Raw genomic sequence first — 57,671 nt, forward strand, 5'->3', positions numbered from 1 at the left:
TGATGCTGATAATATTTCATTGGTTGATTTTAGATGGAAAGGTGACCGTGTTATTGCTGCAAATGTAATTACCAATACAGGGAAAAAATATGAAGGAGCACAGTATATTTTGTGGGAAGTAAACAACGAAGTTACACTTCAAGATCTTGCTCATGATCCAGAAGGAAAAAAACTCATCCATTGTAAAGATGAAACAACATTATTGTTTTAAAGAACAAAGGAAGCATTATGAAAAAAACTTTTTTTTATTTACGGTTTTTTGCCACTTTAATTCTATCACTGTTTAGCTCAATCAGTGTCTTTGCTGGCTCTTTAGTCATTGAGGTGCCAGACACTCCAGAACCAACAACAGAGACAGTTACCTATAAATGCGAGATGGGAACAAAAAAAGAACACGTTGAAGCAACCTACCACAATGCCGGTGAGATTTCGTTAGTTGATCTTAAATGGAACGGAAAGCGTATTATTGCTTCCAATGTTATTGCCGCTTCTGGAGCAAAATATGCAGGAGCTGAATATATTTGGTGGACGACAAAAAACGAAGCTTCATTTTATAATCTCATTAATGATCCAAAGGAGGAAAATCCCTTCCTTTGTACAAAAGAAGAAGAACAAGATACAAAATAAAAAAAGCTCTTAAAGATAGAAAAAACTACGCTGGCTCTCATTCTTATTTTGTATCTTCTTGTGGAAGCGTTTTTTCTTCCATCTGACGAGATAAAAGAGTCAGCGGTTTTTTTGATTCGTTTTCCGAATAACTTCTATAAGCTGCTGCTTGTGACAGCAGCATAGAAGCAACTGGTATTGTTACAAACAAAAAGATCACCAGCAAAAGTTCATGAAAGACAAAATGATGATCTACAAATATTGAATAAAGAAACGAAGCAATGAGAATACTTCCTGCGCCCCAACTTGTACTCAATGGAGGCATATGCAAACGTTCATAAAACTTGGAAAAACGCACCAATCCTATTGCTCCAATCAGTGTAAGAGTAGATCCCAATATTAAAAAAACTGTTACAATAAGAGCAACCGCAAGTGACACATCTTCTTTCATTCAATAATCTCCCCACGCATGAGAAACTTGGCCAAAGCGATGCTTGATACAGGCGCTAGCAACCCAAGAATAAGAGCTGCAACAAAATAAACAGTTGTTCCCGAACGGATATCGAATGTAAGAAACAAAAGAACAGTATTTATATAAAGAACATCCAAACCAACAATCCGATCTTGCGCCCGAGGGCCACGAATCAACCGAAATAAGGCGGGAATCATCGCCAAACTTAAAAAAAACTGTGAGAGGAAAATCCCCCAATAAAGGATAACCATACTCATGAAAAAATCTCCAAAAGCAATTGTTCATATCGTTGTTTGATCAACTGTTGGTAATCATATCCATTTTTAAAATTCAAAACATGGAGCAACAGTTCATTATTTTTTCTATTATAAGCAATCCAAACGGTTCCTGGAGTTACCGCAAGAATGCAAGCTAAAACAGCTAAAGCAGTATGGCTCTCAAGCAAAAGAGGCACCACAACAAAACCAGATTGCTGTTGTCTAAAGTTTTTTGTTAAAATCAAGAAAACCACCGAGACATTTGAAACGATAGAATCGATAAATACGCGAAAAATCAGACGAAAAACTGCACGCCAACTCTTAATAGTGATTTTTTCTGGTTCAAGAAACCGCATCATCCAACCACTAAACAAAGCGATTACAATCCCCAAAAGCAATTGACCTAAACTAAAACCGTTTAAGATCAACCACATAAACACAATTGCCGCAGTGAAAAAAGGGAAAGGACAAAAAAAATTCACCGATTGATCTCCCTCTTTTCAAGAGAAAAATCATCTAAAACACTGCCAATATAATTTTGAGGATGATATAAAGTTTTAGCTGTTTCAGACATATAATGACCAACAGGTCCAGCAACAATTGTTATAACAAAACACAAAGCAAGGAGAACAGCAATAGGCGCAAACTCAATCACCTGCACACGTGGAATTCTTCCTTCAAGAGAAACCCAAAAAGTCCGAATTCCCGCTCTTGTTAGAGCAATCAGAGCCGCAAAACCAGAAAGGGTAACAAAAATTACAAACAGCCAATCATAATAAACCGGTAAAGAAGCAGACAACCCCTCCTTAGTGTGGTTTAATATGGCCGTGAACATCATAAATTTAGCAACAAAACCTGAAAAAGGTGGTAGGCCAATAATTAAAAGAGCACAAATACCAAAACAAGCACCAAGAATTGCTAAAGTTACCGGCAAATAGGTACCAATCTCATCTTCCTCCTCCTCTTCATCATCTCCATATACTTCCATTGTGACAGTGAGAACATTGGCTGCTACGTCTTGACAACGTTCAACAAGCTCTACGAGAAGAAAAAAAGCACCAAGAGCTAAAGTTGAAGAAACAATATAAAACAATACACCTGCTATTAGTGCGGTATTACCAATTGCGATTGCCATCAATAATGTCCCAGAAGAGACAAGAACACTATAAGCCGCCAAACGCACCAAAACTTGGCTCGCTAATATCCCAATAAAACCAAAAGTCATAGTAGCGAGTCCACCATAAAACAAAATCGCATGACCAAAATTGCTAAAATAGCCACTTTCAGGACCAAACCATAGCAGTGTTAAACGTAAAATAATATAAATACCCACCTTACTCAAAAGTGCGAAAGCAGCCCCAACGGGCGCTGCTGCTGCACTGTAAGTGGGCATCAACCAAAAATTAAGAGGCCACATACCCGCTTTGAGTAAAAAGGCGATTCCCAAAAGTGCTGCGCCTATTTCAAATAAAACAATATTACTAGACGCTATAGATCTCATCTTTACAGCCAAATCGGCCATATTAAGGGTGCCAACAACTCCATAAATGAGTGCCGTACCAAGTAAAAAAAACAGCGAAGCCACAAGGTTAACAACGACATAATGCAACCCCGCACGCACACGTAACTGACCAGAACCGTGCAATGCAAGACCATAAGAAGCTGTTAACATCACTTCAAAAAACACAAATAAATTGAACAAATCACCTGTCAAAAAAGCACCATTTATTCCAACCATGAAAAATTGCATGAGTGAATGAAAATGAGGACCAGCTTTGTACCAATAAGCCTGTGCAAAAACCAATGCGCTAGTCATCAACAAACTAGAAAGTAAAAGCATCATAGCGCTTAAACGATCAAGGACCAAAACAATTCCGAAAGGAGAAGGCCAATTGCCAAGGTGATAAACATCCGAAAGAGGCGCAAATTCAAGAGCGCGCATAACCAATAAAACAGCAACAACAGCCAACAATCCGGCAGAAAAAAGACTTATGAATGCTTTAAGTTTTGCATGGCGTTCATCATAAAAAAGCAGAATTGCGCCGATACTTAACGGTAAAATAATAGGCAAAATCAGAAGATGCTGCACGCAGGATTGCATCACGGTACCTCACGCCCATCAACGTGATCTGAACCTGTTAATCCGCGTGAAACCAGCAGAATAACCAAGAATAAAGCTGTCGTTGCAAAACCAATCACAATTGCTGTCAAAACTAAAGCTTGTGGAAGAGGATCGACATAATTCTCTGGATTAATCACCATGGAAGGATCAACGATAGGTGCAGCATTACTACGCGGTCTACTCATTGAAAACATAAAAAGATTAACACCATAGGAAATCAAAGACAAACCAACAATGACCTGAAAAGTTCGTGGGCGTAAAAGAAGCCAAATACCTGAACCGACAAGAATACCGATGCTCAAAGAAAGAACAATTTCCATTAATTCTCCTTCTCTTTCAAAAGTGGTTTTTTACCGATTCGGTAACTACGAATAGACTGGTGTGCAAGTGCAATTAAAATGAGAACAGTTGCTCCCAACACAACAGAAAACACGCCAAAATCAAACAAAAAAGCAGATGCCAAAGGAATTTTTCCAATCAACGGGAAATACTTATATTGAAAAAAAGAGGTTAAAAAAGGATAGCCAAAGAACCAAGCCCCGACACTCGTTGTAATCGACAATAACAAACCGAACCCCATCCAGCGCAAAGGTAAAACCCTCAAATGGGTTTCCACCCAACGAATATCACGGGCCAGATATTGTAAAATAAAGCCTATCGCTAACGTCACACCACCAACAAATCCACCTCCTGGAAGATCATGCCCTCGCATAAATAAATAAATTGAAAAAGCAATAATAACTGAAAAGAGCCACCCCATAATGACAGCAGGAACCGTTAAATAATTCAAGACAGTATCCCCCACATTTCGATCAGGCTGTTTCATATCAAAAACTTTCTGAATACGTTGTTGAAACGGCGCATCAATGCTTTCAGGAGCAGGACGGAACCGTCGTAAAAGAGCAAAAACAGTAAGTGAAACAACACTCAAAACGACAATTTCTCCCATAGTATCAAAACCACGGAAATCAACCAACAATACATTGACCACATTGCGACCACCAGCACCGCTATACGCATTTTTTAGAAAAAAATCAGAAACTGTGGACCCTTGAGGGCGTGTCATCATTGCAAAAGAAAGCCACGCGACACCAACCCCTCCGACAAGAGCTATAAGAAAATCACGCATACGACGCAAACGCACAAAAAAACGGACAGAGGTTGGAGCAGGATTATACAAACGTTTAGGCAACCACCGCAAACCAAGCAATAATAGAACGGTTGTCACCACTTCAACAACCAATTGTGTTATTGCCAAATCGGGTGCAGAAAGCCACAAAAAGGTTGCGCAAGTCATCAATCCAGCTCCCCCCAACAACATCAGTGAAGCAAGACGATGAAATTTTGCTTGCCAAGCCACCAAAAGCGCACACAATCCACCGACCAGACAAAGAGCAAGAAATGGAATATCAAGGGGAAAAAGTGGTAACGAACCCGCTGAAATTAAACCATCGTACCAAAGGAGCAAACCAACAAATACAAAACACACAGCAAAAATCCAGTGCAACTGTATTTGCAAACGACGTGTTGACAAAACAGCTTCCAGCGTCCGTGCCCATTTCCAAGAAACAATCACAAGAGCACGTTCAAAAATACGTGGTCCATTCAAATGACGAAAAAAAGGAGGTCCATCATCACAGGATAAAAAATAACGGTGCCCAAGAGCATAGAGCAATCCACCCCCGAATAAAGCCACCAAACTCATCATTAATGGAGTATTAACCCCATGCCAAACAGCTAAACTATAAGGAACTGTCATTGGTCCTAAAACAGATATAACAGCGTTATCCAAAATAGGTCCTATTGTTAAATTAGGAAAAATACCAACCGCCAAACAAATAAACACCAAAAGTTCCATTGGCAAACGCATAAAATGCGGTGGTTCATGAGGCGCTTTAGGTAAATTGACAGGCTTTGGTCCTAAAAAGACACCATGAATAAAGCGTATAGAATAAGTGACACTAAACAGACTTGCTAGCGTTGCCACATAAGGTGCAATCCAATCAAGCCATGAATCCATATGCATTTCAACTGCTTCAGCAAAAAACATTTCCTTCGATAAAAAACCATTCAATAAAGGAACTCCAGCCATTGCAGCACTTGCAACTAAAGCAAGAGTTGCTGTAATAGGCATAGAACGATAAAGACCTGTCAGCTTACGCATATCCCGTGTTCCCGTCTCGTGATCAATAATGCCAGCAGCCATAAATAAAGATGCTTTAAAAGTAGCATGATTGGCCATATGAAAAATTGCTGCAACACACGCAAGGGGACTACCAAGACTTAAAAGGGTAGTAATCAATCCAAGATGACTAATGGTTGAATAAGCAAGTAATCCTTTTAGATCTTGCTGAAACATGGAAAAATAGGCACCAAGTAACAATGTCGAGAGACCGGAAAAACCAACCAACCAAAACCAAGATTCTGTCCCAGAAAGCACAGGCCATAAACGAACCAGCAAAAACAATCCTGCTTTCACCATTGTTGCTGAATGGAGATAAGAGGATACGGGTGTGGGAGCGGCCATTGCATTAGGCAACCAAAAATGAAACGGAAACTGTGCACTTTTTGTTAAGCCTCCCAACAAAATACAAATAAGAACAACGTTATAAAGAGGATTTGACCGGATTATATCACCAGACTGTAACACCTTATCCAAATCAAAACTGCCAACGATGTGTCCAATCAATAAAATCCCAATAAAAAGAGCAAAACCACCAAAACCTGTGATTGTTAAAGCCATACGCGCTCCTTCACGCGCACTTGCATTATGGTACCAATAACCGATCAACAAAAAAGAAAAGACACTTGTGAGTTCCCAGAAAACAACCAAAAAAACCAGATTTCCTGACAAGACTATTCCTGTCATTGACCCCATAAACGCTAGAAAAAAAGAAAAAAATCGCGGTACAGAATCCGCTGGATCCATATAATAACGCGCATAGACAACAACAAGCAATCCAATTCCCGTGATGAGCAAGCAAAAAAGCCAAGCCAGACCATCCATACGGAGAATCAAATTAACACCCCATTCTGGAAGCCAAAAAATATCTAAACGTACCACATGGTTTCCACGAACCGTTGGATAAAGCATTACTGTAAAAAGAAGACAGAAAAGCGCAATGGCACCGGCAAACCACGCTTCATTATTTTTTGCTGTTGAACGAAAAAAACCAATAACAGCACTTCCACAAAAAGGAAGCAAAACGAGCAATATCAACATTGCTTCCCGTGCTGTCATTCTTTAAACTCCATTTTTTCTTTAATATTTTGTTATTAACAAAATAAAAGTCACATTGTTACCCCCTCATTTTGCACTTACGATAATAAGATTTAATAAAACTTAAAAGCATTTAAATTTTTTAAAAACAACTGCTACGTGAAAAAAATTCTCTATCATACGAATTTTCTTTTCATTTTAAGGACGGTAACAAACCCGATAGGGTCTGAGAGAGATTTTTACATTTAACAATTTTTACCCTTTAAAAAAACGCGAAAGACACTGCTTACGAGGTCCATAAAAAGGTTGGTAACTGTTATCATTTTTATTATAAGAGCGGTAACGCGCACGACAAGATTCAATATGTTGTTGAGGCAACTTTTTTGTCTCTGATAGAGCTTTTAATAATGGAGGTTTTGTGTTTAGATGTGGTAATGTAACGAAAGCTGCTTCAGGATACCACCAATTGTCTTTATACTTACGATAACCGCGCCGATAATTATGATACCCCTTAAAACCATTAAGTTCTTTACGCCCTGTAAAAATCAAAGGCACATTACTCTCTTGAACAACATCCTGAGGAACAACCACTTTAGCTTCAACATTATTCTTATTTTGCATTAAATTAACAATATTGGTTGTTATAATGAAGAAACCGCCAACCAATATAAGAGCCAAAATATAATATAATTTTTTTTTTCATACACATAATGCAAATCTCAACATTACAAAATCAAAACGCAATGACAGAAAGTTTTTTTACTTCTAGAGAGCAACAAATTCTTTTTTTGAGATATTCTGTTGCTCTTTGTATTAAACGTTAAACTTTGCAATAAGATCCTTCAAAAGAGAATGGATAAACAATGATAAGAACTCCCTATTATCTGATAGATAAATCTAAACTTATAAAAAATATGGAAATTATCGCTCGTTTACGTGAAATGTCTGGAGCAAAAATTCTCCTTGCTTTGAAATGTTTTGCGACATGGAGTGTTTTTGATTTAATGTCTAAGTTCATGGATGGAACCACATCATCATCCCTTTATGAACTGCGTTTGGGAAGAAAAAAATTCGGCAAAGAAACCCATGCATATTCGGTTGCATGGGCAGATCATGAAATTGATGAAGCGTGTGGTTACGCAGACAAAATTATTTTTAATTCCATCCAACAACTTCAACATTTTTCTGATGCAACAAAAACGATTCAACGAGGACTAAGATTAAATCCAGGGATCAGTGCATCCAGTTTTGATCTTGCCAACCCCTCCCGTCCTTTTAGTCGCTTAGGAGAAACGAATAAAAGTGCTATAAAAGAAGTTCTCCCTCTCATTAATGGCTTAATGATCCACAACAATTGCGAAAATGCTGATTTTAATCTTTTTAATCAAATGCTAAATCACATGGAAGAAGAATTTTCAGAACTCTTTGCTGCTGTTAACTGGATAAGTCTTGGTGGTGGAATTCATTTTACAGCTCCAAATTATCCTCTAGAAACTTTTGCAAAACGCTTAAAACATTTTTCAAAAACCTATGGTGTCACTATTTTTCTAGAACCAGGAGAAGCCGCCATAACAAAAAGTACCACACTAGAAGTAAGCGTTCTTGATACATTATATAATGAAAAAAAACTTGCTATCGTTGATAGCTCGATTGAAGCGCACATGCTTGATCTTTTAATTTATCGTGAAAATGCTAAATTAGAACCAAATCAAGGACCGTACGAAATCATGGTCTGCGGGAAATCCTGCCTTGCCGGTGATATTTTTGGAACATTTCATTTCCCTAAACCTCTTAAAATAGGGGACAGATTGTCTTTTCAAGATACAGCAGGCTATACAATGGTCAAGAAAAATTGGTTTAATGGCGTTGCAATGCCTGCCATTGTTATCAAAGAATTAGATGGTACACTAACGCTTCAACGCCAATTTAGCTATAATGACTATCAAGAAAGTCTTTCATAAAGAAAGAACTGTTTAAAAAACAGTGTAGAACAGTATTAAAAAGGAGATAATCCCACAATGAAGAAAAATATTCTCATTATTGGTGCTGGAGGTGTTGCACAAGTCGTTGCGCATAAATGTGCTCAACACAATGATATTCTTGGTGACATTCATATTGCTTCACGAACACTCAAAAAATGTGAAGCTATCATTGCTTCCATTAAAGAAAAAAACACAATGAAAGAACAAGGGGTTCTTCAAGCCCATATGCTCAACGCAATGAATGTAGAAGAAACTGTAAAACTCATCCGAACAACAAAATGCGAAATTGTCATCAATGTTGGATCGGCCTTTCTTAACATGTCTGTTCTTTCAGCTTGTATTGAAACAAAATGCGCTTATATTGATACTGCAATTCACGAAGATCCTTTGAAAATTTGCGAAACTCCTCCTTGGTATGGCAATTATGAATGGCCTCGACGTCAAGAATGTGAAAAAGCTGGTATAACAGCTATTTTAGGCGCAGGTTTTGACCCAGGTGTTGTCAATGCTTATGCAGCATTCGCACGTGAGTGTTATTTTGATAAAATTACTGATATTGATATTATTGATATTAATGCTGGAAACCATGGACATTGGTTTGCCACGAATTTTGACCCTGAAATCAACTTTCGAGAATTTACAGGCCAAGTATGGTCTTGGCAAAATAAAAAATGGGTTTCCAATAAAATGTTTGAAGTGAGCCATGAATGGAATCTTCCCGTTGTTGGAAAACAAAAAGCCTATATGACAGGTCATGATGAAATTCATTCATTATCCAAAAATCTCGATGTTCAAAATGTTCGCTTCTGGATGGGATTTAGTGAACATTATATCAATGTTTTCACTGTTTTGAAAAATCTTGGGCTCTTATCCGAACAACCTATTAAAACAGCAGAAGGACAAGAGGTCGTTCCTTTGAAGGTTGTGAAAGCCGTCTTACCTGACCCTGCTTCATTAGCACCAAACTACACAGGAAAAACGTGTATTGGAGATCTCATTAAAGGTGAAAAAGATGGTAAATCGAGAGAAGTTTTTATCTATAATGTAGCTGATCATAAACAAGCTTTTAATGAAACCGGTGCACAAGGTATTTCTTATACAGCTGGTGTACCAGCAGCCGTTGCATCCCTTCTTATTGCCACTGGTGAATGGGATGTTAAAACCATGGTCAATGTAGAAGAATTACCATCGCGCCCTTTCCTTAAACAACTTGAGCATATGGGGCTTTCAACTTGGATAAGAGAACAACAAGAAGAGATAAAATTACAGTTTTAAGTGTATTTCCCATAACTGTAAAAGCTATAGAAAAACCGCCCCTTTAAAAGGGTGGTTTTTTTAAAGTACCCAAGTCCATTTCACGACGCCGCCCGTGGATGGTATAACGTAAAAGCCATTGAGCACCACCATCTTTACGCTTATAAAGGTGCAAACCGGCACCATCATACTCTTTGCCAGCCCCCAATGTTGCGACAGCCCTTGGTATTGAGACGATTCATTAAAGGCATTTTTGCTCCTTTCTAAACTGTTTTCACCCCACACACAAACCCCGCTTATGATGTGCAAAAATATATTTTCACTTGATTCAACATAAGGGAATTTGAATTGAGAGAATCTTACAATATTCAGGAGTCTCATTTAACATGCAAAAAAAAAGTAAATTATCGTTATAAATCAATACGTTATCTTTATTATACAAGGTAAAACTCTAAAAATAATACCTAAATATTTAAATATGGAGTGGTTTAGCAAATGTTGCTAAAGCAGCTTCTCGCACGGCTTCTGATAGGGTAGGATGCGCATGGCAACAACGTCCCAAATCTTCTGATGAACCACCAAATTCCATTAAAACTGCAATTTCATGGATCATTTCACCAGCACCAAATCCAAGAATATGTCCACCTAAAACCCGATCTGTCTTTTTATCGGCAAGAATTTTAACAAACCCATCACTTTTTTGCATTGCACGTGCACGACCATTGGCCATAAAAGGAAATTTACCCACATGATAATCAATACCGTCCGCTTTAAGCTCTTCTTCAGTCTTTCCCACACTAGCAATTTCTGGTTGTGTATAAACAACACTAGGAATGACATCAAAATTAACGTGCCCCCTTTGACCTGCCAAAATTTCTGCTACAGCAACGCCTTCTTCCTCCGCCTTATGCGCTAGCATGGGCCCCTTAATAACATCACCAATTGCATAAATTCCTGGAATATTGGTCTGCCAATGTGCATCAATATCAATAAAACCACGTTCATCCACTTTTATACCAGCTTCTCCCAAACCAAGACCTTCCGTATATGGAGAACGTCCAGTAGCAATAAGCACAACCTCAGCCTCTAAAGATTCAGCAGCACCACCTTTGACCGCTTCAAAATTCACTTGAGCCATTGAACCAGATTTCGTAATAGTGGTTACCTTTGCGCCCGTTTTATATTCAATTCCCTGTTTTTCCATTATTTTTTGGAACTGTCGTGAAACCTCACCATCCATTGAGCCTAAAACTTTGTTAAGATATTCAATAATGGTTACTTTAGCACCTAAGCGACTCCAAACAGAACCAAGCTCTGAACCAATAACACCAGCACCAACAACAATCATACGCGCTGGTACTTTTTCAAGAGCAAGAGCTCCCGTAGAAGAGACAATAACCTTTTCATCAATTTCAACATTGACACCCGGAATACTGGAACTCTCTGAACCTGTTGCAATAATAATATTTTTTGTTGCAATCGTTTGTTGACGTCCGTCCCTAGCAACCACTTCAACTTGACCTGCGCCTAAAATTTTGGCTGTACCAAAGAAAGTATCAACTTTATTCTTTTTCATCAAAAAAGAGACACCACTGGTATTGGCTGTAACAACCGCCTTTTTATGTGCCATCATTTGATCGAGATTAAGCTTAGATTTTTCAATAGAAATACCAAGTGTTTCAAAGCCATGCTGCGTTTCAGCAAACACTTCTGAAGCATGTAACAATGCTTTAGAAGGAATACAGCCAACGTTAAGACAAGTCCCTCCCAGCGTTGTACGTTTTTCAATAATTGCCGTTTTAAGCCCCAATTGTGCGGACTTTATTGCTGCAACATACCCCCCTGGTCCCGCTCCAATTACAACCACATCATAAGACATCCGTTTTTCCTTTCATCCTGAAAACTGTAATTTTACAAGTCAAGAACAAGGCGTTCCGGATCTTCTAAACTTTCCTTAACACGCACAAGGAAAGTCACAGCTTCTTGTCCATCTACAATACGATGATCGTAAGAAAGTGCTAAATACATCATAGGGCGAATAGCAATCTGCCCCTCAACAACCATTGCCCGCTCTTTAATCGCATGCATTCCTAAAATACCAGATTGTGGGGCATTCAAAATCGGTGTTGACATTAATGATCCATAAACTCCCCCATTGGTAATGGTGAAAGTTCCCCCTTGCATATCAGAAACGGCTAATTTTCCATCACGAGCAAGGCGCCCCAAACGACCAATTTCTTTTTCAATCTCCGCTAACGACATCTGATCTGCATCACGAACCACAGGAACAACAAGCCCTTTATCTGTTCCAACAGCAATTCCAACATTGACATAGTTTTTATAAATAATATCGGTCCCATCAATTTCAGCATTAACAGCAGGAAGTTCTTTCAATGTATGACAAACAGCCTTGGTAAAAAATCCCATAAAACCAAGCTTAACCCCATGTTTCTTTTCAAAAAGATCCTTATAACGCTTACGCAAATCCATCACCGCCGACATATCAACCTCATTAAATGTGGTTAACATCGCTGCTATATTTTGTGCATCTTTAAGACGGCGCGCAATTGTTTGGCGCAATTTAGTCATACGAACCCGTTCCTCACGTCTTTCTTGATCAAAAGCAGCTGAAGAGCTGGATACAGAAGCAGAAGTAGGACTGGACACAGAGGCAGAACTGGATATAGAAACAGCAGGAGCTGGTGCCTTTATCCCTTGTGCCAAAACACCAAGAACATCTTCTTTAAGAATCTGTCCACGTTTTCCAGAACCTGAAACATCGTTTTTTGTAATATTGTTTTCAGCCATTAATTTTGCTGCTGAAGGAGCAGGCGGCATTGCACTGCTCGAAGAAGAAGGTTTATCCAATTCAGATGGCGTTGTTGGCACAGATGTCTCAGAAGACGATGGTGTTTTAGCAACACCAGCTGCTCCAGCTTCAACGGCTCCTAAAAGTGCATTCACCTCAACCGTATCACCTTCCTTTGCAATAATTTCAGATAATTTCCCCGCAACAGGCGAAGGAACCTCAACTGTTACTTTATCGGTTTCTAATTCAACCAAAGGCTCATCCATCGCAACGGACTCACCAAGTTTTTTAAACCATTTTCCAACGGTTGCTTCGGTAACTGATTCGCCCAAGGTAGGAACACGGATTTCAGTAGTCATAATATTTTTCCATACATCAGAGTAGTCATAAATTAAGAATCTAACGCGTCTTCAAGAAACGCAGTCAGTTGTTCAAGATGTTGCGTCATTAACCCAGAGGCTGGTGACGCACTTGCAGGACGCCCTGCATAACGTGCACGTGAATATTGCGCATTAATATGCGTCAAAACCCATTCTAAATAAGGCTCAATAAATGACCAAGCCCCCATATTTTTTGGTTCCTCTTGGCACCAAACAATTTCTGCTTGCAAAAAGCGTGACAAAACATCCACCAAAGCTTTTGCAGGAAAAGGATAAAGTTGTTCAACGCGCAGCAAATAAACATTATCAATGCCTCTTTTTTCACGCTCTTCATAAAGATCATAATAAACCTTACCCGTACAAAGAACGATACGGCGAATTTTACTATCTTTCTGCAATTTAATAACAGCATTTTTGAGCGTTTCTGTATCATCAAGCAACAAACGCTGAAAATTCATTTCTGGTCCCATTTCATTGAGAAAAGAAACGGCCCGCTTATGACGCAAAAGTGACTTTGGTGTCATTAAAATTAAAGGTTTACGAAAATCGCGTTTAATCTGCCGACGCAGAATATGAAAATAATTTGCTGGAGTCGTACAATTAGCAACCTGCATATTATCTTCCGCACACAATTGAAGGAAGCGCTCTAAACGTGCTGAAGAATGCTCTGGTCCTTGCCCCTCAAAACCATGAGGCAACAAACATACAAGACCAGACATACGAAGCCATTTACGTTCAGCAGAGGAGATAAATTGATCAAAAATGACCTGCGCTCCATTAGAAAAGTCACCAAATTGCGCTTCCCAAAGAGTCAATCCTCGTGGTCTCGCAAGAGAATATCCATATTCGAAACCAAGAACAGCCTCTTCAGAGAGCATAGAATTGACAACCTCATAAAGCGCTTGACCCTCTCTCAAATGATTCAAAGGAATGTAGCGCGCTTCATTTTCTTGATCATAAAGAACTGAATGGCGTTGTGAAAAAGTTCCACGCTCAACATCTTCACCGGAAAGGCGCACCGGCGCTCCTTCTAAGCAAAGTGAACCAAAAGCTAAAGCTTCAGCTGTTGCCCAATCAACACCTTCACCAGTTTCAAAAATCTTAGCACGGTTACTTAAAAAGCGCTGTATCGTTTTATGCACATGAAAGTCTGCTGGAATCTCAACAAGTTTCTGACCAATTTCCTTTAAAGTTTCAATCGCAACGCCTGTTTTTCCACAATGTTGCTCTTCAGCACTATTAGAAGCCTTGAGCCCTGTCCAACTCCCATCAAGCCAATCGGCTTTATTAGGTTTATAAGAAGTGCTGGCTTCAAATTCACCTTCCAGCTTATCGCGCCATTGTTTTTTTTGCCGTTCAATATCTTCTGCAGCAATCACTCCTTCTTCTACCAACTGATTACCATAAAGCTGAAGCGTTGTTTTATGATCACGAATTGCTTTATACATAAGCGGTTGTGTAAAGGAAGGTTCATCGCCTTCATTATGTCCATAACGACGATAACAGAACATATCAATCACCACCGGTTTATGGAAAATCTGACGAAATTCTGTTGCCACTTTTACAACAAAGACTACTGCCTCAGGATCATCACCATTGACATGAAAAATTGGTGCATCAATCATTTTCGCCACATCCGATGGATAAGGTGAGGAACGCAAAAAGCGTGGATCTGTTGTAAAACCAATCTGATTATTGATAATGACATGAACAGATCCAGCAACGCTATAACCTCTAAGACCTGAAAGGCCAAAAGTCTCCTGAATAACACCCTGCCCAGCAAAGGCAGCATCACCGTGAATAAGTAACGGCAAAACCTTTGAACGTTCACTCAACGGGAGTGAATCCGTATTTTTAGAATCCACAAGTTGATCTTGTTTAGCCCGTGCTTTACCAATAACAACTGGATCAACAATCTCAAGATGAGAGGGATTCGCTAAAAGCGATAAATGAACTTTTTTACCATCAAACTCAAGATCAGCTGAAGTTCCCAAATGGTATTTAACATCACCCGATCCCTCCACATCATCAGGCTTATAAGATCCCCCCTTAAATTCGTGAAAAATGGCACGATGTGGTTTTGCAAGAACTTGTGAAAGAACATTTAAACGACCACGATGCGCCATCCCTAAAATGATTTCCTGTACCCCCAAAGCACTACTACATCTAATAATCTGTTCAAGAGCAGGAATTAAAGCCTCACCACCATCAAGTCCAAAACGCTTGGTTCCTTTATATTTCGTATCTAAAAACTGCTCGAACCCCTCTGCTTCAATAAGCTTATTAAGGATAGCCTTTTTGCCCTTCTGCGTGAAGGCAACGCGCTTATTTGGTCCTTCAATACGCTCTTGAAGCCACGCTTTTTGAGCTGGATCAGAAATATGCATATACTCAATTCCAATTGTTGAACAATAGGTTCGATTGAGGATATCAAGCATTTGCGGAATAGTTGCGTATTCTAAGCCTAACACATTATCAATAAAAATGGAGCGCTCATAATCAGCAGGAGTAAAACCATAAGTTTCTGGAGAAAGTTCCTTATAGTCTTCAAGTTTTTTTGCCAATTGAAGAGGATCGAGCTTTGCACGAAGGTGCCCACGAGCACGAAAGGCACGAATCATCATGAGAGCATGGACGGAATCACGGGTCGCTCGAATAACATCTTGTTCGCTGGAAGCTTTTCCTTTTTGCGCAGCATTTATTGCTGCTTTTTCTTTTAATTTATCACCAACATATTTTTCAAGGACAGACCAATCACCATCGAGAGCAGAAACCAACTCACCATTTGCCTTTAACGGCCAATAATCACGTTGCCATGTTGCTCCTTCAGCATTTTTTAAAACATCTTCTTTTTTATCATGAAGATTTTCAAAAAAAGTACGCCACTGTGAATCTACGCTAGTAGGATCTTTTTCATATTCGGCATAAAGCTGATCTATATAATCGGCATTTCCACCATACAGAAATGATGTTTGTGCAAAAAGACTATTTATCTCGTCCTGCCTTGCCATATACCTCTCCGGAACATTAATTCCGTCTCCTTACATTTTTTAACCTTTAATGCTCATAAAGCAAACGGGGGTTAAGAATTCTAAAAAGTTTTTCCTTTTTTATCCAATATTTCATCCAAATAAGGATAATTTCTTATTCAGATGAAGTTTTTACCCTTTCAAAACTGATATCAAGGTTTTTCCTATCTGTGATGGTGAAGGAGAAACCCTAATCCCTGCCGATTCCATTGCAGCAATTTTATCTTCTGCGCCACCTTTACCACCGGAGATAACAGCACCAGCATGCCCCATTGTACGCCCTGGAGGAGCTGTACGACCAGCAACAAAACCAACCACTGGTTTTTTACGACCTTTTCTTGCCTCATCTTGAAGGAACTGTGCCGCTTCTTCTTCAGCAGAACCACCAATTTCACCAATCATAACAATAGACTGGGTTTCTTCATCGGCTAAAAACATTTCTAAGACATCAATGAATTCGGTACCTTTAACAGGATCACCACCAATACCAATAGCTGTTGTCTGTCCCAGACCCTCATGACTCGTTTGAAAAACAGCTTCATAAGTCAAAGTTCCTGACCGCGAGACAACCCCAACAGAGCCTTTTCTAAAAATAGAACCAGGCATAATACCAATTTTACATTCATCGGGAGTGAGAACACCAGGACAATTAGGGCCAATAAGACGTGATTTTGATGTCTCCAATCTCGCCTTGACTTTAACCATATCCATAACAGGAATACCTTCGGTAATGCAGATAATCAAACGAATTTCAGCATCAATAGCTTCTATAATAGCTGCAGCAGCCCCTGCAGGTGGAACATAAATAACGGAAGCATCTGCGCCTGTTTTTTCTTTTCCTTCTGCAACACTGGAAAAGATAGGAAGAGTTTCACCTTTTGCACCTTTCCATGTTTCACCACCCTTTTTAGGATTAACACCACCAACCATTTGCGTGCCATGATAAGCAAGCGCTTGCTCTGTATGAAATGTTCCTGTTTTTCCTGTAAGCCCCTGAACCAGAACCTTTGTATTTTTATTCACAAGAATTGACATAGTTTAAGCTCCCTTCACGGCCGCAACGATTTTTTGAGCAGCATCATCTAAATCATCAGCGGGAATAACATTCAAACCACTGTCATTAATAATCGCCTTACCCTGCTCAACATTTGTGCCCTCAAGACGGACAACCAAAGGAACCTTTAAACCAACGTCTCTCACAGCAGCAACCACACCTTCAGCAATAACATCGCAACGCATAATACCACCAAAAATATTAACCAAAATGCCTTTAACATTCGGATCAGCAGTAATAATTTTAAAAGCAGCCGTTACCTTTTCTTTTGAAGCTCCACCACCAACATCAAGGAAATTTGCTGGTTCAGCGCCATAAAGCTTAATGATATCCATTGTCGCCATAGCAAGACCTGCACCATTGACCATGCAACCAATTGTGCCCTCAAGAGCAACATAAGCAAGATCATGCTTTGACGCTTCAATCTCTTTCGGGTCCTCCTCTGAAAGATCGCGCAATTCCAAAATATCAGGATGACGGAACAAAGCATTATTGTCAAAAGAAACTTTTGCATCAAGAACACGCAAACGACCATCTTTCATCACAATAAGCGGATTGATTTCAAGAAGGCTCATATCTTTTTCACAAAACACCTTATAGAGAATTGGAAAAAGCTTTTCCCCATCTTCTCGTGCACTATCGCGCAATTCTAATGCATCACAAAGCCTTGTACAATCAGCAGAGGTAACACCCTGTAGCGCATCAATGGGTAATGTTAATATTTTTTCTGGTGTTTCTTCAGCAACTGTTTCAATATCCATTCCCCCTTCCGTTGAAACAACGAAGGAAACCCGACCAACTGTACGATCAACCAACAATGAAAGATAAAGCTCCCGCTCGATATCGGCACCGTCTTCAATATAAAGGCGATTAACCTGTTTACCCTCTGGACCTGTTTGTTTTGTTACCAAAGTTTTACCAAACATTTCTTGAACATTTGCAACAACTTCTTCAACGGATTTTGCAAGCCGAACACCACCCTTTGCTTCAGGACCGAGTTCTTTAAACTTACCCTTACCACGACCACCAGCGTGTATTTGACTTTTCACAACATAGAGCGGTCCAGGCAATTTCTTTGCCCATTTTTCAGCTTGTTCTACAGAATAAACAGCAACACCGTTTGCAATTGGCGCTCCATATTCATGAAGCAGACGTTTAGCCTGATATTCATGGATATTCATGCATTTGTCCTTTTCTTTTACGGATTATTTTATTAATCCTCAAATTTTAATATTTTAAAGACTCTGTTTTAATGAACAGAATCCTACGCAATTTATTTGAGACTAGGCACAATAGTGATACAAGCCTCACAAAGCTTTTGTACCGCATTGACCGAATGCTCAAAAGCATCTCTTTCTTCTTTATCAAGATCAATTTCTATGACTCGTTCAACACCACCGGCACCAAGCACAACAGGAACACCGACATAGGTATCATTAACTCCGTATTCACCTGAAAGATAGGCCGCAACAGGCACAACACGCTTCGTATCCTTTAAATAGGCTTCAGCCATAGAAACAGCAGAAGCTGCTGGTGCGTAAAAAGCAGATCCTGTTTTTAGCAAACCAACGATTTCTGCACCACCATCACGGGTCCGTTGAATAATTTGATCAATTTTTTCCTGTGTCGTCCACCCCATCTTAACAAGATCAGGCAAAGAAATACCACCAACTGTTGAATAACGCACGAGAGGAACCATTGAATCACCGTGCCCTCCTAAAACAAACGCTGTCACATCTTTAACAGAAACCTTAAATTCCTCAGACAAGAAATGACGAAAACGTGCTGAATCAAGGACACCAGCCATACCAACCACTTTATGTGTAGGAAGACCGGAAAATTTCTGCAATGCCCATACCATGGCATCAAGGGGATTGGTAATACAAATAACAAACGCTGAAGACGCATATTTTTTAATCCCAACGCCAACTTGTTCCATCACCTTTAAATTAATACCTAAAAGATCATCGCGGCTCATACCTGGCTTTCGTGCAACACCTGCCGTTACAATAACAACATCAGCACCTTCAATTGCTTCATAAGCATTAGCACCTTTTAAACTGACATCAAAACTATCAACAGGTGAAGATTCAGCAATATCAAGAGCCTTACCCTGTGGAATACCTTCTGCGATATCAAATAAGACAACATCAGCAAGCTCTTTAAGTCCAATGATATGTGCTAAAGTACCACCGATCATACCTGAACCGATGAGAGCTATTTTTTTTCGTGCCATTTTATTTCTTCCTAACATTAAAAAACTCAGTGCATACTCACCAGCATCAGTACACTGAACATTTCTTTGATCTTAGCTATATTTTCAACAACATCAACAAAAAGAGAAAATATGAAACTTACCAAATTTTTCTTTTCACAAAAGCAATAATTCCCCATAGAAACAACTATTAGAAAATTACCATGAAGTATCGATAAAATGAATTAAAAAAAAATACAACAGAATTATCACAATTCTTTTAAAGGCAAAGAGTTATTGTTCTTATGGTTTACATAAAGATAAAGTTATGTTCAACTTTCCCCCTTTAAAAGAAAATGTTCTGCCCAAAACTTCAAATAATCTTGGCTTTGCATTTCAAAAAGACGTGATTGTGTTCTTTTAAACTCAAATGTTTCTGTCGTCTGAGCACGTCCCTTATATAAATTCTCAAGAACATCCGCCGCTGACATAAATAATCTTATGTAGCGTTCATAAAGAATATCGATGAGTAAAATAAATCGTTTCGTTTCATTACGACAGGTATCATCCATGACAGGGACATTATCGATAAAAATCGTGTGATAACGCCCAGCTAATGCTAAATATTCAGCTGCGGCCAAAGGCTTTGCACATAAATCTTGATAATCAAAGCGCGCGCATCCTCCCCCAGAGCGTGGAATATGAATAAAACGCCTTCTTATAGCAAGTTCATCAGAGGTTTCTTTTTGTCCTTCTAGCACCAATGCCCAAGCTTGATCCATGCGCTCATTTGCTTCCAATCCTAACGGTGTTATATACACATGTTGTAGATTTGATTTTTCAAGACGATAATCTGTCTTAGCATCAAGATTGACAATACGAACATGTACTTTCAAAATTTGAATAAAGGGCAAAAAAAGCTCTCGATTTAAACCATTGTAATAAAGATTATCGGGAGCAACATTTGAAGTCGCAACGAAGAAAACCCCTTTATCAAACAAAGCAGAAATGAGACGCCCCAACACCATGGCATCAGCAATATCTGTCACGCTAAATTCATCAAAACAAAGCACCCGAGCTTCTTGTGCAAGATCTTCAGCAACAACTAAAATAGGATTATCTTTTCCAGCTTTTCCGTTAGCTGATATTTGACGATAAAAATTAATGCGTTCATGCACATCAGCCATAAAATCATTAAAATGCGCACGCTTTTTACGTTCTTGTGGCAAACAAGAAAAAAACAAATCCATAAGCATGGTTTTGCCTCGTCCTACTTCACCATAAATATATAATCCCCGTGAGGAATTATCACTTTGTCTTGAGCAACGAAAAAAATTTTGTTTTTTCTTCTTGAAAAAGTGCCAAAACAGCCAAGGACGCGAAACATTTTGTTCCATAATATTTTGTAATAAATGATCAAAATGCTCTGCTAAAGCCAATTGAGCAGGATCAAAATTGATTTTTCCTTTGTATACCAACTCCTTATAGCGTCCTGACACCAAAACCATCCAAACAACCTTTATAACCCGTTTTCAATGAAAAAGATGCGCTTTCGTCATAAACCAATATCTATATTTAAATTTTTCATAATCAGTCAAAAACAATCTAACGGCTTAAAACAACCGGACGATCATCAATTGTACGTCCCTCAAAACGATCAACATTGTAAGAATAAAGGGCAACAATAACACGTCCTACATTATTATAGAAATATAATCTTTTTCCTTTAACAGCCCAGGAGTTTACTTGAGAAATGATTCCTGGACAATGTAAAGGACCAGCCCGGTATCCTTGGCCAAATTTTGTTTGTGGCGTTGCAATTCGGCAAACTTTACCATCCACAGAGAGATTCCACACTCCAGCAATACTTGCAGGAAACAAATCAACAGCATTGCTTGGCAGTTCAAGACGAGTCATTCGCCCATCGCTTTGAGAATCTCCTTTCTCATACATTGAAACCTCTACTGTTTCAGAAGAGGAATAATAAGAAGAGGAAGGATCAGACATCACTTCTGTTGGCATTTCTTGAAGTGGATAAAAAACTTCTGCTGTGTTATTATTATCGTTCCTATCAAATCGCGATGTTAAACATCCCCCTAAGAACATAACCATTGATATTGCAATGAAAGATGAATTTTTAAAAAATGGCATATCTATACTCTTTCCCATGACTAAATAAGTTCACTCAAAGAAATAGGTGAACATCTATTATATGGCATTTTACAAAGATAAATTAACAAATTTAAAAAATAGGATAAAAATAACTTGTTTTAAGTAATAAATATTTTTTTGCCATCAATTTCACGATTAAGCACTAGAAATTTATAAGATTTTCAGTCATATATCTTTTGTAATAATCACTAAAAATAGAGAAATTTCATGAAAACGCCATTCAGCAAAATGAACGGTCTTGGCAATAAAATCATTGTTGTTGATATGCGTAAAAGCACACATTCGCTTACACAGCAAGCAATTTTTGCTTTATCGGCAGATCCTCAAACGCATTTTGATCAAATTATGGCTATTCACACATCAACTAAAGAAGATACCAACTTTCGTATTGAAATATGGAATGCTGACGGTTCAATAGCTAAAGCTTGCGGTAACGGTACCCGTTGCGTAATCGCATGGCTCACAGATCACAATCTTGGAGAAACTTTTCAACTGGAAATGCCCACTGGAATTATTGAAGGTAAACGCCAAATAGACGGGCTTATTTCGGTTGATATGGGAAAACCCAATTTCAATGCAAAAGAAATGCCTGTTTCACGTGAAATAGTTGATACCAATCACGTAGAAATGACTACTGGTCCTTTAAGAGATGCTTGCCTTGTATCCATTGGTAATCTCCACGCTATTTTTTTTGTTGAAAATGACATTCAACATATTCCATTAGAAATTTATGGAGCAAAACTTGAACATGATCCTCTTTTTCCAGAACGTTGTAATATTTCTATCGCTTATGTCTCTTCAAAGAAAAGCCTAAATTTACGCACATGGGAGCGAGGCGCTGGATTAACGCAAGCCTGTGGTAGCGCCGCTTGTGCGAGTGCGGTAGCGGCTTATCGACGTGGACTCACAAAACGCCATATTGATGTGAATTTACCAGGGGGAATGCTTAATATTTTTTATCGAGAAGATGATCACATTATCATGACGGGTCCAATCAAATATGAATTTAGTGGTTTTTTAGACCCTTTAACAGGGAGTTACAAAAAGGATCTCTCTTGATGACAATAGAAATTGTAACTTTTGGTTGTCGATTAAATAGCTACGAATCGGAAATCATACGCAAAGAAAGCGCTTCCTCAGAACTAGCTCAACTCAAAGATGGTGCTATTATCTTTAATACCTGTTCTGTCACAGCTGAAGCTGTGCGACAAGCAAAACAAGCTATTCGCAAAGCAAGACGTGAAAATCCTCATGCTCGCATTATTGTAACAGGATGTGCAGCACAAACAGAAGGGCAGAATTTTGCTTCAATGAAAGAGGTTAATCTTGTTTTAGGAAATGAAGACAAGCTTCATGCACATTCTTACCGTCAACTTCCTGACTTTGGCATCAACCATTCTGAAAAATTGCGTATCAATGACATCATGGAAGTACAAAAAATTGCTCCACACATGGTAAGCGCAATGGAAGAGCGCACCCGTGCCTTCGTACAAGTGCAAAATGGCTGTGATCATCGCTGTACTTTTTGCATTATTCCCTATGGACGTGGCCCATCACGCTCAGTTCCCATGGGTGCTGTCATCGAACAAATTAAACAATTGATAGACAATGGTATCCAAGAAGTTGTTCTAACAGGTGTAGATCTTACAAGTTATGGTCACGATCTCCCAGGAAAGGCTACATTAGGAAAATTAACTTCAGCCATTTTACACCACATTTCTGACTTACCTCGACTCCGCCTTTCATCCATTGATTCTATTGAAGCAGATGAAGAGCTCATGAATCTTTTAGCTTATGAAAAAAGGATAATGCCACATTTGCATTTATCCTTACAAGCAGGCGATAATATGATACTCAAAAGAATGAAACGGCGACATTTACGCGAACATGCAATTCAATTTTGCCAAGATTTGCGTACCAAACGTCCTACAATGGTTTATGGTGCCGATTTAATTGCTGGTTTTCCAACCGAAACAGAAGAAATGTTCGAAAATAGTCTCTCTTTGATTAATGACTGTAATTTAACACATCTTCATGTTTTTCCTTTCTCTCCAAGAGAAGGAACACCTGCTGCGCGTATGCCACAAATCAACCGTAGAGTGGTTAAAATGCGTGCAGAAAGATTACGCAAAGCAGGTGATGAGGCATATAAGAAACATCTTGCTCACTTACAAAATAGTCAACAAACAATTCTCGTTGAAAAAGATGAAATTGGACGAACAGAAGATTATACTCTTGTCCAAATAAAAGGTGCAAAAGCTGGAACTATTGTTCAAGCCCTTATCGTTGATCATGATGGTGATAAATTGATTGCTGTCCTTCCAAAATTGAACGCAGCTTGAGCAGGAAAAAAACTTTATGAAAAAATCTTTTATCAAAAAAATATTTTCTTTTAACAAATCTAAACAACAGGAAAGAGAACACGTTTCCATTCCTCATGAAGCAGATACGGTACAAGAAAGTGAATACAAAAATAAAGACATAAAAAATGATCAACCCTTTATAGAGAGAGAACAAGAAAAACAGGCGGCTAATCAAAAGACAACATCTGAAAAATGTGCTGAGAAAAATCCATCTTTTGCACCACATTTTGGAAAAATAATTATCACAAATAAAATCAGTGAAAAGAAAATTGAGGAATTTTCATCTATATCTTCTATTGAACAGAAAAAAACAGCATGGTTTGAGCGTCTAAAAAAAGGATTAGCCCTTTCTTCACAACGCTTAAGCGGGTCGATTGGAGACCTTTTTATTAAGGGAAAACTTGATGAAGAGACCTTACAAGAATTGGAAGATATTCTTATTCAAGCTGATCTTGGTGTAGAAACAGCCACACGTATTACTGATATTTTGGCTTCTAATCGTTATGAGAAAAATTTATCTCCAAATGACATTCATGCCATCATAGCTGGAGAAATAAAAAAAGTGTTAGAGCCTGTTGCAATTCCATTAGAACTTGACCTTAATCATAAACCTCATGTTATTTTACTCGTAGGTGTAAATGGTACTGGAAAAACGACAACTATTGGAAAACTTGCGGCAAAACTCACCGCAGGAGGATTAAAAGTTATGCTCGCTGCTGGTGATACATTCCGTGCTGCTGCTATTGAACAACTCCATATTTGGGGTGAACGTACAGGATCTCCTGTTATTTCAACTAAACTAGGAGCGGATGCTGCAAGCCTAGCATTTGATGCTTATGAAAAAGCAAAAAAAGCAAACAGTGATGTCTTGATTATTGATACAGCAGGACGCCTACAAAATAAAACAGAATTGATGGACGAATTAGCAAAAATTATTCGTGTTTTAAGTAAACACTCTCCCCAAGCGCCCCATACAATTCTTCAAACGCTTGATGCAACCACTGGACAAAACGCACTCAATCAAGTGAATATTTTCCGTGACATTGCTGGCGTTAATGGTCTCATCATGACAAAACTCGATGGTACTGCACGGGGAGGAATTCTTGTTGCCATCGCAGCAAAATACAAATTACCCGTTTATTTTATCGGTATAGGAGAGAATATAGAGGATCTTCAACCTTTTTCTGCTTCTGAATTTGCCGAAACTATTGCAGGAAGGCACGCATGAAAAAAACTTCATTTAAACCTCATTCGCATAATAACTTTAATTCAAAGAAGACCAACGATAATCAAAAATCTTCTCTTTCACCCACTCTTAAATTTCTCTTAGAAATGGGGCCGTTGGTTATTTTTTTCCTTGCTAATTACAAGGGTGAGTGGTTGATAAATAATATTGGGATTTTCAAAAATTTTAGTAAACCTATTTTCCCTGCAACAGCTATTTTCATGGTAGCAATCATAGTTGCACTAAGCTTATCATGGATCATTGCACGAAAAATTCCCATAATGCCTCTCGTTTCAGGAATATTTGTTCTGGTCTTTGGATTTTTAACTCTTTGGCTTCATAATGACACTTTTATAAAGATGAAGCCAACAATCATTAACATCTTATTTGCCCTTATTCTTTTTGGTGGTATGTTTTTTAAGAAACCACTTTTGCGTTACGCCCTTGATTCTACATTAAAACTTGACGATTTAGGATGGCAAAAACTCACATATCGCTGGGCATTTTTTTTCATTTTTCTTGCTCTTTTAAATGAAATTGTTTGGCGTAACTTTAGCGATAACTTTTGGACAAGTTTTAAAGTATTTGGTGTTATGCCCATAACAGTTCTTTTCATGATTACTCAGATGCCTCTTATCATCAAACATTCACAGGGTCTTTTTACAGAAGAGGATAAATCTAATTCTTAAAACAACACTTCCATTACTATAAATTATTTTGTAAATTCATTGCCATACACTATCTATGGAGAGAATGTGTGTTAATTGAACAGTTCATCTGTCGAGAAAATAATTTTGGTGTACTCATTCATGACGAAAAAAGCGGTTATACAGCAGCAATTGATGCACCAGAAAGCAATGCAATTCAAAGAGCCATAAAACGCCGCAACTGGACACTTCAAACTATTTTTATCACGCATCATCATTATGACCATGTAGAAGCACTGGAAGAGTTAAAACAAATTTATAACGCTGTAGTGATTGGACCGGAAAAAGAGAAAGAAAAAATCAATCATCTTGATCAAACACTGCAACCTGATGAAATTTTTTTCTTTGGCACGTGCCCACTTTTAGCGCTTTCAACACCTGGCCATACTTTAGGTGCATTATCTTATTATTTTCCCGAAGAGGGTATTCTTTTTGCTGGAGATACGCTCTTTTCACTTGGTTGTGGACGTCTTTTTGAAGGAACACCTTCACAAATGTTGAACTCTTTAAAAAAGCTTCGTCAACTTCCCGATGAAACGCTTCTCTATTGTGGCCATGAATACACCAAAACCAATGCTCTTTTCGCATTAACAATTGACCCACACAATCAAAAACTCCATCAAAGAGTGGAAGAAGTTTCATTATTACGCGCAAAAAAAGCTATGACTTTACCAGTAACCCTAGGGCAAGAAAAAGCTACCAATCCCTTTCTTCGTTGGGATAGTGACATTCTGCGAAGAGAACTTGCGATGGAAAACCAAACAGACGAAGAAGTCTTTTCTGAAATCCGAAGAAGAAAGGATAATTTCTAGCTATGTTTAGATTTGTATACAATTTGTTTTTCCTTTTTCTTTTTGCTTTATACACCCAAATGACAACAGTAAATGAAAAAACAACGCGTTTGATTTTCCATATGTTATAGAAAACTATACCTTAACAGAAAATTTCCTTTTAAAAATGGAAAAAATTGAAAAGGACTGTAAAAACTTACCACCAGAAAAGCCAACAACATCTCATAAGAGTTATGAGAATAATCTTAAAGGTTTTATTGCTCTTATTTCTGATCAACCAAAACTTATGGCTCTTTTAAGAAAAAATAATATCACAGCAAGAGATTTCGCTCTTGGTAATTTGGCAATTCAAGCAACAGTAACAGAACTTTTAAACGAATCTTCCCCTGAAGACCTTAAAAGGGGAAATTTTTTTCTTCTCCTGAAAAAAAAATCTGTATTTTTAAGCAATCTGCAATTTGGTAAAAAAATTTATATAGAATGCTTGTTATTTTAAAAGGGAGTTGTAAATAGCTTATCTCTTTTAAAAAAATGAATTTAACTTTGCAAACGTCGACAAATATCATCCAATTGCTCTAAAGAAGAATAATGTATTTTTAGATCACCACCTTTTTTACCGTGCCGGATAATGACTTTCATTCCAATAACATCTGCAAGTAATTTTTCTAAAGATTTTGTTTCTGTATCTTTTTCCACGACAGTTCTTTTTTTAACTTTAGGATTTGCCTGTTCATAGGCAAGTATTTCCGTTTGACGTACAGAGAGCCCTTCACAAATAATTTTTTCAGCCAAATCTTGCGGATTATCGACAGTGATAAGACAACGTGCATGACCTGCTGAAAGTTGCCCATCCGTCAAAAATTGTTGCACTTTTTGTGGAAGTTTTAATAAACGAAGCGTATTCGCAACATGGCTCCGGCTTTTTCCAATAACTTGTGCCAAATCAGCTTGCGTATATCCATGTTCATTGAGTAAAATTTCATACCCCATTGCCTCTTCAATAGGATTAAGGTCGGCACGTTGAACATTTTCAATAATTGCCAATTCCAAAGCTGTCTTATCATCTACATCGCGAACAATGACTGGTAATTTACTTAAATTGGCTCGTTGTGCCGCCCGCCACCGTCTTTCGCCAGCAATCAACTCAAACCGGTGAGGATTGTCACGAGAGGGTCTTACAATAACAGGTTGAACAACACCGTGTTGGCGAATTGATTGCGCTAAATTATCGAGTTCCGAATCGGTAAAATGACGTCGTGGATTATGTGGATTGCACGAAATAGATTCAAGTGGAACAAATCGTTCAGAAACAGAGGATACTGTAGTGGACTCTGTAAATTTGTCAGTATTTGATGAACGTGTAAAATCATTGTTTAAACTGATATCCCCAATTAATGCCGCTAATCCACGGCCCAGTCTTTTTTTTGATTGATCATCATTCATAGTTTTTCTCTTTGCGTTTTCTTATAAAAATTATTTATATTTTTAAGCAGCGGCATGTGCTTGTTTTTCGCGTTGAATGACTTCCGAAGCGAGACGCAAGTAAGCCTGACTGCCAGCGCATGTTAAATCGTAAAGCAACACTGGTTTACCAAAAGAAGGCGCTTCTGATACTCGCACATTTCGTGGAATGACGGTGCGATAAACTTTATCTCCCATAAAAGAGCGCACATCTTGAACAACTTGATTCGAAAGATTATTACGTCCATCATACATTGTTAGGACAATACCCTGAATTTCTAGAGACGGATTAAGAATAGATCGCACCTGTTTTACTGTTTCAAGTAATTGGCTTAATCCTTCAAGTGCTAAAAATTCGCACTGCATAGGCACTAAAACAGAATCAGCAGCTCCCATAGCATTAAGTGTGAGAAGATTAAGAGACGGAGGACAATCAATGAGAATATAACTGTATTTTTTTTCCATCTTTGGATCATCACAGAGAGCTTTACGTAATCGTTGTATACGATCTTGTGAGGAAGCAATTTCCATTTCTACACCCAAAAGATCAAGTGTAGAGGGAACAATATGAAGATTTGGAACAGCTGTTTCCAAAGCTGCTTGTGTGACTGAGATTCCTGAAATAAGCACATCATAAGAAGATAAAGGACGGCTATTACGATCAATTCCTAATCCTGTACTTGCATTCCCTTGCGGATCAATATCCATAATGAGAACATTTTCGCCAATCGCTGCCAAAGCTGTTGCAAGGTTAATTGCAGTGGTTGTTTTTCCGACTCCACCCTTTTGGTTTGCAATAGCGATGATCCGTGTTTCGCTCATTTTGCTTTACCCTCTATATGATCGAACATGAGAAATTTCTAAAATAACAGAATTTTCATCAATTTTACTTTTATGTTTTAGCAGATCAAACTGCCAATTGGCAGAGGCATTTTTTATTTCTGTAGCGTAATCCCGACCTTTTTGCAAAAGAGCTATTGTTTTTTTTGTTAATAGCGGAAAAATAAGCTGTAAGAGAATATCAAGAGAGGCTAATCCTCGCGCTGTTATAATCTCTGGCATATTTATTTTTTTATATATATCTTCAATTCTACAGTGATAAACTTTTGCTGGAAGATTAAGTTGAGCAATAACTGTTCGCAAAAAAGCGACTTTTTTTCCATTGCTCTCAACAAGATCAATATGCCCTATTTTTTTTTCTTTCAAAAAAATAGCAATAACGATTGCGGGAAATCCACCACCTGATCCAAGATCACACCAATGCAAAAAATCACTGTATAGGGGGTAAATTTGCGCACAATCCAAGATATGGCGTGTCCATAGAACTGGTATTGTCGCATGAGATACGAGATTAATATGCGAATTCCACTGCGTTATTAATTTTTCAAATTGTATTAAATTTTCCATCGTTTCACGTGAAACAGAAGGAACAATATTTAAGAGCGCTTGATATTTTTGTTCTGTAGAGACATCCATTAAGCTGATTTAGCCTTTTCTCGTCGTTGGCGTTGAATATAGGTAATAATAAGGGATAATGCTGCTGGCGTCATTCCATCAATTTTTTGAGCATCTGCAATTGAACGCGGTGAGAGTTGTTGAATTTTTGTCTTCAATTCATTTGACAGACCTGAAATTGATTGAATATCAAGAGAAGAGGGTATTTCTAGACGTTCATCACGCTGAAGAGAAGCTATATCTTGCGCTTGTCTCTCTAAATAAACTGCATATTGTGCTTCAATTTCTAAGGCTTCAACAGTTTTAGAGTCAATTGCTTGTAATTGTGGCCAAAATTGTGAAAGACGCTCTATGGTTATATGAGGATAAGCAAGGAAATCATAAGCCGAACGCCGAACGCCATCTTGATTAACTTGTAATCCATAAGCAGAAGCTTCGTTAGGAGTTAGAAAAAGCGCCTGACATATTGATCGTGCTTGTTCAAGACGCTGTTGCTTTTGTTTATAACAATCCCAACGGACTTTACTCACAATACCCCATTGTTGTGCTAAAGGTGTTAATCTAACATCAGCATTATCAGATCGCAAAGACAAACGAAACTCAGCACGTGATGTGAACATTCGATAAGGTTCACAAACGCCACGTGAAACTAAATCATCTACCATAACACCAATATAAGCTGTAGAACGACTTATAAATATTTCCTCTAATTTACCAACCTTACGTGCGGCATTTAATCCAGCTAAAAGACCTTGTGCTGCTGCTTCTTCATATCCTGTTGTACCATTAATTTGACCAGCTAAAAATAATCCTGGTAAAGAGCGCAACTCTAATGTTTTATTTAATTGTTGTGGATTAACAAAATCATATTCAATAGCATAACCGGGTTGTATAATCTCAGCATTTTCCAAACCTTCAATAGTCCTCAAAAAAGAAATTTGTACCTCTTCAGGAAGAGAGGTAGAAAGACCATTTGGATAAACAGTATCATCATCCAATCCTTCAGGTTCCAAGAAGATTTGATGTCCATCACGTTCTCCAAATTTAACAATTTTATCTTCAACAGAAGGACAATAACGTGGTCCTACCCCTTCAATATTCCCAGAATATAAAGCAGATCGATGAATATTTTCACAAATAATTTTATGTGTTTGCGTATTTGTACGTGTTATTGCACATTCAATTTGTGGTTGTTCAATTTTTTCTGTTAAAAGAGAAAAGGGAACTGGATCTTCATCAGCTTGCTGTTTTTGAAGAGACTCCCAATCAATTGTTTTTTTATTAAGACGTGCAGGTGTTCCTGTTTTTAATCTTCCAAGATTTATATTATAACTTTTTAAACGTTCAGCAAGTTGTACACTTGACTTATCCCCCATACGACCAGCAGCCCATGTTTTATCCCCAATATGAATAAAACCATTTAAAAACGTACCTGTTGTTAAAACAACAGCACCAGAAAGAAATATTCCTTGATTTTTTAAAACAACACCTGAAACACTATCATCTTTAATAATCAGATCAACAACTTCATCTTCAACGAGAACGAGATTATCTTGTTCTTGCAAAAATTTCTGTATTGCTTTTTTATAGAGTTTTCTATCGGCCTGTGTACGAGGTCCTCTTACTGCTGGTCCTTTACGTCGATTAAGAAGTCTAAATTGAATTCCAGCAGCATCTGCTACTTTCCCCATGAGACCATCCAATGCATCAATTTCACGAACAAGATGCCCTTTTCCAAGCCCACCAATAGCAGGATTACATGACATTGTTCCTATTGCTGATATTTTATGAGTAATAAGAGCTGTCCGTGCACCAACACGCGCTGAAGCTGAAGCCGCTTCACAGCCTGCATGACCACCTCCAACAACAATAACATCATAAAATTGCATCAGAATTCATTCCATAAATAACCATTTCAAAGTTTCACGTGAAACAAGGTATAAAATACATAATCTTTAAAATGTGTCTATTAAAATAATCAATGTTTCACGTGAATCATTATTTACCAACACAAAATTCTGAAAAAATAATATCAAGCAAATCTTCAACATCTATATCGCCAGTAATTTTTCCAAGAAAATCACTCGCACGACGAAGATGTTCAGCACGTAAACTTAAATCAAGAAAAGTATAATTCACAGAAGCCTCAATTTCTTTAACAGCCTCTTTTAATAATTGAAGTTGTCTTTTACGTGCAGGAACAAGATTTCCAATTTCAGAAGCACGACGTGAACAAAATGATTCCAATTCCTTAATAAAACCGTCAAAATTTAAACCAGTTAATGCAGAAAATCTTATAGAAAAAAGCTTTTCATCTTCTTCATAAAGGTCAAGCTTATTACCAACACACCATATTTCAGCTGATGTTTCTGGTAAATTAACTTCTTTTGAATTACCTATATCATAAACTAAAACAACCAAATCAGCATCCCTAATATGCCGCTTAGCAACTTCTATTCCTAATTTTTCTATTTTATTTTCTGTTTCTCTTAAACCCGCAGTATCAGTTAAAAAAACAGGTAAACCACCAAGAATAAGTCTCATTTCTAAAGCATCACGTGTCGTTCCTGCTTCTTCTGTCACTATAGAAACAGATCTCCCAGCTAAACGATTCATAATACTTGATTTTCCAGAATTTGGAGCACCAGCAATAACAATTTTTAACCCATCACGCAAAACACTTGCACGCTCCCCATCATCAATATGCTCTCGAAGAGAAGCACAAAGATGTTCCATATCTTTCCAAATTCTATCAGATATAGCATTAGGAATATCAGCCTCATCAACAAAATCAAGTTCTGCTTCAATAAAAGCACGTGCTTTCATAAGTTTATGACGCCAATCACGATAAAGCGCTGTTAAACACCCACTTGTCCCCATAATAGCTAAACGTCGCTGACTTTCCGTTTCTGCCTCTATTAAATCAGCAAGCCCCTCTGCTTGAACAAGATCTAATTTTCCCTCCATAAAGGCACGACGTGAAAACTCACCCGCTTCAGCAAGACGACATCCAGAAAATGTAGATAATTCATCAAGAAAACGACTAACAACAGCCTTTCCTCCATGTAAATGAAACTCTGCACAATCCTCTCCCGTAAAACTATGAGGAGCAGGAAAAAAAACAGTCAAAGCAGAATCTAAAAAACTCCCATCACGAGCAATAAGATTTCCGTAATGCATAAACCGCGCTTTAGGTAAATAACCACAAAGCGTCTTAACAATATTCACAACATGAGGACCAGAAAGCCGGATGACTGCAACCCCTGAAGGCAACAATCCACTCGAAACAGCAAAGATTGTATCCACAGGTTATATCCTAAAAAAACTTAATATTTCTATGTATTCATTGAGTCAAAAAATTCACTATTGTTTTTTGTTTGTTTTAATTTATCGATTAAGAATTCAATCGCATCAGTTACATTCATGGGTGTTAAAATACGACGAAGTACGAAAATCTTATGTAAATCTTGTCGTGCAACTAAAAGCTCTTCCTTACGTGTTCCAGATTTTAAAATATCCATAGCTGGGAAAATACGCTTATCAGCAACTTTACGATCAAGAACAATTTCTGAATTACCTGTTCCTTTAAATTCTTCAAAAATAACCTCATCCATACGACTACCAGTGTCAATCAAAGCTGTAGCAATAATGGTTAAAGATCCACCTTCTTCAATATTACGTGCAGCACCAAAAAAACGTTTAGGACGCTGTAGCGCATTTGCATCCACACCACCTGTCAAAACTTTACCTGATGAAGGAACAACCGTATTATAGGCACGTCCAAGGCGTGTGATAGAATCGAGAAGAATAACAACATCACGTCCATATTCAACAAGACGTTTTGCTTTTTCAATAACCATCTCAGCCACTTGAACATGACGTATTGCTGGTTCGTCAAAAGTAGAAGAAACAACTTCCCCTTTTACAGAACGCTGCATATCAGTAACTTCTTCTGGTCGTTCATCAATTAAAAGAACAATAAGATAACATTCAGGATGATTAGTTGTGATAGAATGAGCAATATTTTGAAGTAAAACCGTTTTTCCTGTTCGAGGAGGAGCAACAATTAATCCTCTCTGTCCCTTTCCTAATGGAGATATTAAATCAATTACCCGTGATGACATATCCTTTTCTGTAGGATTTTGTATCTCCATCTGAAAACGTTCGTTTGAATAAAGAGGTGTAAGATTATCAAAATGAATTTTATAACGAATTTTTTCAGGATCTTCAAAATTGATTGTATTAATTTTAAGAAGGGCAAAATAACGTTCACCTTCTTTTGGGCTCCGTATAGGACCTTCAATCGTATCACCTGTTTTTAAAGAAAAAGACTGAATTTGCGCAGGAGAAAGGTAAATATCATCAGGTCCTGGAAGATAATTGGCATCAGCAGATCGCAAAAAACCAAATCCATCTTGTAGAACTTCAACAACTCCCTCTCCAATAATTTCTACATCTTGTGAAGCAAGTTTTTTCAAAATAGCGAACATTAATTCTTGTTTGCGCATCAAGGAAGCATTTTCAACTTCCAATGTTTCAGCAAAAGAAACAAGTTCAACGGGATTTTTACTTTTAAGTTCTTGTAGTTTCATTTCTTGCATGAAATACGCTCTTTAAATGATGGGAGAATTGTCCTTAGAATAAAAATGAAAAATTATTATAAGAAAAGAAAGTTTTACACTCAATTTTTGTGATCTGCAAGTATCATTTACATGAATTATTGTAGTAGTATATTAACTAAATTTATATCATTAAAAATTAAAATATTACTTAATAAAAACCACATTTAAAATTAATTCTCATAAGAAATATAGAATAATTCTATATCATTAAAAATTATTTTTCCATATTTTTTATAAAAAATTATAGATTATTAAAGAGGATTTTTATTATTTATATATGTGTTTAACGGGAATTATTATTTATAATTTTTTATCCTCATTTTTATACACAAATATAAAAGAAAAAAAACAGTCATAACATAATCTTAAAGGATTTATCCCCGTTGTTTTCACATAAGAGGAAATTAAATTATCACAACTACTCAGTTTGTGCATAAAAAGAGAAGTTTTTCGTTAAATTTTAGTTTTATAAAAATGAGCGATTATATATACACATCTATTAACAAGGAGTTAATTTTTTTGTGACAAAAGAAAAAAAATTCTTTCATTTACACATGCTTTCTGATGCAACAGGGGAAACATTAATCTCTGTTGGAAGGGCGGTTGCATCACAATACACGATGTGTCATGCTGCAGAGCATATCTATCCTATGATTCGTAATGAAGCACAGTTACAAAGGGCTCTTGATGAGATACAACAAGAGCCAGGTATTGTTCTTTACACAATTATTGATAAAAAAATTAAATTGTTTCTTAGAAGAAGATGTGAACAAATAAAAATTCCCTGTATTGACATATTACATCCTGTTCTCGATGCTTTTCAGTCTTATCTTGGAATGCCAACAAATTTACGCGCGAGTGCACAGCATGATCTCAATGCAGATTACTTTCGTCGTATTGATGCATTGGATTTTACAATAGAGCATGATGATGGACAATCTTCTAGTGATTTATCAGGTGCAGATGTGATACTTGTAGGAATTTCAAGAACCTCTAAAACACCGACCAGTATTTATTTAGCAAATCGTGGAATTAAAACAGCGAACATTCCTCTTATTCCAGGGATTGATTTACCAGAAGCCATTTTAGAAGCAAAAAATGCTTTAGTTATTGGTTTAATTGCTTCAGCTGAAAGAATCTCACATATTCGTAAAAATCGAGATTTGGGAGAGTGTTCTACTATTGAAAGTTACACGGATAGAATTAGCATAGCTGAAGAATTAACCTATGCAAAACGCATTTGTGAACGTTTTGGTTGGCCAATTATTGATGTTACGAGACGCTCTATTGAAGAAACAGCTGCTGCTATATTTGAACTTTTGTCACGATTCCGTGAAGGAAAATGAGAAAAAATGATAGTAGATACGTTAATATTAGCATCTCTTAGTTCTTATCGTGCACAATTATTGAAAAAAGCAGGTTTAAATTTTTTCATTGAAGGAGCTTCCTTTGATGAAAGAGAAATAGAAAAAACAACAAAAACAAAAGATCCTAAAAAATTGAGTTGTTTTCTTGCAAGCGCAAAAGCAAAAAATGTTTCTAATCGCTTTCCTAATGCTTTAGTCATTGGTTGTGACCAAGTGCTTGATTTAGAAGGACAAGTTTTTCATAAAGTTACAAATAAAAAGCAAGCGCATCAACGTTTACGTGATTTATCAGGAAAAATACATTCTCTTCATAGTGCAGTGGCTTTATTTAAAAATGGTGAAGAAATTTGGAGTGAAGCTTTTAGTGCACATATGACAGTTCGTTCTCTTTCATCAGATTTTATTGAATGTTATTTAGCACGTGTTGGGACAGATATTTTAAACAGTGTGGGAGTCTATCAAATTGAAGGGGAAGGAATCCAACTTTTTGAAAAAATTGATGGAGATTTTTTTACTATTCTTGGTTTACCATTATTGCCTTTATTAATAAAATTACGACATTTAGGGACTATTGATGATTGATATGACAACACAGTGTAAAAAAACAATTTTTCCACGTGCTTTTGTTGTTGGTACACCTATTCACCATTCAAAATCACCAAAAATACACAATTTTTGGCTTAAACAATATAATTTACGAGGTGAATATTTGGCTCAAGAAGTAGCTCCTGGAGAATTTAGGGATTTTTTTACATCTATAAAGAGAAGAGGTTTTTGTGGGGGAAATGTTACTTTACCCTATAAAAAAGAAGCTTTTCATTTAGCAGATTATAAAGACAATGTAGCGATAAGAATTGGTGCTGTTAACACACTGTGGTATGAAGGGAATAAACTTTGTGCAACCAATAGTGATGCTTATGGTTTTAGTGCCAATCTTGATGATTTTTCCCCTGGGTGGGGTGGTGAAACAGCACTTGTTTTTGGTGCGGGTGGTGCTGCCTGCGCTATCTTATATGCTTTAATAAAAAGTGGATTTGAAAGGATTTTATTGCTTAATCGTACAAAACAACGTGCTGATAATTTAGCAGAGCATTTCGGGAAACCGGTTGAGGTTCACGATTGGTGTTATGCTGATGAAATACTTTACCAAGCTGATTTAATTGTTAATACGACTTCGGTAGGTATGACAAACTCTCATGAAAAAAAAAGTGATTCTTTTTCTTGTGATTTTCATAAAGCAAAGACAACAGCATTAGTAACGGATATTGTTTACACACCATTGATAACGCCTTTTTTACAAAAAGCAAGAGATCATGGTTTAAAGATAGTAGATGGACTTGGTATGCTTTTACATCAAGCTGTTCCTGGTTTTGAACAGTGGTTTGGAATAAGGCCACAGGTAACAAAGGAACTACGAACAGCAATTTTAAAGGATATGGGTGAAGAGATAAGATGAAAATTATAGGGTTGACCGGATCAATCGCTATGGGAAAATCAACAGTTGCTCATTTTTTTAGACAAGCTGGTGTTTCCGTTTTTAGTGCTGATGATGCTGTACATCAACTTTATGAGAGTGAGCCAACCTTATCGCTCATGGCGAGTGCATTTCCTAGTGTTATTGAAAATGGTAAAGTTAATAGCTCAAAGCTTTCTGAGATTTTGATTAACGATCATAAAAAATTACAAACATTAGAAAAAATAATTCATCCTTTGGTACAAAAAAAAGAAAAAGAATTTACTGATACGGCACGCCAACGGGGGGAAAGATTAGTTGTTCTTGATATTCCACTTCTTTTTGAAACAAATGGTGAAAAACGTGTAGACAGTGTGGTGGTTGTTTCAGCACCACCAGCAATACAAAAACAGCGTGCTATGATTCGCCAAAATATGAACGAAAAAAAATTTGCTTTTATTAATGCGAGACAAATGCCTGATGAAAAAAAACGAGAACGTGCTCATTTTGTTATTGATACAGGAAAAGAGTTAGAGAATACACGTCAACAAGTTTTAAACGTGATAAAAAAATTACTAAAGAATTGAAGTCATGCGTGAGATTATTTTTGATACAGAAACAACGGGTTTAGATAAAGAGAAAGATCGCATAATTGAAATCGGTTGTGTAGAGATGGTTGATCGTTATCTTACAGGACGCCAATTTCACGTTTATTTGAATCCACAAGGTGTTATTATTCCTGATGAAGTTGTAGCAATTCATGGTTTGACCAATGAGCGCTTGAAGAATGAAAAAAGTTTTAGTGATATTGCCGATGAATTTTTAGAATTTATCAATGGTGCAATGATGATTGCACATAATGCGAGTTTTGATATTGGTTTTCTTAATGCAGAATTAGGCCGAGTAAATAAACCCCTCATCAGTGTTGATAATATTCTCGATACATTGGCTATGGCACGGCGTAAATTTCCTATGGGTCCAAATTCTCTGGATGTTTTGTGCAAACGTTTTGGAATTGATAATAGCCATCGTATTCTTCACGGTGCTTTGCTTGATGCGGAGATTCTCGCCGATGTTTATATTGAACTCATTGGTGGAAAACAGGGTGTATTAGGTTTTAATAACAAAGGGGGTGTTGAAGAAAATACCCAGAATGACAAAGATATTCTCTACGCGGTGAAATCTCGTCCACAGGCTTTACCTTCAAGATTAAGTGCACAGGAAAGAAGGATGCATGCTGCGTTTATTAATAAAATGGGGGAAAAGGTTTTGTGGAATGACTTCAAAATTCCTGAATAATTTTCCTTTTTTTTCTCTGAGAAAACTCTTTAAAAAACTAGGAAGAACAAAATCCCTAAAAATAAGGTCGTTGTGGGGAGGGGAACACCACAACGACCACGTCGTCACATCGTACCTCAGCTATCATAGGAGGAGCAAAATGAAAGCTATTATATCCTGTAACAGCAAAGAAAAGCTCTAGGTACTTAACTAATGCAACGAACTCATACTTTATGAAAAGAAAAAATGGCTTTTTAGAGGCAAATCGATAATTTTTTAAATGCAAAGTAAAAAAATGTATAAAAGTGCATTATTTTTTGATTGAAATGGAGAAAATAAACTTGTCATGAAAGCAACAGATCATCTTTTTTTAGTTGATGGATCGGGTTATATTTTCCGTGCTTACTATGCTTTACCGCCTTTAAGGCGTAAAAAGGATGGGCTTCCTGTAGGAGCTGTCGCTGGTTTTTGTAATATGCTGTGGAAATTGCTCTGTGATGCACGAAATACAGCTACAGGTGTTGTCCCAACGCATTTTGCTGTTATTTTTGACTATTCATCTGATACATTTCGTAAACAAATTTATCCACAATATAAAGCGAATCGAGAGACTCCCCCTGAAGATCTTATTCCTCAATTTTCTTTAATACGCCAAGCAACAAAGGCTTTTAATTTACCTTGTATTGAAAAGGAAGGATTTGAAGCAGATGATTTAATTGCTACCTATGCACAACAAGCAACGAAGGTTGGAGCAAAAACAACAATTATTTCTTCTGACAAAGATCTTATGCAATTGGTAAATGGGCACGTATCCCTGTATGATGGAATGAAAGATAAGCATATTGGTGTTTCTGAGGTTATAGAAAAATGGGGTGTTACACCTGAAAAAATGGTTGATTTGCAAGCTTTGATAGGAGATACAACAGATAATATCCCTGGTATTCCTGGCATTGGTCCTAAAATTGCAGCTCAATTATTAGATCAATTTGGTACCCTTGATTTTTTGTTGCAGCGTGTATCAGAAGTTAAGCAAACAAAACGACGTGAAAATATTCAAACCTATAGTGAACAGGTACAGATTTCTCGTGAATTGGTCCGGCTTAAAACAGATGTGCCTATCAACGATAATTTAGATGATTTTATTTTAGAACCACAAGATGGTCCACGTTTAATCGCTTTTCTTAAAGCTATGGAATTTACAACATTAACACGTCGTGTAGCAGAGGCAACAGCATGTGATACAGCAGCCATTGATGCACTCGATATAAATGTTGAGTGGGATAATTCTACACAAGGCTTGGACAAAGATGTTAAAAAAGCTGAAAGGGAATCTCTTAATTTTTCTGAAAATTCTCCACAATTTTTAGCACAGGCACGAAAAGATCAAGCCCTGACTCAAAAAATTACAAGGGATGTTTATACGACCATTCTTGATGAAGAAGTTTTAAAAGAATGGTTGTCAGAAGCACAAGAGCAGGGTTTTTTCGCTTTTGATACTGAAACAACGTCACTTGATCCTATGCAAGCAAAGCTTGTTGGTTTTTCATTGGCATTACAACCGCAAAAAGCAGCCTATATTCCTCTTGAACACATTGAAGGGGGAGATGATCTTTTGAGTAGAGGGCGTATCGGTGAACAGATTGAAACACAAAAGGCTTTAGCACTTTTAAAACCGATATTAGAGAATCAAGCAGTGTTAAAAATTGGTCAGAATATAAAGTATGATTTTTTGGTGATGAAACAACATGGCATTGTGATACGCTCGTTTGATGACACCATGCTTTTGTCATATGCTTTAGATGCAGGAACTTTAACGCATAATATGGATGATTTATCGCAGCGTTGGCTTGGGCATCAACCGATTGCTTACAAAGATTTAACGTATAACGGAAAAAAAATTACTTCTTTTGCGCAAGTAGATTTAAAACAAGCTACCCTTTATGCTGCTGAGGATGCTGATGTAACACTTCGTTTATGGCAAGTTTTAAAACCACAGCTTGTAGCTCAAAGAATGACAAAAATTTATGAACGGTTTGATCGACCACTGATAGAAGTTCTTGCTAGAATGGAAGAACGTGGGATTTTGGTTGATAGACAAATTTTATTGCGTCTTTCAGGAGAATTGGCCCAAGCTGCTTTTGTTCTGGAAGAAGAAATTTATCAGCTAGCTGGTGAAAAGTTTAATCTTGCCTCACCAAAACAATTAGGTGATATTCTCTTTGGTAAGATGGGTTTGCCTGGAGGTACTAAGACCAAAGGTGGCCAATGGTCGACCTCCGCTCAGTCCTTGGAAGAATTGGCTGCTGATGGTCATCTTTTGCCCCGTAAGATTATTGATTGGCGTCAACTTGCAAAACTGAAATCTACCTACACAGATGCTTTGCCTTCTTACATTTTGACCAAAACAGGACGTATTCATACGAATTATTCTTTAGCAATAACATCAACGGGACGTTTATCATCATCGGAACCTAATTTGCAAAATATTCCAGTACGAACAACAGAGGGACGTAAAATACGAGCAGCTTTTATTGCTCCGAAAGGACATATGTTACTATCGGCTGATTATAGCCAGATTGAATTGCGTATTCTTGCCCATATTGCCAACATTACGGCATTAAAAGAAGCTTTTGCACAAGGTCAGGATATTCACGCTATTACAGCATCGCAGATGTTTGGTGTTGAGATGAAAGATATGCATTCAGATATACGCAGACGTGCAAAAGCGATTAACTTCGGCATTATTTATGGTATTTCAGCTTTTGGTTTAGCCAATCAATTAGGTCTTTCGCGACAAGAAGCAAGCCGTTATATTCAACTTTATTTTGAACGGTTTCCAGGTATTAAAGACTATATGGAGGCAACTAAAGAATTTGCACGCCAAAATGGTTATGTAGAAACAATTTTTGGACGCCGTATCCATTATCCAGAAATAAAAACAGCAAACTCACAGGTGCGTGCTTTTAATGAACGGGCTGCTATTAATGCACCGATTCAAGGATCAGCGGCAGATATTATTCGCCGTGCTATGATTCAAATGGAAAATGCTTTGGAAAAAGAAAAATTATCAGCAAAAATGTTGCTACAGGTGCATGATGAATTGATTTTTGAAATACCGGAAAATGAGAGTGAAAAAACCATGGCTGTTGTTAAAAAAGTTATGGAAAATGCTACAATGCCGGTCCTTTCTCTGTCTGTACCACTTGAAGTAAAAGTAATGGTTGCACAAAATTGGGATGAAGCGCATTAATTTTTTCCACTTATTTTGTTTTTAAGAAGTGTCATTGCATTGGCGAGATCAAGATAAGCTTTGATAGGCAAATGATCTGAGGCAATGCGTGCAAGTGGTGAAGAATGGTTTTCAATATTTGTTACCAATTGATGAGGAAAAGAAAAAATTCTATCAAGAGCGAGAAAAGGAAAGCGAGAGGGAAAGCTTGGTACAGTTCCAAGTGTGCTATCAAAATAAGGAGAGAAATGATTTAAAGACGAGCCTTTACCTATTCGCCATTCATTAAAATCTCCAATGATAAGTGTGGGCATAAGAGGACGTTTTTGTAAAAGTGCAAGAAGTGTCTTTGTTTGTTGGTTACGAGAATGGCGTAATAAGCCGAAATGAGCAGCAATAATACGAATAAAGCATGCATCATCCATTTCCAATTCTACAATGACAGCGCCACGTGGCTCAATACCAGGAAGAGTAATTTGTAAGATATCACGGACACGTCCTTTTCGCACAAAAAGAGCGTTACCATGCCAGCCATGACCGTAAGGTGACATGGCATTTAAAGGCACTCGAATCAGTCCTGTTTTGGTTTTTAACAGCTGAAGATCAATCAAGCCTACACGTTCACCAAAACGTTTATCAGCTTCTTGAAGGGCGAGGATATCAATTTGCAATTCGGCAATAACATTTACAATACGAGTAGGGTTAAAAATCTTATCAACGCCTATGCATTTATGAACATTATAAGAAGCAACAGTAAGATCATAATGGTTGTTCTTGTTGTTTCTATCAGACCGATAATAAGAACGGTGGTGGAGTGCTTTTAAAAGAGAGCTATGAAGCTTTTTTTGGATAAATGCAGTGAACCAAGGAAGTTTCTGCTTATAAGGCATCTTTATCATTTTGTGAGCAAGGTTACCTAAGAGGTAAAGAGTAAATGCTGGTATTTAAAACAAAAAACCTTGTTTCTTAAGAGAAACAAGGTTCTTTAATTAAGTTATGATATGACAATCAGTCACGGTTTGAGCCAAGAAACTGTAGTAAGAAAACAAACATATTTATAAAATCAAGATAAAGACTGAGAGCACCCATAATCACTTTACGACCTCTGGTGTCAACACCATCTTCTTCATAATACATTAATTTAATATTCTGCGTATCGTAAGCTGTTAAACCAGCAAAAATCAACACACCAATCACAGAGATAGCAAATTGCAAAGCACTTGATCCAAGAAAGATATTCACAATCATAGCGAGCATTAAACCAATCAACCCCATGAAGAAGAATGAGCCTATCCCTGTAAGATCACGCTTTGTTGTATAACCATAAAGTGAAAGAGCACCAAAGGCCGCAGCGGTAATAACAAAAGTTTGCACAACACTTTCCGTCGTATAACGCAAAGTAATGGAAGATAATGAAAGTCCAACAAGGGCAGCATAGCCAAAAAAGAGACTACGCGCTGCGCTTGTACTTAGTGTATTAATTTTAAAACTGAGAAATAATACCGCGACAAGTGGTGCAAACATAACAATGTAGGAAAGAGGTGATGTATAAAATGTTACTCCAAAGGGAGTTAAATAAATACTACTATTGATTTGAGCGGCTGCTTGGCTCATATCTGTTGTTGTTGCTAATGATGCAATTGCATAAGCAGCAGCAGCTGTAATAAGCAATCCAATAGTCATTGTATTATAAACGCCCAGCATATAGCTGCGCAATCCTTGATCAATTGATGCATCGGCATGGGAAACAGAAGCCGAACGTAAATTTTTAAAATCAGCCATGATATAAAGTCCTTTAGCATATGTTTCATCAGATGTCGGGGTTAAAAACTTATACTGTTACAACAAGAGTCTTGCATAAGATCTCACTTTACCCATACAAACAACCCCAGGCGCCGCTGATGAAATTCCAGCATACCTCCCCTTATTATGGGGATTTATTTTAAAATTACAAGAGATTTTCATTAAAAAGAAACCTTACAAATTGGTAAGGAACAGGCGTATTTTGGGTAAAATATTATGTCTTTTTTGTGATATTTTGCGCAAGGAAAAGTATTAAATATGCGTCTTAAAATTTCTCATCTCAATGATGTAATGTAAAATTCATGAGGCATAACCATTTTTGCGTTTATGAAGATTAAATGAGTCTCAATCATTATATTTTCAGCTTACAATATTACACTTGTACAGTTCATCAGAGGTCTATTGGATTTTTTTACAGCATTTTAGACAAATGCTAAAACATCTATTCATCTGTTCTTAAACGCTTTTTTGTATTTCGGAACCAGAGGCATTAACGCTTTGAATCTATTAACGAAAAAATACGCCAAAAGGGGGATAACAATGAGATCAAAAGAGCAATAAATGGCAAATCTCTAAATAGAACGGTTGTAGCTATAAAACGACATAGGGAAAAAGTAAGAAAATGTTATTTAAAAAAAGAGGGCTCATTTGATGCTCTAAAAACAGAGTTTTTTACAAAATTCTTGTGAAAAACAGTAAGATTTCCAAAACATAAGACAGAAAGATATCTTTGTTTTACTCAACATATCAAAGAGACATTTTTGAAGGCACCCAAGCCCATTTCACGCTGCCGCTCATGAAGGGTATAGCGGTAAATCCATTATGCACCACCATTTTTACGCTTATGAAGGAGCTGCACCATCGTACTGTTTACTAGTCCCCAATGTCACAGCTCTTGCATTAAAACGATTCATAAAGGACATTTTTACGTCTTTTTAGTGTTTTTTACCCACATAATACTTCCTGATGTGTAAGGAGATGGTTTTGATTGATTCAATATGTGCAGGATTAAAATAAAGGAATCTTAGGATATTCGGGGCTCTCATTTGACATGGAAAACGATGAATTATCATTATAAATCAATTTATTATCCGAATAAATACCATTATCTTGAGTCAATAAACAGCTTTTATTCAGAAAATGTATGATTAGAATGACGTTTTGTTTTTATCCAAGTCCGCAATTCTTCAAAAAGTATAGCTATAACACCGAGAGTGATAAAACTATCGGCAAGATTGAAAATAGCAAAATAAAAAATATCATCGATATGAAAAAGTATATAATCCGTGACATGGTGAAAGCGGATACGGTCAATAAGATTGCCAATTGCCCCTCCAATGATAAGGGTAAAACCAAAACGCGTTAAAGATTTATGATATTCAGTGTTTTTCCAGAGCCAGAAAAGGAAAAGAAGAACAGCAAATGTAATGGCAATAAGCCCCCAATGAGAAAAAGAAGAAAAAAACGAAAATGCAATGCCAGAATTACGCACATGATAAAGAGAAAGGAAAGGAAGGAGGGGTTTCTCTGTTCCTAGAAGCATATTGTGCATGACCCAGTATTTGACCGCTTGGTCAATTGCTACTGTAAATGCTAAACCAAGGAGAAAAAAAGGCAGAGATTTACGAATCATATTGTGGCCTCACATGTTACAGTGTTAAATAAGGACGGCGGATTTCATAAAGCATGAGAGCTGTTGCTATCGCTAAATTAAGAGAATCAGCGCGTCCACTTTGTGGAATGCGTGCGAGTTTATCACAACGATTCGTAAGAATATCTGATAATCCTTGTTTTTCATTTCCCATGAGAAGTATAACGGGGCCATTTTTGAAGTTAATTTTCCTATAATCAGTAGAACCTTTGAGATGTGTGCCAACAACCATAGCTTTTAAATTTTTAGACCAATTTACAAAGGTATTTTCATCACAGCGATAAAGAGGTATGGCAAAAATTGATCCCATAGTTGCTCGTACTGTTTCCGGTGAGAAGGGGTCTGTTGCCTCACCGATTAAAATAACGCCTTTAGCTCCTACAGCATCAGCTGTGCGAATAATGGTACCGAGATTTCCAGGATCACGCACCCGATCAAGGGCAACATAAACATCTTCGATTTGTTCTTTTATTGTTTCAAGTGGTTGCCACTGTTGTTTAAAAATACCAATCACTGTTTGTGGATTATCGCGGCGGGTGATGGATTCCATCACCTTTTGTGAAGCTTTAATGACAAAACCACCATTGGCTACAGTGTGTGCAGCGGTATTTTCAATGGCGGTATTACCGGTGATGCTTTTAGAAAAAATAAGTGTCTGTATTGTCCAACCGAGATTGAGAGCATCAATCACCAATTTCAGTCCTTCAGCCATGAAAAGACCTTCTTGATTCCTGTTTTTCTTTTGATTGAGTGCTCGAAGATTTTTAATAATGGGATTGCTAAGGGAGGTAATTTCTTTAACCTTACCAGTTTTTTGTAGAGACATATTCAGGCAACCCAACGACTAAAAAGAGAAGTAGAAAGGGCGCGTCCAGCGGCTTCTTCACGCAAGATCAATTCTCCTGATTCGACTGTACCGCCGAGATTTATTAATTCATCACGCATTAAAGCATGAAGTGCATAGAAAGAAGCGCGAATAGAATAAGCTGTCAAGACAATAGAAAGAGGGTTATCAGAGAGAAGTTTACGACAGTTTGTGATCATAGCTGGTAAATTGTCGAACAGTTGCCAGATTTCGCCATGGGGACCACGCCCATATGCAGGAGGATCAAGAAGAATCATATCGTAAGTTTTTTTACGACGCAGTTCGCGTTCGACAAATTTTACAGCGTCATCACAAATCCAACGAATAGAGCGATCTGACAATCCTGCTTTTTCTTGATTGGTTTTTGCCCAAGCAATGGCTTTTTTAGAAGCATCAACATGTGTAACATTTGCACCTGCGCGCGCACCAATCAAAGAAGCAATCCCTGTGTAGCCAAAAAGATTGAGCACTTTAACCGGTCGTGTCGCTTTAACAATTTGTTCTTCGATAAAACGCCAATGGGCATCTTGTTCAGGAAAGACCCCCACGTGGCGAAAGGAAGTAAAACGACCAAGAAAAGACAGTCCATTCCAAGTAAGTGGCCAAGTTTCACCCAGTGGTTTTTTGGGGAAATGCCAACGACCAACCCCTTCTTCTTCTCGATTGCCGGTGAAAAGAGCATCAACATCAGTCCACTGCTTTTGTGATAAAGCAGGTTTCCATAATGCTTGACCTTCAGGACGAATAATATGGTAAGTTCCATAACGCTCTAATTTTTGTCCATTCCCAGAATCAATGAGAGCATAATCTGCGCTCACACCTGCTTCTAAAATAAGCGGTAACTTTTCCTGCGGATATTTATCGCTATGGTGCATTTGAAAATATTGTGCAAGCATATTCAGTATCACGATACAGATATTTAAAAACGGGTGTCAAAAGACTTTTAAATTTTTCTAAAATAACATTACACCACATCTGTGATCGATTTTTTCAGTTTCTCGAGCTCGGCTTTACTTTTTTTGAGAGCCTTTTTGCATTTATGACATGCAAACCAATTCATGAGGTTTCCTAATAAAATACCAAAACCAAAAAAAATAAAGAGCCATATAGAAAAAGGGGCGTGATAAGTAAAACTTTCAGAATTTGACCGAAAAGGATCAAGAGTTAATGCAACCATCTGACGATTCGCTATGATAAAAGCAACGAAAAGAACAGTAGGAATCAGCAAAGCAATTGCTGAAAGGGTACGTTTAATTGACATAAATTTTACTCATTGATTAAGCCGATCACGCAGTTCCTTTCCAGTTTTGAAAAAAGGAATCCATTTTTCTTCAACGACAACGGCTTCCCCTGTTCGTGGATTACGGCCGTTACGGGCTGAACGGCTTTTAACAGAAAAAGCTCCAAAACCGCGAAGTTCAACACGATTACCATTTGCAAGTGCTGTTGAAATTTCCTCAAAAATAGCGTTCACAATATTTTCCACATCACGTTGAAAAAGATGTGGGTTTTGACGGGCGATAATTTGCACAAGCTCTGATTTAACCAAAATAGCCTCTCTTTCATACAAAAAGGTTTTTATAATCGTGCATTTCATACACGCATATTACAACATATAAATGGTTAAAAGCAAAATAAAACCAAGAAAAAATAAATTGCAAGAAACAAAATTTGAAAATACATCTTATAGGGGGTATACAGGTTGCAAAAGCACGGAGTGTTTGAGAGATTAAGGTAGTATGTCCGTAAACAATCATTATGAAGACATTTTAACAAAATCATCCTTTGGGGATGTTTTTAAAAAAGCTTCTCGCCATTCGCGTTACATTCGTCTATTAAAATTTTTTTTACCTCTTTTGGCACTGGTTGCGGCACTTATTTTCTGCTGGTTTACATTTTTCTTAGCACCTGTTGCTTCTGATCCTGCTCCTTTAAATGAAGAGGCAGAGATAATGAAATTGACGATGCTCAATCCCAAATTAGAAGGTTATACGCGTTCTCATGAACCTTATTGGCTAAAAGCAGAGAAAGCATTTCAAGATCGTACCCACTCCGGAGTGATCAATTTGCAAAATATTACAGCTGAAGCGCTTATGGGCAAGCAAAGACGGGTTTTTCTTGATGCGCAAGGGGGCGTTTACGATAATATTAATGGTTTTTTACAGTTGGATAAGCCATTTACTATTACAACAAATGATGGGATGACTGTACAATTTATGGCAGCAAATATTAATTTGTCTGAAGGGCAGTTAAACACAGATCAACCTGTTAATATTCAACGCGCAGGTTTTCATCTTATCGCAAACGCTTTGCAGATTCGAGAAAAAGGGCAAAACATGTACTTTCATGGTGGTGTGCATTTGGTGCTTGACAAGCAATAAGAGAGTTTCAATACAAATTTGCAGTGGTTGTTATGAAAGAGAAGGATGTGTGTGTTTGACAGAAAAATGTGGGATGATGGAATGAAGCCGAGGAAATCATACAAAAAGTGGAGAAGTTTTTCTTTGGCTTTAAGCTTGGGAATGTTAGGGTTTGGAGCAGTTTTAGGATATGCTGAAGGTGCGCATTTTGGGATTAATTTATCAAATGATAAAAAACCTGTAGAACTCTATGCAAATTCTTTAGAAATACGTGATAAAGAAGGAATAGCGCTCTTTAAAGGTGATGTTTCGGTCGTTCAAGGTGAACGTATTCTGCGAACGGCAAAATTAGTTGTTTACTACGATAAGGCACATAAAGCTGTTCGGAAGGATCAAGAAGATACAAAGACATCCTCCCCTGCGTTGTTTGGCTCGACGGGTGTTAAGAAAATGGAAGCTTTAGGAAAAGTTTATATAAAAATTGCCACACAAGTCGCGACAGGTGACAAGGGTGTTTTTGATAGTAAGTCAAAAACAATGCGTTTGACAGGAAAGAATGTTACATTAACCGACGGCGATAATGTAGCAACAGGATGTAAATTAACAGCAGATATGGAAAGCGGAAAGGCTTTTCTAGAAGGGTGTGAGACATCCGAGAAAAAAGGTCGTGTTTCCATTATTTTTAAACAAAGTCAAAAGGATGGCCATTAAGGTTTCATGTTTGGAATCAAGAGAAAAAAACAGACGAACAAACATGACCTTGCAAGTGAAACTTTAAGAAAGCGCTTAAAGGGAACCCTCATTGCCAGTCATTTGATGAAAGTTTACCGAGGAAGACAGGTTGTTAATGGTGTTTCTTTTGGTGTTCGTACAGGGGAATCTGTTGGTATTCTAGGTCCCAATGGTGCAGGCAAAACAACATGTTTTTATATGGTTACGGGACTTATTAAATCGGATGGAGGAACCATTAAAATTGATGGATTTGATGTTACCCATCTACCGATGTATAGACGTGCTCGTTTAGGCATAGGGTATCTTCCACAAGAAGCATCGATTTTTCGCGGTCTTTCCGTAGAAGACAACATTAAAGCTGTTTTGGAATGTGTCGAAAAAGACCGCCTCAAACGGCGAGAAGAGTTAGATAGCCTTTTACATGAATTTAAAATTGATCATTTACGCAAGATGCCAGCTCTCTCTTTATCAGGGGGAGAGCGTCGACGACTTGAAATTGCACGAGCATTAGCTTCTCGCCCTCATTTTATGTTACTTGACGAACCGTTTGCAGGAATTGATCCTATCGCCATTTTTGATATTCAACAGCTTATTCGTTATTTAACGCAGCGTGGAATTGGTGTTTTGATAACGGATCATAACGTGCGTGAAACATTAGGTCTTGTCGACCGTGCTTATATCATTCACGCGGGACGTGTGTTAGTTCACGGTCATCCTAACGATATCATCAACAACGCTGATGTACGCAGAATTTATTTGGGAAATCAGTTTTCTCTCTGATTTTACAGTTTCAAAGAGTTTTCCTTAAGCTTAAACGGGATAGAATGAGTACAAGTGCTCCATTTTTGTATATCCAGACACTGAAACATCCATTACCCAAAAGAGATTGAGACTCTCTTTTGATTTTATAGGGAATGCGCTATGTATGTTCATAACATAACAAGCAATAATTATTGATACATCACAGGGAAAATAATTATATTGCAGGAGCTATAATTATGTTGTTGAGAAACTCCTTATTTGTGCCAAAACTTTTTTTACAATTAACCTTTTGAACTTAATTTTTGTTCAATGTAAAAGAATATTAGGCTGATATAATTTTATTATTTTATAGGTTGAGTTTGCTTTTGAGTATACCATGGAAAAGATATTACTAGATTAACCTGATAATGAATGGTAAACGAGGCTTTAAGTAAATGCGCGTATTGCTAAAAGGTGTGTCGTATTGATAATGCTTTTCCTTATTGAATTAAACAACAGATCAATGGCACTGTTTCGGATATTTTTATGGTAGCATCATGGGTTACATATATTACAGTTTTCAAACAGGATTTTTGAGATTTTGTTGGTTTGCATTGCGTATTTAAAAGCGAGTATAAGACAGCAGATATTAATCTAAAAATGTAACGTTTTTTTTAAGAGTTGTTGATCGACTTAAAACTTTTTTTAATCATTTTAGTTGGACAGTACTCAAGCTGCGCAGAGATTGTCAAAGTAAGATACCACTTTGCCTCGGTATGCTTCTCATTTTATTAGGAGTTAGGTTTTAAAAGGAAAAGGAAAATCTGATGAGAAATTATACATTAGCTCTTGTGACAAAAAGATCGAATGATAGTCTTTGAGCGTTTCATAGAGAGATGAATTTTATGGACAATGTCATTTCTTTTTTTGTCATGCTATTAATGAGGAGCTGAGTAACTATTTATTGTTGCACAGATAGTGACATAAGATGAATGATCCATCACCCATTATAAATTGAAAATAAAGTCCCATACGATGATGCAAGAAAGTGAAAGAACTTTAATCCACGCCGTTTACGAATTTTTTGGTGAGCGTTTGAGCGTGTAAAAGGAAAATTAAAATATGAATTTGAGTGAGTTAATTGCACCGGAAGCAATTATTCCGGCTCTTAAAGCGAATTCGAAGAAACAAGTTCTACAAATTTTATCTGAAAGAGCTGCTGAGCTGACAGGTTTAAGTGAACGTGTAATTTTTGATATTGTTTTGCAACGTGAAAAACTAGGATCAACAGGTTTGGGGAGTGGTATTGCGATTCCACATGGAAAACTGCCTGATATGAACCGAATCATTGGTATATTTGCGCGCCTTGAAAACCCTGTTGATTTTGAAGCTCTTGATGATGAGCCTATAGATCTTATTTTTCTCCTTTTAGCGCCTGAGAACGCTGGTGCAGACCACTTAAAGGCTTTATCGCAGATTGCGCGTGTTTTGCGTCATGCTGATGTTGTGCAAAAATTGCGCAATACGCATGATGCTCATACGCTTTATACTTTATTAATTCAAAATTCAGAATCAAATGCAGCTTAAACACACCGTGGTGTACATTGCAGAAGTGTACCACAGAGCAGGTTGGAAAATGATACGGTTTGTATATTAGTGTCGCTACTCATATCATGTGGTTTAAAAGAAATTTTCATCAAGAAGAAACTCCGCTTTAAAAAACAGCAACATCCTTCATCTTTTGTTATTTTTGTAGGCGAAACATTGATTGTTCTGCTCTTAGATCTTGTTTGTCCGTAAACGAGGCTTTTATAGGTTAAAATGGTTTCATCTTTAAAATTCAAAGAGAGATAAGGGATATCGTGTTCTCTGTATAAAAGAGTGAGAAAGATTATCTTTTAAAGTGTAGATTTTGTTTAAATGTTTGTTTCTGTTTACAATCAATACGCAAGAAGTAATTTTGTAGAGTAGACATGAAAATGATAGGTTTTGGATTAAACAAGAGAATTTTTCTGTGCGTACAAGCTTGTTTAATCACCATTTAATTGATGAAAAGGTTATTCAAAAAATGATAGGGAGGGGATGAGAAAGGCTTGGAAAAGAAAAAAGTTTGATATCTTGTTATAAATTACATCAAAACGAAATGATAATCTTTTATTAAATGAACTCTTTAGACGTTCTCAGTAAAGAAAAGGTGGATTTTTTCGAATCGGTTTAAATAGGATGGTTAAGCTGATTTAGATTATTGGAATCACATCAAAAATTGACAAATTAAGATGATAATACATATCAACGCGAGTAAATAGTATCACAGTAGGCAAAGCGACATATCATTGTTAAGATGAGTGCTACATGTTTTTTGTTTCTTGGTAAATATACTGATAATATTTGCTATTTTTTTTGCAAAACAGTTTGAAGAGTACAAAAAGGTGGGCTCTAAGTGCTATTGAACACAAACGGTAGACGCACTATAATTGATGAAAGGAAGAGTGTTGAGTAATTTTTATTAACACAAATGCGTTGAATATGTTAAATTATAAATAATATCCTAAAAGTTGTGAAATAAGCCATATTCCTTTATGAGGTGCATTCCCAGTATTTGCAAGAAATTGCTTATGATCAAGGGGCGTAGTTTATTTGTTAACAGGGTGATGCTATATTCACATTTTGTTTTGAAGTCTAGTTGTTGAAAAAGAGAAGTTTTTATACGAAAAATAGGGTTTGTAGTGTAAAATCAAAATATTGTTTTTTACACCTTATTTATTGAGTAAAGAATCTATATTGATCACAACTGAAGGGTTAAACTTAAAGATCTTTTCTGGTTGGTGTAAAAATATTTTGCTTGTTGAAGGGATAAGAATGATTACACTAAAGCATCGACGGTTTTTGTTGAGCTTTTTCAATGAAGAGAATCTTTTTAAAGACTAAAGAAGTGAGCTAAATGAAGATGTTTAGAAAGACTGTTATTGCTACATTTATAATGGTTCTGGTTGCTGTTGGAGCGCCATGTGCACAAACGCCAAGCCGTTTGAACCAATTTGAAGCATGGGGGACCTATTCTTATAAATCGCCAAAGAATACAATTTGCTATGTATTATCATTACCCTTTGAGGCATTCCCAACGACAGTTAAACATGGCGATAATTTCTTTTTGGTTACTAAGCGTTCAAATTCTCCGGTCTCCTTTGAACCACAATTTATGGCGGGTTATCCCCTTAAAGATGGGTCAAAAGTTATAGTGACCATTGGAAATGTAGATTTTGAATTTTTCACGAAAGATTCCTCAGCTTGGTTAGCATCATCAGCGCTAGAAAAACAACTTGTTTCTGCTATGCGTTCTGGAATGAAGATGACAGTGAAAGCTATATCAAAGCGGGGAACCAATACCACCTACACTTATTCCTTAAAAGGGATTACTGCGGCGTTAAATGCAGCTCAGAAGTGCCATTAAGATTTGTATAATTTTAAACTCGTGATATAAATTGGAAAAAGATGGCCATTTCCTATGACCTTAGACCAGTTGGTTCATGCTTAACGCGAGAAACAAAGAGTGTTGTCGTAGAGGAGAGTTCTAAGCTCTCTTTAATTGGCTTATCGCAAATTGAGATGATACAAGCTTTAAAGGCAATTGGTGTTCCAGAACACCAAACGCGTATGCGTGTCCGTCAGCTTTGGCATTGGCTTTACGTGCGTGGTGTTTCAAATTTTGATAAAATGCTGAATATTTCTAAACCATTGCGAGAAATGCTTAAAAGTCATTTTTCCATTGCACGTCCGGAAATTGTTGGAGAACAAATATCAAAAGATGGTACGCGTAAATGGCTGTTGCGTTTTCCAGCACGTGGAGCAGGAAGGCCTGTTGAAATTGAAACAGTTTATATCCCTGAAGAAGGGCGTGGTACTTTATGTCTTTCATCGCAGGTAGGATGTACGTTAACGTGCTCTTTTTGTCATACGGGCACACAAATCCTTGTTCGTAATCTAACAGCGGAAGAGATTTTAGCACAATTATTGGTTGCACGTGATTGTTTAGGTGATTTTCCTGATAAGAATACTCCTGATGGAGCAATCGTTCCAATTGAAGGACGAAAAATCACCAATATCGTTATGATGGGGATGGGGGAACCACTTTATAATTTTGAAGCAGTTAAAAAAGCTTTATTGATTGCTTCTGATGGAGAGGGGCTTTCTTTATCGAAGCGTCGAATTACACTTTCAACTAGTGGTGTGGTTCCTGGAATTATCCGCACTGGAGAAGAAATTGGAGTGATGTTGGCGATTTCACTGCACGCAGTAAATGATACACTACGGGATATGCTTGTTCCCATCAATAAAAAATATCCACTTTCTCTATTAATGGATGCTTGTCGAAATTATCCTGGCCTTTCTAATGCCAAGCGCATTACATTTGAATATGTTATGTTAAAAGATATCAATGATAGTTTGGATGATGCGAAGCGCTTGATTCAATTATTAAAAGGGATTCCTGCTAAGATTAACTTGATACCCTTTAATCCATGGCCTGGAAGCAATTATCAATGTTCTGATTGGGAACAAATTGAACGTTTTGCTGATGTGGTTAATAAAGCAGGCTATGCTTCACCTATTCGGGTGCCGCGTGGACGCGACATTTTAGCCGCATGTGGTCAACTTAAATCAGTTTCAGAGCGTTTACGAAAATCTGAACGTTTAAAATTTGAAGATGCAGTTGGCAATAAATAATTTTAATCTTGGGTAATGAAAAGACGTAAAGCAAAACTGGTAAAAACACTAGCCATGAGCCAATCTAAGAAGCGCAAACAAGAGGAATTTTTTTAAGATTTTGAGTAAGTTTATGAGCCATAAAAACTATGGAAATCATAATTGGTAAAGAAATAGGGATATAAGAAAGCCCTAAAATAAGTAATTTCTGTGTAGCCATGGGATCGTTAGCATGAATAAATTGTGGCAAGAAAGTTACATTAAAAAGAATAACTTTATGATTTAAAAGGTTAATTCCAATATCGGCAAAATAAAGGCTTTTAAGGCTTTGACGTTTCTGAGACGTCTGTTTAGAAGAAAATGTCGAATTTTTATATAATGCTTGCAAGGAAAGCCATATAAAAGATAAGAAGCCCCAGCAATTCTAAGGAGAAAAAAGCGCGTGGTAAAGTAAAAATAAGCGATGATAAACCAAGTACTACAGTTGTTACCTGAATAGCAAAACCTGTCGCACTTCCGAAAGCGCACATAATCTCAGCTTTTTTGCTTTAAGCAATGGTACGTCCTATTGACAGCATGATATCAGGCTCTGGAATAAGTGCTAAAATCAACGATGCTAAAGCAAATTGTACAACAATAGACCACTCCGGTAGAAGTGACACGTAAATCTCCACTTGTTTGTAAGCGGTTTTCACTATTTGCGTTCTGATAAGGATCCACGCACTTACATTTTTTTGCGTCTTTTTAATGTTGCTTAAAGAGAATTTATTTTATACTGCTTATATTATTGTACTTTCTAAGTACAAACAAAGAAAGCAAACCATATAGAGCTTTAAAATGAAAAAATGGCAAAACGTAAAGAAAGTTGTTTTGGCTTATTCAGGGGGGTTGGATACGTCGATTATTCTTAAATGGTTACAAAGTGAATTAGGTGCGGAAGTTGTAACTTTTACAGCTGATTTAGGGCAGGGGGAAGAGTTAGCAATTGCTCGCCGTAAAGCTGAGATGCTTGGTGTTAAAGAAATCTATATTGAAGATTTGCGCGAAGAATTTGTGCGTGATTTTGTCTTTCCGATGTTTCGAGCGAATGCAGTTTATGAAGGAACCTACCTTTTGGGGACATCAATAGCCCGTCCGCTTATTGCAAAACGCCTTATTGAAATTGCCAGAGAAACAGGAGCAGATGCAATTGCCCATGGAGCTACAGGAAAAGGCAATGATCAAGTACGCTTTGAGCTTTCTGCTTATGCACTTAACTCTGATATCAAAATTATTGCTCCGTGGCGTGATTGGTCTTTTAAAAGTCGAACAGATTTGCTTGATTTTGCGCATGCACATCAAATTCCAGTAGAGAAAGATAAACAAGGCGAAGCACCTTTTTCCGTGGATGCAAATTTATTGCATTCTTCATCAGAAGGAAAAGTGTTGGAAGATCCAGCACTTCCTGCTCCTGAATATGTGCATATGCGGACTCTTTCGCCAGAATCTGCTCCAGATAAAGCTACCAGAATCACAATTGGCTTTAAGAAAGGTGATGCCATTTCAATAAATGGGGAAAATTTATCTCCTGCAAATTTACTTTCTGAATTGAATCGTTATGGACGAGACAACGGTATCGGTCGGTTAGATTTGGTAGAAAATCGTTTTGTTGGCATGAAATCGCGAGGCATTTATGAGACGCCAGGAGGAACTATCCTCTTAACGGCTCATCGTGCAATAGAATCTTTAACATTAGATCGGGGGGCAGTACATTTGAAAGATGAGTTAATGCCGCGTTATGCAGAACTCATTTATTATGGCTTTTGGTTTTCACCTGAACGGAAAATGTTGCAGGCTGCGATTGATTTATCCCAAGAAAATGTTGAGGGTGAAGTTACATTAAAGCTTTATAAGGGGAATGTCATTGTTGAGGGACGTCAAAGCAATAAGTCGCTTTACTCAGATAAATTGGTAACTTTTGAGGATGATGAAGGTGCCTATGATCAACAAGACGCTACAGGCTTTATTAAATTAAATGCCCTGCGTTTGCGTATATTGGCAGCGCGTTCGTGAGAATATAAATAAACAATTCTATAAAATAACCCTTAAAATATAATAAGAAGGTGTTTTCTTTGTAGAATGTTTAATTTTATGTTTTTTTCTCATTCGTTGGTATTGGTGTGTAGGCTCTTTATCTTCTTTTTAATTTAATTCTAGAGGATTTTTTTCGGATGCGTGTAATAGGAGAACTCTAGAATCATAGCAATGAAAATACCAAGAATCAAAAGAAGAAAATGACGTTTCATGATACTTATACTTCGTTAACAACGAAACAAAAGGGGAAGACAATGGAAAGAATAGAGAGGATTTTAGCCATAGCAAAAGCGCCATGAAAAGATTTTTAGCTGCTTTTTGCGCGCTATTATTGACGAATAAATGCAATAACCATACACAAAGCCATTCAAGAATTTCATTTTAGGATAAAGATTAGGATAAAGATAATGATGCGTGACCATTCTGATGCCCTTAACCTTACGCCAGAATTAAGAGATGCGGCGGTTCAATCGAAAGCTTGGCCGTTTGAAGAAGCACGCAAAATTATCAAACGGTATGAAAAAACAGGTTACCCAAAAAGTGTAATATTTGAAACAGGTTATGGTCCTTCTGGTTTACCGCATATTGGCACCTTTGGAGAAGTCGCACGTACAACCATGGTGCGTCATGCTTTTCATATTCTTACAGAGAATCAAGTTCAAACAAAACTGCTTTGTTTTTCTGATGATATGGATGGTTTACGCAAAGTTCCTGATAATGTGCCTGATCGCGAGAAGATGGAAAATTATCTTGGTCGACCGCTCAGTTGTATACCAGATCCTTTTGGGGATATTTACCCCTCTTTTGGGGCGGCAAATAATGCGCGTTTACGTGCTTTTCTTGATCGTTTTGGTTTTGATTATGAATTTGCCAGTGCCACAGATTATTATAGTTCCGGTCGTTTTGATGAAACACTTTTAAAGATACTTGCCTGTTATGATAAGGTGATGGCAATTGTTTTGCCAACGTTAGGTGAAGAACGACGCGCGACCTATTCACTCTTTTTACCCATTTCTCCCTTTTCTGGAAAAGTATTACAGGTGCCGATGATTGCTCGTAATGTTGAAAAAGGCACTGTTACTTACATTGAGCCTGAAACAGGAGAAACCATTGAAACGGAAGTGACAGGGGGAAAAGTCAAATGCCAGTGGAAAGTAGATTGGGCAATGCGTTGGAAAGCGCTTGGTGTTGATTATGAAATGGCGGGAAAAGATCTAATTGATTCTATCAATCTCTCTTCTAA

The 57,671-nt window shown here is 37.3% G+C and carries 52 protein-coding genes and 3 pseudogenes (2 of these 55 running past the window's edge); 24 read left to right on the plus strand and 31 right to left on the minus strand.

Translation table 11 applies throughout. The features are described 5' to 3' along the window. Together NMK50_RS09665 and NMK50_RS09670 are read left to right on the plus strand one after the other, a co-directional pair. Nucleotides 1-211: the 3' portion of an MliC family protein gene (locus NMK50_RS09665; RefSeq protein WP_254770276.1), read on the plus strand. The gene continues 185 nt to the left of window position 1, outside the view; only the last 211 of its 396 coding nucleotides appear in the window; its start codon lies beyond the left edge, outside the window; its stop codon occupies nucleotides 209-211. Nucleotides 212-228: 17 nt separating this feature from the next. Next, nucleotides 229-627, plus strand: coding sequence for an MliC family protein (locus NMK50_RS09670; RefSeq protein ID WP_254770277.1), 399 nt, complete (start codon nucleotides 229-231; stop codon nucleotides 625-627). 43 nt (nucleotides 628-670) lie between these two features. On the opposite strand, the gene mnhG is transcribed toward NMK50_RS09670, so the two are convergent. The 7 genes from mnhG to NMK50_RS09705 all read right to left on the minus strand — a co-directional run bounded on the left by mnhG (nucleotide 671) and on the right by NMK50_RS09705 (nucleotide 7,343). Continuing rightward, nucleotides 671-1,057, minus strand: a complete 387-nt coding sequence (gene mnhG, locus NMK50_RS09675) for a monovalent cation/H(+) antiporter subunit G (RefSeq protein WP_254770278.1) — start codon at nucleotides 1,055-1,057, stop codon at nucleotides 671-673. Further along, nucleotides 1,054-1,335 carry a K+/H+ antiporter subunit F gene (locus tag NMK50_RS09680; protein ID WP_254770279.1) on the minus strand — a complete coding sequence of 94 codons (282 nt, stop codon included), beginning with the start codon at nucleotides 1,333-1,335 and terminating at the stop codon, nucleotides 1,054-1,056. The genes mnhG and NMK50_RS09680 overlap by 4 nt, the downstream gene beginning before the upstream one ends. After that, the gene (locus NMK50_RS09685) at nucleotides 1,332-1,817 is read right to left on the minus strand and encodes a Na+/H+ antiporter subunit E (protein WP_254770280.1); all 486 of its coding nucleotides are present in this window, start codon (nucleotides 1,815-1,817) and stop codon (nucleotides 1,332-1,334) included. Before NMK50_RS09685 ends, NMK50_RS09680 begins: the two co-directional genes overlap by 4 nt. After that, nucleotides 1,814-3,436, minus strand: coding sequence for a monovalent cation/H+ antiporter subunit D (locus tag NMK50_RS09690; protein ID WP_254770281.1), 1,623 nt, complete (start codon nucleotides 3,434-3,436; stop codon nucleotides 1,814-1,816). The genes NMK50_RS09685 and NMK50_RS09690 overlap by 4 nt, the downstream gene beginning before the upstream one ends. Further along, on the minus strand, nucleotides 3,436-3,777 hold the full coding sequence (locus NMK50_RS09695; protein ID WP_254770282.1) for a Na+/H+ antiporter subunit C: 342 nt from the start codon (nucleotides 3,775-3,777) through the stop codon (nucleotides 3,436-3,438). The genes NMK50_RS09690 and NMK50_RS09695 overlap by 1 nt, the downstream gene beginning before the upstream one ends. Then, nucleotides 3,777-6,698: a monovalent cation/H+ antiporter subunit A gene (locus NMK50_RS09700; RefSeq protein WP_254770283.1), complete on the minus strand. Its 2,922-nt coding sequence runs from the start codon at nucleotides 6,696-6,698 to the stop codon at nucleotides 3,777-3,779. The genes NMK50_RS09695 and NMK50_RS09700 overlap by 1 nt, the downstream gene beginning before the upstream one ends. A 234-nt stretch (nucleotides 6,699-6,932) precedes the next feature. Next, nucleotides 6,933-7,343: a BA14K family protein gene (locus tag NMK50_RS09705; RefSeq protein ID WP_254770284.1), complete on the minus strand. Its 411-nt coding sequence runs from the start codon at nucleotides 7,341-7,343 to the stop codon at nucleotides 6,933-6,935. A 197-nt stretch (nucleotides 7,344-7,540) separates the two neighbouring features. On the opposite strand from NMK50_RS09705, the gene NMK50_RS09710 reads away from it, so the two are divergent. Further along, the gene (locus NMK50_RS09710; RefSeq protein ID WP_254770285.1) at nucleotides 7,541-8,638 is read left to right on the plus strand and encodes a carboxynorspermidine decarboxylase; all 1,098 of its coding nucleotides are present in this window, start codon (nucleotides 7,541-7,543) and stop codon (nucleotides 8,636-8,638) included. A gap of 57 nt (nucleotides 8,639-8,695) precedes the next feature. Then, a complete protein-coding gene (locus tag NMK50_RS09715; protein WP_254770286.1) occupies nucleotides 8,696-9,934 on the plus strand; it encodes a saccharopine dehydrogenase family protein in 1,239 nt (412 codons plus the stop codon). 58 nt (nucleotides 9,935-9,992) lie between these two features. Here the strand turns inward: NMK50_RS09715 and NMK50_RS09720 are convergent. The 9 genes and pseudogenes from NMK50_RS09720 to NMK50_RS09760 all read right to left on the minus strand — a co-directional run. Continuing rightward, a pseudogene (locus NMK50_RS09720) lies at nucleotides 9,993-10,164 on the minus strand (Arm DNA-binding domain-containing protein); the annotation flags it as partial. 221 nt (nucleotides 10,165-10,385) lie between these two features. Beyond that, on the minus strand, nucleotides 10,386-11,792 hold the full coding sequence (gene lpdA, locus NMK50_RS09725) for a dihydrolipoyl dehydrogenase (RefSeq protein WP_254770287.1): 1,407 nt from the start codon (nucleotides 11,790-11,792) through the stop codon (nucleotides 10,386-10,388). A gap of 32 nt (nucleotides 11,793-11,824) precedes the next feature. Beyond that, nucleotides 11,825-13,081: a 2-oxoglutarate dehydrogenase complex dihydrolipoyllysine-residue succinyltransferase gene (odhB, locus tag NMK50_RS09730; protein ID WP_254770288.1), complete on the minus strand. Its 1,257-nt coding sequence runs from the start codon at nucleotides 13,079-13,081 to the stop codon at nucleotides 11,825-11,827. A gap of 32 nt (nucleotides 13,082-13,113) precedes the next feature. Beyond that, the gene (locus NMK50_RS09735; RefSeq protein WP_254770289.1) at nucleotides 13,114-16,113 is read right to left on the minus strand and encodes a 2-oxoglutarate dehydrogenase E1 component; all 3,000 of its coding nucleotides are present in this window, start codon (nucleotides 16,111-16,113) and stop codon (nucleotides 13,114-13,116) included. 150 nt (nucleotides 16,114-16,263) lie between these two features. Next, complete coding sequence (gene sucD / locus NMK50_RS09740) at nucleotides 16,264-17,166, minus strand: succinate--CoA ligase subunit alpha (protein WP_254770290.1); 903 nt, start codon at nucleotides 17,164-17,166, stop codon at nucleotides 16,264-16,266. A gap of 3 nt (nucleotides 17,167-17,169) precedes the next feature. After that, a complete protein-coding gene (gene sucC, locus NMK50_RS09745; RefSeq protein WP_254770291.1) occupies nucleotides 17,170-18,366 on the minus strand; it encodes an ADP-forming succinate--CoA ligase subunit beta in 1,197 nt (398 codons plus the stop codon). Between the two features lie 92 nt (nucleotides 18,367-18,458). After that, nucleotides 18,459-19,421: a malate dehydrogenase gene (gene mdh / locus NMK50_RS09750; RefSeq protein ID WP_254770292.1), complete on the minus strand. Its 963-nt coding sequence runs from the start codon at nucleotides 19,419-19,421 to the stop codon at nucleotides 18,459-18,461. A gap of 290 nt (nucleotides 19,422-19,711) precedes the next feature. Next, nucleotides 19,712-20,887 (minus strand): cell division protein ZapE, encoded by a 1,176-nt coding sequence (gene zapE, locus NMK50_RS09755; RefSeq protein ID WP_254770293.1) that lies wholly within the window; start codon nucleotides 20,885-20,887, stop codon nucleotides 19,712-19,714. Between the two features lie 97 nt (nucleotides 20,888-20,984). Continuing rightward, the gene (locus NMK50_RS09760) at nucleotides 20,985-21,530 is read right to left on the minus strand and encodes an AprI/Inh family metalloprotease inhibitor (RefSeq protein WP_254770294.1); all 546 of its coding nucleotides are present in this window, start codon (nucleotides 21,528-21,530) and stop codon (nucleotides 20,985-20,987) included. A 228-nt stretch (nucleotides 21,531-21,758) separates the two neighbouring features. Here NMK50_RS09760 and dapF point away from each other — a divergent pair, with 228 nt between their 5' ends. From dapF to NMK50_RS09790, 6 genes are all read left to right on the plus strand, one after another. Next, on the plus strand, nucleotides 21,759-22,610 hold the full coding sequence (gene dapF, locus NMK50_RS09765; protein WP_254770295.1) for a diaminopimelate epimerase: 852 nt from the start codon (nucleotides 21,759-21,761) through the stop codon (nucleotides 22,608-22,610). Next, nucleotides 22,610-23,893: a tRNA (N(6)-L-threonylcarbamoyladenosine(37)-C(2))-methylthiotransferase MtaB gene (gene mtaB / locus NMK50_RS09770; protein ID WP_254770296.1), complete on the plus strand. Its 1,284-nt coding sequence runs from the start codon at nucleotides 22,610-22,612 to the stop codon at nucleotides 23,891-23,893. The genes dapF and mtaB overlap by 1 nt, the downstream gene beginning before the upstream one ends. Nucleotides 23,894-23,909: 16 nt before the next feature. Further along, the gene (gene ftsY, locus NMK50_RS09775) at nucleotides 23,910-25,142 is read left to right on the plus strand and encodes a signal recognition particle-docking protein FtsY (protein WP_254770297.1); all 1,233 of its coding nucleotides are present in this window, start codon (nucleotides 23,910-23,912) and stop codon (nucleotides 25,140-25,142) included. Continuing rightward, nucleotides 25,139-25,828, plus strand: coding sequence for a septation protein A (locus tag NMK50_RS09780; RefSeq protein WP_254770298.1), 690 nt, complete (start codon nucleotides 25,139-25,141; stop codon nucleotides 25,826-25,828). The genes ftsY and NMK50_RS09780 overlap by 4 nt, the downstream gene beginning before the upstream one ends. 68 nt (nucleotides 25,829-25,896) lie before the next feature. After that, complete coding sequence (gene gloB / locus NMK50_RS09785; protein WP_254770299.1) at nucleotides 25,897-26,658, plus strand: hydroxyacylglutathione hydrolase; 762 nt, start codon at nucleotides 25,897-25,899, stop codon at nucleotides 26,656-26,658. Between the two features lie 145 nt (nucleotides 26,659-26,803). Continuing rightward, nucleotides 26,804-27,133 (plus strand): hypothetical protein, encoded by a 330-nt coding sequence (locus tag NMK50_RS09790; RefSeq protein WP_254770300.1) that lies wholly within the window; start codon nucleotides 26,804-26,806, stop codon nucleotides 27,131-27,133. Between the two features lie 41 nt (nucleotides 27,134-27,174). On the opposite strand, the gene NMK50_RS09795 is transcribed toward NMK50_RS09790, so the two are convergent. The 6 genes from NMK50_RS09795 to rho form a co-directional block, all read right to left on the minus strand. After that, nucleotides 27,175-28,080 (minus strand): ParB/RepB/Spo0J family partition protein, encoded by a 906-nt coding sequence (locus tag NMK50_RS09795; protein ID WP_254770301.1) that lies wholly within the window; start codon nucleotides 28,078-28,080, stop codon nucleotides 27,175-27,177. A 42-nt stretch (nucleotides 28,081-28,122) separates the two neighbouring features. Further along, nucleotides 28,123-28,920 (minus strand): ParA family protein, encoded by a 798-nt coding sequence (locus NMK50_RS09800; protein ID WP_254770302.1) that lies wholly within the window; start codon nucleotides 28,918-28,920, stop codon nucleotides 28,123-28,125. Nucleotides 28,921-28,926: 6 nt separating this feature from the next. After that, entirely contained in the window at nucleotides 28,927-29,574 is a 648-nt protein-coding gene (rsmG, locus tag NMK50_RS09805) for a 16S rRNA (guanine(527)-N(7))-methyltransferase RsmG (protein ID WP_254770303.1), read from the minus strand. Next, a complete protein-coding gene (mnmG, locus tag NMK50_RS09810) occupies nucleotides 29,574-31,442 on the minus strand; it encodes a tRNA uridine-5-carboxymethylaminomethyl(34) synthesis enzyme MnmG (protein WP_254770304.1) in 1,869 nt (622 codons plus the stop codon). The genes rsmG and mnmG overlap by 1 nt, the downstream gene beginning before the upstream one ends. Before the next feature lie 109 nt (nucleotides 31,443-31,551). Next, nucleotides 31,552-32,859, minus strand: coding sequence for a tRNA uridine-5-carboxymethylaminomethyl(34) synthesis GTPase MnmE (mnmE, locus tag NMK50_RS09815; protein WP_254770305.1), 1,308 nt, complete (start codon nucleotides 32,857-32,859; stop codon nucleotides 31,552-31,554). Between the two features lie 29 nt (nucleotides 32,860-32,888). After that, entirely contained in the window at nucleotides 32,889-34,154 is a 1,266-nt protein-coding gene (gene rho, locus NMK50_RS09820) for a transcription termination factor Rho (RefSeq protein WP_254770306.1), read from the minus strand. Between the two features lie 542 nt (nucleotides 34,155-34,696). On the opposite strand from rho, the gene NMK50_RS09825 reads away from it, so the two are divergent. The 6 genes from NMK50_RS09825 to polA all read left to right on the plus strand — a co-directional run bounded on the left by NMK50_RS09825 (nucleotide 34,697) and on the right by polA (nucleotide 41,523). Next, a complete protein-coding gene (locus tag NMK50_RS09825) occupies nucleotides 34,697-35,521 on the plus strand; it encodes a pyruvate, water dikinase regulatory protein (RefSeq protein ID WP_254770307.1) in 825 nt (274 codons plus the stop codon). A gap of 6 nt (nucleotides 35,522-35,527) precedes the next feature. Then, complete coding sequence (locus NMK50_RS09830) at nucleotides 35,528-36,124, plus strand: Maf family nucleotide pyrophosphatase (RefSeq protein ID WP_254770308.1); 597 nt, start codon at nucleotides 35,528-35,530, stop codon at nucleotides 36,122-36,124. Further along, nucleotides 36,117-36,998, plus strand: coding sequence for a shikimate dehydrogenase (locus tag NMK50_RS09835; RefSeq protein WP_254770309.1), 882 nt, complete (start codon nucleotides 36,117-36,119; stop codon nucleotides 36,996-36,998). The genes NMK50_RS09830 and NMK50_RS09835 overlap by 8 nt, the downstream gene beginning before the upstream one ends. Beyond that, on the plus strand, nucleotides 36,995-37,582 hold the full coding sequence (coaE, locus tag NMK50_RS09840) for a dephospho-CoA kinase (RefSeq protein WP_254770310.1): 588 nt from the start codon (nucleotides 36,995-36,997) through the stop codon (nucleotides 37,580-37,582). Before NMK50_RS09835 ends, coaE begins: the two co-directional genes overlap by 4 nt. Before the next feature lie 4 nt (nucleotides 37,583-37,586). Further along, nucleotides 37,587-38,294 carry a DNA polymerase III subunit epsilon gene (gene dnaQ, locus NMK50_RS09845; protein WP_254770311.1) on the plus strand — a complete coding sequence of 236 codons (708 nt, stop codon included), beginning with the start codon at nucleotides 37,587-37,589 and terminating at the stop codon, nucleotides 38,292-38,294. A 325-nt stretch (nucleotides 38,295-38,619) separates the two neighbouring features. Beyond that, complete coding sequence (gene polA, locus NMK50_RS09850) at nucleotides 38,620-41,523, plus strand: DNA polymerase I (RefSeq protein ID WP_254770312.1); 2,904 nt, start codon at nucleotides 38,620-38,622, stop codon at nucleotides 41,521-41,523. Here polA and NMK50_RS09855 read toward each other — a convergent pair. The 8 genes and pseudogenes from NMK50_RS09855 to ihfB form a co-directional block, all read right to left on the minus strand. Then, nucleotides 41,520-42,401, minus strand: a complete 882-nt coding sequence (locus NMK50_RS09855) for an endonuclease/exonuclease/phosphatase family protein (RefSeq protein WP_254770313.1) — start codon at nucleotides 42,399-42,401, stop codon at nucleotides 41,520-41,522. The genes polA and NMK50_RS09855 overlap by 4 nt on opposite strands. A 109-nt stretch (nucleotides 42,402-42,510) precedes the next feature. Continuing rightward, nucleotides 42,511-43,284, minus strand: coding sequence for a Bax inhibitor-1/YccA family protein (locus tag NMK50_RS09860; protein WP_254770314.1), 774 nt, complete (start codon nucleotides 43,282-43,284; stop codon nucleotides 42,511-42,513). A 769-nt stretch (nucleotides 43,285-44,053) separates the two neighbouring features. Next, nucleotides 44,054-44,228: pseudogene (locus NMK50_RS09865) on the minus strand (integrase); the annotation flags it as partial. 206 nt (nucleotides 44,229-44,434) lie between these two features. Next, entirely contained in the window at nucleotides 44,435-44,938 is a 504-nt protein-coding gene (gene lspA / locus NMK50_RS09870; RefSeq protein ID WP_254770315.1) for a signal peptidase II, read from the minus strand. Nucleotides 44,939-44,954: 16 nt separating this feature from the next. Continuing rightward, a complete protein-coding gene (locus NMK50_RS09875; RefSeq protein ID WP_254770316.1) occupies nucleotides 44,955-45,782 on the minus strand; it encodes a TrmH family RNA methyltransferase in 828 nt (275 codons plus the stop codon). A gap of 2 nt (nucleotides 45,783-45,784) precedes the next feature. Next, nucleotides 45,785-46,717: a class I SAM-dependent methyltransferase gene (locus NMK50_RS09880; protein ID WP_254770317.1), complete on the minus strand. Its 933-nt coding sequence runs from the start codon at nucleotides 46,715-46,717 to the stop codon at nucleotides 45,785-45,787. 68 nt (nucleotides 46,718-46,785) lie between these two features. Then, the gene (locus NMK50_RS09885) at nucleotides 46,786-47,082 is read right to left on the minus strand and encodes a lipopolysaccharide assembly protein LapA domain-containing protein (protein WP_254770318.1); all 297 of its coding nucleotides are present in this window, start codon (nucleotides 47,080-47,082) and stop codon (nucleotides 46,786-46,788) included. A gap of 9 nt (nucleotides 47,083-47,091) precedes the next feature. Further along, a complete protein-coding gene (gene ihfB / locus NMK50_RS09890; protein ID WP_254770319.1) occupies nucleotides 47,092-47,370 on the minus strand; it encodes an integration host factor subunit beta in 279 nt (92 codons plus the stop codon). Nucleotides 47,371-47,560: 190 nt separating this feature from the next. Here ihfB and lptC point away from each other — a divergent pair, with 190 nt between their 5' ends. The 6 genes from lptC to rlmN all read left to right on the plus strand — a co-directional run bounded on the left by lptC (nucleotide 47,561) and on the right by rlmN (nucleotide 54,376). Next, nucleotides 47,561-48,202: an LPS export ABC transporter periplasmic protein LptC gene (gene lptC / locus NMK50_RS09895; protein ID WP_254770320.1), complete on the plus strand. Its 642-nt coding sequence runs from the start codon at nucleotides 47,561-47,563 to the stop codon at nucleotides 48,200-48,202. Nucleotides 48,203-48,283: 81 nt separating this feature from the next. Then, nucleotides 48,284-48,892, plus strand: a complete 609-nt coding sequence (locus tag NMK50_RS09900) for an LptA/OstA family protein (RefSeq protein ID WP_254771240.1) — start codon at nucleotides 48,284-48,286, stop codon at nucleotides 48,890-48,892. A 6-nt stretch (nucleotides 48,893-48,898) separates the two neighbouring features. After that, nucleotides 48,899-49,693, plus strand: coding sequence for an LPS export ABC transporter ATP-binding protein (lptB, locus tag NMK50_RS09905; RefSeq protein WP_254770321.1), 795 nt, complete (start codon nucleotides 48,899-48,901; stop codon nucleotides 49,691-49,693). A 1,083-nt stretch (nucleotides 49,694-50,776) separates the two neighbouring features. Continuing rightward, nucleotides 50,777-51,241: a PTS IIA-like nitrogen regulatory protein PtsN gene (gene ptsN, locus NMK50_RS09910; protein WP_254770322.1), complete on the plus strand. Its 465-nt coding sequence runs from the start codon at nucleotides 50,777-50,779 to the stop codon at nucleotides 51,239-51,241. A 1,360-nt stretch (nucleotides 51,242-52,601) separates the two neighbouring features. Further along, nucleotides 52,602-53,105, plus strand: a complete 504-nt coding sequence (locus NMK50_RS09915; RefSeq protein ID WP_254771241.1) for an invasion associated locus B family protein — start codon at nucleotides 52,602-52,604, stop codon at nucleotides 53,103-53,105. Between the two features lie 41 nt (nucleotides 53,106-53,146). Next, nucleotides 53,147-54,376 carry a dual-specificity RNA methyltransferase RlmN gene (rlmN, locus tag NMK50_RS09920; protein ID WP_254770323.1) on the plus strand — a complete coding sequence of 410 codons (1,230 nt, stop codon included), beginning with the start codon at nucleotides 53,147-53,149 and terminating at the stop codon, nucleotides 54,374-54,376. Nucleotides 54,377-54,378: 2 nt separating this feature from the next. On the opposite strand, the pseudogene NMK50_RS09925 reads toward rlmN, so the two are convergent. Then, nucleotides 54,379-55,017: pseudogene (locus NMK50_RS09925) on the minus strand (LysE family translocator). A gap of 175 nt (nucleotides 55,018-55,192) precedes the next feature. On the opposite strand from NMK50_RS09925, the gene NMK50_RS09930 reads away from it, so the two are divergent. Both NMK50_RS09930 and NMK50_RS09935 read left to right on the plus strand, forming a co-directional pair. After that, on the plus strand, nucleotides 55,193-56,407 hold the full coding sequence (locus NMK50_RS09930; RefSeq protein ID WP_254770324.1) for an argininosuccinate synthase: 1,215 nt from the start codon (nucleotides 55,193-55,195) through the stop codon (nucleotides 56,405-56,407). A 428-nt stretch (nucleotides 56,408-56,835) separates the two neighbouring features. Continuing rightward, on the plus strand, nucleotides 56,836-57,671 hold the 5' portion of the coding sequence (locus NMK50_RS09935; RefSeq protein WP_254770325.1) for a lysine--tRNA ligase. 826 nt of this gene lie beyond the right edge of the window; 836 of the gene's 1,662 nt are visible here — the first part of the coding sequence; it begins with the start codon at nucleotides 56,836-56,838; its stop codon lies off the right edge, out of view.

It is taken from the genome of Bartonella harrusi, from assembly GCF_024297065.1.
Taxonomy (GTDB): Bacteria; Pseudomonadota; Alphaproteobacteria; order Rhizobiales; family Rhizobiaceae; genus Bartonella; species Bartonella harrusi.

What these genes read in the sequence shown, in the direction of transcription:
- NMK50_RS09670 (WP_254770277.1), top strand. Translation starts at nt 229, where the DNA reads ATGAAAAAAACTTTTTTTTATTTACGGTTTTTTGCCACTTTAATTCTA.
- mnhG (WP_254770278.1), bottom strand. Translation starts at nt 1,057, where the DNA reads ATGAAAGAAGATGTGTCACTTGCGGTTGCTCTTATTGTAACAGTTTTT.
- NMK50_RS09680 (WP_254770279.1), bottom strand. Translation starts at nt 1,335, where the DNA reads ATGAGTATGGTTATCCTTTATTGGGGGATTTTCCTCTCACAGTTTTTT.
- NMK50_RS09690 (WP_254770281.1), bottom strand. Translation starts at nt 3,436, where the DNA reads ATGCAATCCTGCGTGCAGCATCTTCTGATTTTGCCTATTATTTTACCG.
- NMK50_RS09695 (WP_254770282.1), bottom strand. Translation starts at nt 3,777, where the DNA reads ATGGAAATTGTTCTTTCTTTGAGCATCGGTATTCTTGTCGGTTCAGGT.
- NMK50_RS09700 (WP_254770283.1), bottom strand. Translation starts at nt 6,698, where the DNA reads ATGACAGCACGGGAAGCAATGTTGATATTGCTCGTTTTGCTTCCTTTT.
- NMK50_RS09710 (WP_254770285.1), top strand. Translation starts at nt 7,541, where the DNA reads ATGATAAGAACTCCCTATTATCTGATAGATAAATCTAAACTTATAAAA.
- NMK50_RS09715 (WP_254770286.1), top strand. Translation starts at nt 8,696, where the DNA reads ATGAAGAAAAATATTCTCATTATTGGTGCTGGAGGTGTTGCACAAGTC.
- lpdA (WP_254770287.1), bottom strand. Translation starts at nt 11,792, where the DNA reads ATGTCTTATGATGTGGTTGTAATTGGAGCGGGACCAGGGGGGTATGTT.
- odhB (WP_254770288.1), bottom strand. Translation starts at nt 13,081, where the DNA reads ATGACTACTGAAATCCGTGTTCCTACCTTGGGCGAATCAGTTACCGAA.
- NMK50_RS09735 (WP_254770289.1), bottom strand. Translation starts at nt 16,113, where the DNA reads ATGGCAAGGCAGGACGAGATAAATAGTCTTTTTGCACAAACATCATTT.
- sucD (WP_254770290.1), bottom strand. Translation starts at nt 17,166, where the DNA reads ATGTCAATTCTTGTGAATAAAAATACAAAGGTTCTGGTTCAGGGGCTT.
- sucC (WP_254770291.1), bottom strand. Translation starts at nt 18,366, where the DNA reads ATGAATATCCATGAATATCAGGCTAAACGTCTGCTTCATGAATATGGA.
- mdh (WP_254770292.1), bottom strand. Translation starts at nt 19,421, where the DNA reads ATGGCACGAAAAAAAATAGCTCTCATCGGTTCAGGTATGATCGGTGGT.
- zapE (WP_254770293.1), bottom strand. Translation starts at nt 20,887, where the DNA reads ATGGTTTTGGTGTCAGGACGCTATAAGGAGTTGGTATACAAAGGAAAA.
- NMK50_RS09760 (WP_254770294.1), bottom strand. Translation starts at nt 21,530, where the DNA reads ATGCCATTTTTTAAAAATTCATCTTTCATTGCAATATCAATGGTTATG.
- dapF (WP_254770295.1), top strand. Translation starts at nt 21,759, where the DNA reads ATGAAAACGCCATTCAGCAAAATGAACGGTCTTGGCAATAAAATCATT.
- mtaB (WP_254770296.1), top strand. Translation starts at nt 22,610, where the DNA reads ATGACAATAGAAATTGTAACTTTTGGTTGTCGATTAAATAGCTACGAA.
- ftsY (WP_254770297.1), top strand. Translation starts at nt 23,910, where the DNA reads ATGAAAAAATCTTTTATCAAAAAAATATTTTCTTTTAACAAATCTAAA.
- NMK50_RS09780 (WP_254770298.1), top strand. Translation starts at nt 25,139, where the DNA reads ATGAAAAAAACTTCATTTAAACCTCATTCGCATAATAACTTTAATTCA.
- NMK50_RS09790 (WP_254770300.1), top strand. Translation starts at nt 26,804, where the DNA reads ATGGAAAAAATTGAAAAGGACTGTAAAAACTTACCACCAGAAAAGCCA.
- NMK50_RS09795 (WP_254770301.1), bottom strand. Translation starts at nt 28,080, where the DNA reads ATGAATGATGATCAATCAAAAAAAAGACTGGGCCGTGGATTAGCGGCA.
- NMK50_RS09800 (WP_254770302.1), bottom strand. Translation starts at nt 28,920, where the DNA reads ATGAGCGAAACACGGATCATCGCTATTGCAAACCAAAAGGGTGGAGTC.
- rsmG (WP_254770303.1), bottom strand. Translation starts at nt 29,574, where the DNA reads ATGGATGTCTCTACAGAACAAAAATATCAAGCGCTCTTAAATATTGTT.
- mnmG (WP_254770304.1), bottom strand. Translation starts at nt 31,442, where the DNA reads ATGCAATTTTATGATGTTATTGTTGTTGGAGGTGGTCATGCAGGCTGT.
- rho (WP_254770306.1), bottom strand. Translation starts at nt 34,154, where the DNA reads ATGCAAGAAATGAAACTACAAGAACTTAAAAGTAAAAATCCCGTTGAA.
- NMK50_RS09830 (WP_254770308.1), top strand. Translation starts at nt 35,528, where the DNA reads ATGATAGTAGATACGTTAATATTAGCATCTCTTAGTTCTTATCGTGCA.
- NMK50_RS09835 (WP_254770309.1), top strand. Translation starts at nt 36,117, where the DNA reads ATGATTGATATGACAACACAGTGTAAAAAAACAATTTTTCCACGTGCT.
- coaE (WP_254770310.1), top strand. Translation starts at nt 36,995, where the DNA reads ATGAAAATTATAGGGTTGACCGGATCAATCGCTATGGGAAAATCAACA.
- dnaQ (WP_254770311.1), top strand. Translation starts at nt 37,587, where the DNA reads ATGCGTGAGATTATTTTTGATACAGAAACAACGGGTTTAGATAAAGAG.
- polA (WP_254770312.1), top strand. Translation starts at nt 38,620, where the DNA reads ATGAAAGCAACAGATCATCTTTTTTTAGTTGATGGATCGGGTTATATT.
- NMK50_RS09855 (WP_254770313.1), bottom strand. Translation starts at nt 42,401, where the DNA reads ATGATAAAGATGCCTTATAAGCAGAAACTTCCTTGGTTCACTGCATTT.
- NMK50_RS09860 (WP_254770314.1), bottom strand. Translation starts at nt 43,284, where the DNA reads ATGGCTGATTTTAAAAATTTACGTTCGGCTTCTGTTTCCCATGCCGAT.
- lspA (WP_254770315.1), bottom strand. Translation starts at nt 44,938, where the DNA reads ATGATTCGTAAATCTCTGCCTTTTTTTCTCCTTGGTTTAGCATTTACA.
- NMK50_RS09875 (WP_254770316.1), bottom strand. Translation starts at nt 45,782, where the DNA reads ATGTCTCTACAAAAAACTGGTAAGGTTAAAGAAATTACCTCCCTTAGC.
- NMK50_RS09880 (WP_254770317.1), bottom strand. Translation starts at nt 46,717, where the DNA reads ATGCTTGCACAATATTTTCAAATGCACCATAGCGATAAATATCCGCAG.
- NMK50_RS09885 (WP_254770318.1), bottom strand. Translation starts at nt 47,082, where the DNA reads ATGTCAATTAAACGTACCCTTTCAGCAATTGCTTTGCTGATTCCTACT.
- lptC (WP_254770320.1), top strand. Translation starts at nt 47,561, where the DNA reads ATGTCCGTAAACAATCATTATGAAGACATTTTAACAAAATCATCCTTT.
- NMK50_RS09900 (WP_254771240.1), top strand. Translation starts at nt 48,284, where the DNA reads ATGAAGCCGAGGAAATCATACAAAAAGTGGAGAAGTTTTTCTTTGGCT.
- lptB (WP_254770321.1), top strand. Translation starts at nt 48,899, where the DNA reads ATGTTTGGAATCAAGAGAAAAAAACAGACGAACAAACATGACCTTGCA.
- ptsN (WP_254770322.1), top strand. Translation starts at nt 50,777, where the DNA reads ATGAATTTGAGTGAGTTAATTGCACCGGAAGCAATTATTCCGGCTCTT.
- NMK50_RS09915 (WP_254771241.1), top strand. Translation starts at nt 52,602, where the DNA reads ATGTTTAGAAAGACTGTTATTGCTACATTTATAATGGTTCTGGTTGCT.
- rlmN (WP_254770323.1), top strand. Translation starts at nt 53,147, where the DNA reads ATGGCCATTTCCTATGACCTTAGACCAGTTGGTTCATGCTTAACGCGA.
- NMK50_RS09930 (WP_254770324.1), top strand. Translation starts at nt 55,193, where the DNA reads ATGAAAAAATGGCAAAACGTAAAGAAAGTTGTTTTGGCTTATTCAGGG.